At 68.6% G+C, this 41578-nt stretch carries 38 protein-coding genes, 1 tRNA gene and 2 pseudogenes; 32 read left to right on the forward strand and 9 right to left on the reverse strand.

Going from position 1 to position 41578, the window contains the following annotated elements; all coding sequences use genetic code 11:
* The first annotated feature begins 130 nt into the window (after positions 1-130).
* The 15 genes from ACEXHE_RS12965 (at position 131) to ACEXHE_RS13035 (ending at position 14140) form a co-directional block, all read left to right on the forward strand.
* On the forward strand, positions 131-1300 hold the full coding sequence (locus ACEXHE_RS12965; protein ID WP_374786110.1) for a hypothetical protein: 1170 nt from the start codon (positions 131-133) through the stop codon (positions 1298-1300).
* Between the two features lie 3 nt (positions 1301-1303).
* Positions 1304-2107, forward strand: coding sequence for an HAD-IIA family hydrolase (locus ACEXHE_RS12970; protein WP_374786111.1), 804 nt, complete (start codon positions 1304-1306; stop codon positions 2105-2107).
* Positions 2104-2343: a hypothetical protein gene (locus ACEXHE_RS12975; RefSeq protein ID WP_374786112.1), complete on the forward strand. Its 240-nt coding sequence runs from the start codon at positions 2104-2106 to the stop codon at positions 2341-2343. Before ACEXHE_RS12970 ends, ACEXHE_RS12975 begins: the two co-directional genes overlap by 4 nt.
* Complete coding sequence (locus tag ACEXHE_RS12980) at positions 2340-3146, forward strand: TlyA family RNA methyltransferase (RefSeq protein WP_374786113.1); 807 nt, start codon at positions 2340-2342, stop codon at positions 3144-3146. The genes ACEXHE_RS12975 and ACEXHE_RS12980 overlap by 4 nt, the downstream gene beginning before the upstream one ends.
* 32 nt (positions 3147-3178) lie before the next feature.
* Entirely contained in the window at positions 3179-4354 is a 1176-nt protein-coding gene (locus ACEXHE_RS12985) for an NAD kinase (protein ID WP_374786114.1), read from the forward strand.
* Positions 4351-6099 (forward strand): DNA repair protein RecN, encoded by a 1749-nt coding sequence (gene recN / locus ACEXHE_RS12990; RefSeq protein ID WP_285179629.1) that lies wholly within the window; start codon positions 4351-4353, stop codon positions 6097-6099. The genes ACEXHE_RS12985 and recN overlap by 4 nt, the downstream gene beginning before the upstream one ends.
* A 24-nt stretch (positions 6100-6123) precedes the next feature.
* Entirely contained in the window at positions 6124-7803 is a 1680-nt protein-coding gene (locus tag ACEXHE_RS12995; RefSeq protein ID WP_374786115.1) for a CTP synthase, read from the forward strand.
* Positions 7804-7814: 11 nt separating this feature from the next.
* Entirely contained in the window at positions 7815-8474 is a 660-nt protein-coding gene (locus ACEXHE_RS13000; protein ID WP_374786116.1) for an NUDIX domain-containing protein, read from the forward strand.
* The gene (xerD, locus tag ACEXHE_RS13005; RefSeq protein ID WP_091696626.1) at positions 8437-9444 is read left to right on the forward strand and encodes a site-specific tyrosine recombinase XerD; all 1008 of its coding nucleotides are present in this window, start codon (positions 8437-8439) and stop codon (positions 9442-9444) included. The genes ACEXHE_RS13000 and xerD overlap by 38 nt, the downstream gene beginning before the upstream one ends.
* Before the next feature lie 492 nt (positions 9445-9936).
* A complete protein-coding gene (locus ACEXHE_RS13010) occupies positions 9937-10503 on the forward strand; it encodes a hypothetical protein (protein WP_374786117.1) in 567 nt (188 codons plus the stop codon).
* A gap of 257 nt (positions 10504-10760) precedes the next feature.
* On the forward strand, positions 10761-11084 hold the full coding sequence (locus ACEXHE_RS13015) for a hypothetical protein (protein ID WP_143109442.1): 324 nt from the start codon (positions 10761-10763) through the stop codon (positions 11082-11084).
* Complete coding sequence (locus ACEXHE_RS13020; protein WP_091696622.1) at positions 11081-12391, forward strand: WXG100 family type VII secretion target; 1311 nt, start codon at positions 11081-11083, stop codon at positions 12389-12391. The genes ACEXHE_RS13015 and ACEXHE_RS13020 overlap by 4 nt, the downstream gene beginning before the upstream one ends.
* Positions 12392-12444: 53 nt before the next feature.
* Positions 12445-12813 carry a hypothetical protein gene (locus tag ACEXHE_RS13025; protein ID WP_374786118.1) on the forward strand — a complete coding sequence of 123 codons (369 nt, stop codon included), beginning with the start codon at positions 12445-12447 and terminating at the stop codon, positions 12811-12813.
* Positions 12810-13310 (forward strand): hypothetical protein, encoded by a 501-nt coding sequence (locus tag ACEXHE_RS13030; protein WP_374786119.1) that lies wholly within the window; start codon positions 12810-12812, stop codon positions 13308-13310. Before ACEXHE_RS13025 ends, ACEXHE_RS13030 begins: the two co-directional genes overlap by 4 nt.
* Positions 13307-14140: a hypothetical protein gene (locus ACEXHE_RS13035; RefSeq protein WP_374786120.1), complete on the forward strand. Its 834-nt coding sequence runs from the start codon at positions 13307-13309 to the stop codon at positions 14138-14140. Before ACEXHE_RS13030 ends, ACEXHE_RS13035 begins: the two co-directional genes overlap by 4 nt.
* A gap of 103 nt (positions 14141-14243) precedes the next feature.
* Here the strand turns inward: ACEXHE_RS13035 and ACEXHE_RS13040 are convergent, their stop codons facing one another.
* Genes ACEXHE_RS13040 through ACEXHE_RS13055 form a run of 4 tightly spaced genes read right to left on the reverse strand, consistent with a single transcriptional unit; the run spans position 14244 to position 18557 of the window.
* Positions 14244-15398, reverse strand: coding sequence for a bifunctional 2-methylcitrate synthase/citrate synthase (locus ACEXHE_RS13040; protein WP_374786121.1), 1155 nt, complete (start codon positions 15396-15398; stop codon positions 14244-14246).
* A gap of 11 nt (positions 15399-15409) precedes the next feature.
* Positions 15410-16348, reverse strand: coding sequence for a methylisocitrate lyase (gene prpB / locus ACEXHE_RS13045; protein WP_374786122.1), 939 nt, complete (start codon positions 16346-16348; stop codon positions 15410-15412).
* Positions 16348-17865, reverse strand: a complete 1518-nt coding sequence (locus ACEXHE_RS13050; RefSeq protein ID WP_374786123.1) for an MmgE/PrpD family protein — start codon at positions 17863-17865, stop codon at positions 16348-16350. Before ACEXHE_RS13050 ends, prpB begins: the two co-directional genes overlap by 1 nt.
* On the reverse strand, positions 17862-18557 hold the full coding sequence (locus tag ACEXHE_RS13055) for a GntR family transcriptional regulator (protein ID WP_091696604.1): 696 nt from the start codon (positions 18555-18557) through the stop codon (positions 17862-17864). The genes ACEXHE_RS13050 and ACEXHE_RS13055 overlap by 4 nt, the downstream gene beginning before the upstream one ends.
* Before the next feature lie 215 nt (positions 18558-18772).
* Between ACEXHE_RS13055 and ACEXHE_RS13060 the strand changes: the two genes are divergently transcribed.
* On the forward strand, positions 18773-20725 hold the full coding sequence (locus ACEXHE_RS13060; protein WP_374786124.1) for an acetate--CoA ligase: 1953 nt from the start codon (positions 18773-18775) through the stop codon (positions 20723-20725).
* A 40-nt stretch (positions 20726-20765) separates the two neighbouring features.
* Positions 20766-21476, forward strand: coding sequence for an alpha/beta fold hydrolase (locus tag ACEXHE_RS13065; protein WP_374786125.1), 711 nt, complete (start codon positions 20766-20768; stop codon positions 21474-21476).
* On the opposite strand, the gene ACEXHE_RS13070 is transcribed toward ACEXHE_RS13065, so the two are convergent.
* Both ACEXHE_RS13070 and ACEXHE_RS13075 read right to left on the reverse strand, forming a co-directional pair.
* The gene (locus tag ACEXHE_RS13070) at positions 21477-22187 is read right to left on the reverse strand and encodes a response regulator (RefSeq protein ID WP_091696596.1); all 711 of its coding nucleotides are present in this window, start codon (positions 22185-22187) and stop codon (positions 21477-21479) included. It lies immediately after the preceding gene.
* A complete protein-coding gene (locus ACEXHE_RS13075; RefSeq protein ID WP_374786126.1) occupies positions 22180-23955 on the reverse strand; it encodes an ATP-binding protein in 1776 nt (591 codons plus the stop codon). Before ACEXHE_RS13075 ends, ACEXHE_RS13070 begins: the two co-directional genes overlap by 8 nt.
* A gap of 135 nt (positions 23956-24090) precedes the next feature.
* On the opposite strand from ACEXHE_RS13075, the gene ACEXHE_RS13080 reads away from it, so the two are divergent.
* From ACEXHE_RS13080 to scpB, 4 genes are all read left to right on the forward strand, one after another.
* Positions 24091-25539 carry a cation:dicarboxylate symporter family transporter gene (locus ACEXHE_RS13080; protein ID WP_374786127.1) on the forward strand — a complete coding sequence of 483 codons (1449 nt, stop codon included), beginning with the start codon at positions 24091-24093 and terminating at the stop codon, positions 25537-25539.
* Between the two features lie 484 nt (positions 25540-26023).
* The gene (locus ACEXHE_RS13085; protein WP_091696734.1) at positions 26024-26881 is read left to right on the forward strand and encodes a ParA family protein; all 858 of its coding nucleotides are present in this window, start codon (positions 26024-26026) and stop codon (positions 26879-26881) included.
* Positions 26878-27879: a segregation and condensation protein A gene (locus ACEXHE_RS13090; protein ID WP_374786128.1), complete on the forward strand. Its 1002-nt coding sequence runs from the start codon at positions 26878-26880 to the stop codon at positions 27877-27879. Before ACEXHE_RS13085 ends, ACEXHE_RS13090 begins: the two co-directional genes overlap by 4 nt.
* On the forward strand, positions 27876-28469 hold the full coding sequence (gene scpB / locus ACEXHE_RS13095; protein ID WP_374786129.1) for an SMC-Scp complex subunit ScpB: 594 nt from the start codon (positions 27876-27878) through the stop codon (positions 28467-28469). Before ACEXHE_RS13090 ends, scpB begins: the two co-directional genes overlap by 4 nt.
* A gap of 72 nt (positions 28470-28541) precedes the next feature.
* On the opposite strand, the gene ACEXHE_RS13100 is transcribed toward scpB, so the two are convergent.
* Positions 28542-29378, reverse strand: coding sequence for an NAD-dependent epimerase/dehydratase family protein (locus ACEXHE_RS13100; RefSeq protein WP_374786130.1), 837 nt, complete (start codon positions 29376-29378; stop codon positions 28542-28544).
* A gap of 124 nt (positions 29379-29502) precedes the next feature.
* Here ACEXHE_RS13100 and ACEXHE_RS13105 point away from each other — a divergent pair, with 124 nt between their 5' ends.
* From ACEXHE_RS13105 to ACEXHE_RS13115, 3 genes are all read left to right on the forward strand, one after another.
* Positions 29503-29982: a DUF2975 domain-containing protein gene (locus tag ACEXHE_RS13105; RefSeq protein WP_374786131.1), complete on the forward strand. Its 480-nt coding sequence runs from the start codon at positions 29503-29505 to the stop codon at positions 29980-29982.
* Entirely contained in the window at positions 29982-30200 is a 219-nt protein-coding gene (locus tag ACEXHE_RS13110) for a helix-turn-helix transcriptional regulator (RefSeq protein WP_260062487.1), read from the forward strand. The genes ACEXHE_RS13105 and ACEXHE_RS13110 overlap by 1 nt, the downstream gene beginning before the upstream one ends.
* Positions 30201-30277: 77 nt before the next feature.
* On the forward strand, positions 30278-31597 hold the full coding sequence (locus tag ACEXHE_RS13115) for an APC family permease (RefSeq protein ID WP_260062488.1): 1320 nt from the start codon (positions 30278-30280) through the stop codon (positions 31595-31597).
* Here ACEXHE_RS13115 and ACEXHE_RS13120 read toward each other — a convergent pair.
* A pseudogene (locus ACEXHE_RS13120) lies at positions 31598-33307 on the reverse strand (cbb3-type cytochrome c oxidase subunit I). It lies immediately after the preceding gene.
* 304 nt (positions 33308-33611) lie between these two features.
* Between ACEXHE_RS13120 and ACEXHE_RS13125 the strand changes: the two are divergent.
* From ACEXHE_RS13125 to ACEXHE_RS13145, 5 genes are all read left to right on the forward strand, one after another.
* The gene (locus ACEXHE_RS13125) at positions 33612-34655 is read left to right on the forward strand and encodes a pseudouridine synthase (protein ID WP_356969854.1); all 1044 of its coding nucleotides are present in this window, start codon (positions 33612-33614) and stop codon (positions 34653-34655) included.
* Positions 34652-35779, forward strand: a complete 1128-nt coding sequence (locus ACEXHE_RS13130; RefSeq protein WP_374786132.1) for a prephenate dehydrogenase — start codon at positions 34652-34654, stop codon at positions 35777-35779. The genes ACEXHE_RS13125 and ACEXHE_RS13130 overlap by 4 nt, the downstream gene beginning before the upstream one ends.
* Positions 35780-36547: a (d)CMP kinase gene (cmk, locus tag ACEXHE_RS13135; RefSeq protein WP_374786133.1), complete on the forward strand. Its 768-nt coding sequence runs from the start codon at positions 35780-35782 to the stop codon at positions 36545-36547.
* Positions 36544-38106 carry a ribosome biogenesis GTPase Der gene (der, locus tag ACEXHE_RS13140; protein WP_374786134.1) on the forward strand — a complete coding sequence of 521 codons (1563 nt, stop codon included), beginning with the start codon at positions 36544-36546 and terminating at the stop codon, positions 38104-38106. Before cmk ends, der begins: the two co-directional genes overlap by 4 nt.
* A 124-nt stretch (positions 38107-38230) precedes the next feature.
* A complete protein-coding gene (locus tag ACEXHE_RS13145) occupies positions 38231-38707 on the forward strand; it encodes a DUF4825 domain-containing protein (RefSeq protein WP_374786135.1) in 477 nt (158 codons plus the stop codon).
* A gap of 27 nt (positions 38708-38734) precedes the next feature.
* On the opposite strand, the gene ACEXHE_RS13150 is transcribed toward ACEXHE_RS13145, so the two are convergent.
* Positions 38735-39613: a transporter substrate-binding domain-containing protein gene (locus ACEXHE_RS13150; protein ID WP_374786136.1), complete on the reverse strand. Its 879-nt coding sequence runs from the start codon at positions 39611-39613 to the stop codon at positions 38735-38737.
* Between the two features lie 247 nt (positions 39614-39860).
* Between ACEXHE_RS13150 and ACEXHE_RS13155 the strand changes: the two genes are divergently transcribed.
* The 3 genes and pseudogenes from ACEXHE_RS13155 to ACEXHE_RS13165 form a co-directional block, all read left to right on the forward strand.
* Positions 39861-39934 (forward strand) — tRNA-Pro (locus ACEXHE_RS13155).
* A 224-nt stretch (positions 39935-40158) separates the two neighbouring features.
* Positions 40159-40545, forward strand: a complete 387-nt coding sequence (locus ACEXHE_RS13160) for a helix-turn-helix domain-containing protein (protein ID WP_374786137.1) — start codon at positions 40159-40161, stop codon at positions 40543-40545.
* 65 nt (positions 40546-40610) lie between these two features.
* A pseudogene (locus tag ACEXHE_RS13165) lies at positions 40611-41578 on the forward strand (IS3 family transposase); the annotation flags it as partial.

Genomic DNA, 41578 nt, shown 5'->3' on the forward strand with positions numbered 1-41578 from the left:
CCACGTACACCCGGATCAGCCCGGAGGACTGTCCGCGGGCCGGTCCGGTAGTCTTGGGACGCTCTGTGGCGCACCGGACACCCCGGGGCAGCAGCACAGACGACGCCCAGCGACAGAGGAACAGAGTGCCATGACTGATCGATTCGATCGCTCCGCTTCCAGCCAGGATCGCCCCGCGCGACGCAGCGGGCAGCACCGAGGTCGAGATTCCCAGGGAGGCGCGTCGGGTTCAGCGAAGGGGCGCCGGCAGGGAGCCCCGGCACGGGGGACCGACGGCGGACGAGGCGACCGGGAGTGGACGCGAGGCGAGGGCCGCTCTGCTGGGCGCAGCGGTGCGGGGGAGCGCACTGGCAGGAGCGCAGGTCGCAACGAGGGCCGTGGTCAGCGCGGGTCCCGTGGTTCGTTCGGTGAGCGTCCCCGTGGCGGCGACGGGGAAGAGCGTGCGCCGCGTGAGCGCACGCACAACCCCAGTGATCTTCGCAGCGCCAATCGCCCAGACCGGGCCAAGTCCCCGGAGATCCATGAGGATGTCACCGGCAAGGAGCTGCACCGGGGGACCACGCGAGAGCTGGAGTCACTGGATGAGCGCAATCGCCCTTGGGTCGCTCGTCACCTGGTGATGGCGGGGCGGCTGTTGGACATCGACCCTGAGCTGGCGTTCGAGCACGCCCTGGCCGCGAGCCGCCGTGGCGGCCGGCTGGGGTGTGTGCGCGAAGCCGTGGGGATCACCGCCTACGCCGCCGGGGAATATGCCGAGGCGCTGCGAGAGTTCCGCACCTATCGTCGGATCACCGGGGACAACACCCATCTGCCGCTCATGGTGGACAGTGAGCGTGCCCTCGGCCGCCATCAGAAGGCCTTGGAGCTGGCCGCCGAGGTGGACCCCAGCTCGCTGGAGAAGCCGATTCGGGTGGAGTTGGCCATGGTGATCTCCGGCATTCACCAGGACCTGGGGCATCCGGAGAAGGCAGTAGCGGCTCTGGAGATCCCGGAGTTGAATCCCCGCCGCGGATTCTCGTACAGCCCGCGGCTCTTCCACGCCTATGCCGATGCGCTGGAGGCTGCCGGGCGAGACGATGAGGCGAAGCTGTGGAACCGGAGGGCCGCGGTGGCCGAGGAGGCCCTGGGAGTCGGCGCATTCGAAGAGCCCGAGATCATCGACTTCGGCCTGGACGATGAGGCAGAGACCCGCCGGCCTCGTGCCAAGGATGTGGTGCCCCCAGGTCGGGGCGCTCGAGATCACGGCAGGGGTGCAGACCGGGACCGCCGTCCGGAGAGCCGCCGGACCACGAGGGACTGAGCAGTGGAGGCGAGCTTCTTCTCCGGTCACGATGCTCTCCTGTGCGATCTGGACGGCGTCGTCTATGCCGGTGCCGGTGCGATCACCGGCGCGGTCGAGACACTCCATGAGCTGACGGAACGCGGTGTGCCGGTGGCCTTCGTGACGAACAATGCGTCACGGTCCCCGCAGAGCGTCGCCGAGCATCTGGCCGACCTGGGCATCACGGCCACAGCCGAGCAGATCTTCGGTGCTGCGGCAGCTGGTGTTCGCCTGCTGCAGGGCATGGAGCTCCCACCGGGCAGCGCTGTCCTGGTGATCGGTTCGGACTACCTGCGGGGTCTGGTCAGCGAAGCCGGGTTCCGGGTGGTCAGCAGGGCCGACGAGCAGCCTGCAGCGGTCATCCAGGGGTTCGATCCGTCCGTGGGCTGGGCCGATCTGGCTCAGGCTGCCTACGCGATCCAGGCAGGTGCAGTCTGGGTGGCGACGAACACCGACCTGACCATTCCTCGCGCCGAGGGGATAGCGCCCGGCAACGGCTCCCTGGTCCAGGCCGTCTCGCAGGCCACCGGCGTGATTCCCCCCGCCGCAGGAAAGCCGCAGCCCCTGCTGTTCCAGTGGGCTGCCGAACAGCTCGGGGCACAGCGGCCCCTGGTGGTGGGAGACCGGTTGGACACGGACATCCTGGGCGGGAACAGGGCTGGATTCACCACTGCCCTGGTGCTGACCGGCGTCGACTCCAGAGAGAGCGCTGCAGCGGCACCTCAGGACCAGCGCCCCCAGGTGATCGTGCAGTCGCTGGATGAGCTGCTCGGGGAACGGTCATGAGCGACCACCCTCGTCACCCCGGTGCGTCTGATGAGACCGAGAGACTGGATCTGGGGCACGAGGATCCACAGCTGCCGCCCTTGGACACCGGCGACCCCGATGCCGACGCGGTGCTGCACCGGCTCTGGTCCCAGGATCGATCCGCACCCGAGGACGAGCTCAGTGCATTCCGCGACGCCCTGGACGAGCTGACCGGCTTGACCAGAGACCAGCCGCGTCTGCCAGGACAGCCGTGACAGCGTCTGGTTCCCGATTGGACGTCGAGCTGACACGCCGAGGGCTGGCTCGCTCCCGGACGGATGCCGCCACCCTGATCGCCGGAGGATCGGTGCTGGTCAACGGACGAACCGCTCAGAAGGCGGCGCAGAAGGTCCTCGGATCCGACCGTCTGGAGCTGGCTGAGACCGGCCCTCGTTATGCGTCCCGCGCCGGACACAAGCTGGCCGGTGCGCTGGAGGTCTTCTCCGTCGTCGGGACGGAGGGGAAGAGATGCCTGGACGCAGGGGCCTCCACCGGAGGCTTCACCGATGTGCTGCTGCGCTCCGGTGCTGCGTCCGTGGTGGCGGTGGACGTGGGGCACGACCAGCTGGTGCCGCGGCTGCGAGACGACCCTCGTGTGCAGGTCCATGAGGGACTGAACATCCGCGACATCACCCCTGACCTGGTGGGCGGACCGGTGGATGTGGTGGTCTCGGACCTGTCCTTCATCTCTCTGCGACTGGTCATGGAGCCGTTGGCGGGCATGTGCCGGCCCGGTGCCGACCTGGTGCTGATGGTCAAACCGCAGTTCGAGGTCGGCCGGACCGCCCTGCCCAAGGGCGGCGTGGTGCGCGAGGCCGCACAGCGTCGCACCGCGGTGGTCGGCGTGGTGGACTCCGCGGTGCAGGCCGGTCTGGAACCGCATGGCCTGGCCCGGTCCCCGCTGCCCGGACAGGACGGCAACGTGGAGTTCTTCCTGTGGCTGCGCAGTCCGATGCGGCCGACCCCCGCCGCAGATGCGGAGGACTGGGTGGACAGACAGACTGTGGACTGGGCCTGAGCGTGTCCGTGGCCGTGGCTATCCTGGACAGGATGACTTCCCCCAACGGACGGACCACCGCCACCATGCCACGTCGGATCCTTGTGCTCGCCCACACCGGCCGGGCCGACGCCATTCGGGCAGCGCTCACCACGAGCGTGATGCTGCAGCAGGCAGGGCTGACCCCGGTCATGCTGGCCAGTGATGTCGAGTCCCTCGAGGCTGTGGTGGCCGCCGGTGATGTGGCCCATGAGGGGATGATCGCCCAGACACTGGGGACCGACTGCGAGCTCGAGGACGTCGACCTGGGCGTGGTGCTGGGCGGAGACGGCTCGGTGCTGCGGGCGGCCGAACTGGTCCGGGAGACCACCGTCCCGCTGCTGGCTGTGAACCTGGGCCACGTCGGTTTCCTGGCCGAGTCCGAACGCACGGACCTGCACCGCACCGTGCAGGCGATCGCCGATCAGGACTACTCCGTGGAAGAGCGCCTGGCGATCGACGTCAAGGTCTTCGCCGAGGATGCCCTGGTGGCCCAGACCTGGGCGCTGAACGAGGCCTCGGTGGAGAAATCCAACCGGGAGCGCATGCTGGAGGTCGTCACCTCGGTGGACGGTCGACCGATCTCCTCCTTCGGCTGTGACGGCGTGGTCATGGCCACGCCCACCGGCTCCACCGCCTACGCGTTCTCTGCCGGCGGCCCCGTGGTTTGGCCGGACGTGCAGGCCCTGCTCATGGTCCCCATCAGTGCGCACGCCCTGTTCTCCCGACCGCTGGTGGTGTCCCCGCGCAGCGTGCTCTCGGTGGAGGTGCTACCGCGCACCAACGAGCCCGGCGTGCTCTGGTGTGACGGCCGACGCACCGTGGACCTCCCGCCAGGGGCCCGGGTGCAGGTGACGCAGTCGCCCACGCCCGTCCGGCTGGCCCGGCTCTCCCTGACCCCGTTCACCGAGCGGCTGGTGCGCAAGTTCGACCTGCCCACCGAGGGCTGGCGTGGACCGGTCTCGGCCACGGACCGTGCCGAAGCCGACGCCCGGGAAGCCGCCCGGCAGCAGGCCCGTCTGCAGGAGGCCCTCCAGGCCCAGGAGGCCGGGGCATCCGCCGGTGTGGCCGTCGTCGAACCTCACCATCTGGCCCCGCGCCCTGGCGTGGTGCCGCCGGCCACCCGTGCACTGCCCGTCGTCACCCGGGAGGACACCGGGTCCGCCGGAACCAGGCAGGACCGGTCATGATCGAGTACCTCTCCATCACCGGGCTCGGGGTGATCGCCGAGGCGTCCGTGGACCTGGACCCCGGCTTCACGGTGGTCACCGGTGAGACCGGAGCGGGCAAGACCATGGTGGTCACGGCCATGAACCTGCTGTTGGGCGCCCGTGCCGACGCCGGGGCCGTGCGGCACGGAGACCCGCATGCCGTGGTGGAGGCCGGCTTTGCCGTGTCCCCGGACAACGGTGCAATTCCCCTGGCCGAGGACGCCGGCGCCGTCCTGGACACCGAGCCCGACGACGGCCCCGCCACCGACGAGCAGAAGGTCGCCTTGGTGGTCTCACGCACGGTGGGTGCGGCAGGCTCGTCCTCGCGCTCACGTGCTTCGGCTGGTGGGCGCGGGGTTCCCGTGGCGCTGCTGTCCGATCTGGGCGAGCACCTGGTGGCCGTGCACGGGCAGACCGACCAGCTGCGCCTGAAGTCGCCCGCAGCCCAGCGGCATGCGGTGGACGCCTTCGCCGGGGCGCCGCTGGCCGCCGTGATGGACCGGTACCGGCAGGACTTCCAGTCATGGCAGGACGCGAGGTCGGAGCTGGAGGAGATCACGGCCCACGAGCAGGACCGAGCCCGGGAGGCCGAGAACCTGCAGCGGGCGCTCGAGGAGATCGACGTCGCTGAGGTCCAGGCTGGGGAGGACGAGCAGGTGCGCGCTCTGATCCAGCGCCTGGAGAACGTGGAGGAGCTGCGTGCGGCCAGCGGCGGCGCCCATGCACACCTCTCCGGAGCTGATGCGGCAGACACCTTCGACACCCCGGCCGCAGAGGTCCTGGTGGAGCAGGCCCGTCAGCTGCTGCTGCAGGCTCCCGGGGACGATCCCGAGCTGATGGCCCTGGCCGGGCGGCTGGCCGAGGCCGGGATCATCCTGGCCGACATCTCCGCCGAACTCGCCGGGTTCGCCGCGCGTCTGGACGATGACGCCGCGTCTGCCCTGGACACCGCACAGTCTCGCCTGGCGGAGCTGAACCGGCTCATGCGCCTGTACGGCCCGGAGTTGCAGGACGTGTTGGACTGGGCGGAGCAGCACCGTCCGCGCCTGGAGGAGCTGCAGGGGGACACCAGCCGGATCGAAGAGTTGACCGTGGAGGTCGAACGGCTCCAGGAACAGGTCCGGGCCGGTGCCGACGAACTCTCGGCCCTGCGTGCCGCCGCGGCTGAACGGCTCTCCGGCGCCGTCACCGAGGAGCTGCACGCCCTCTCCATGCCGGACGCCACCTTCCACGCCCGTGTCCAGCCGGTTTCCGAGTGCGGACCGCACGGTGCCGATGAGATCGCCCTGCTGCTGCAGCCTCACGCCGGATCGGATCCGCGCCCGTTGGGCAAGGGGGCCTCTGGCGGTGAGCTCTCCCGAGTGATGCTGGCCCTGGAGGTCGTATTGGCTGAGACCGACCCCGTTCCCACCTTCGTGTTCGACGAGGTGGATGCCGGCGTCGGCGGTGAGGCCGCCGTGCAGATCGGACGACGCCTGGCTCGGCTGGCCCAGCATGTGCAGGTGATCGTGGTGACTCACCTGCCCCAGGTCGCCGCGTTCGCAGATCGGCACCTGCGGGTCACCAAGGCCTCGGACGCGGACGCCGGGGTGACCACCTCCGGGGTGCTGCACCTGACCGGCGAGGACCGGGTGGAGGAGCTGGCCCGGATGCTGGCCGGACACGCCGGGTCGGAGACGGCCCGCGACCACGCCCGGGAGCTGCTGGAGCACAGTGTGGTCTGATCCACGGTGATATGATCGAATTCCGTGGTGCAACCTACATCGAGATTCCAGAAGACCCCCCACGCGACCCGGCACATCTTCGTGACCGGCGGCGTCGCCTCCTCTCTCGGCAAGGGGCTCACGGCCTCCTCGCTGGGACATCTGCTGAGGGCCAGAGGTCTCTCTGTCACCATGCAGAAGCTCGATCCCTACCTGAACGTGGATCCGGGCACCATGAACCCCTTCCAGCACGGCGAGGTGTTCGTGACCGAGGACGGTGCCGAGACGGACCTGGACATTGGGCACTACGAGCGCTTCCTGGACGAGGACCTGGATGGGATGAACAACGTCACCACCGGACAGGTGTACTCCTCCGTGATCGAACGGGAGCGTCGCGGCGACTACCTGGGGGACACCGTCCAGGTCATCCCGCACATCACCGATGAGATCAAGCGGCGGATGCGCCTGCCAGCCGGTGCCGAGCAGGCCCCTGACGTGATCATCACCGAGATCGGCGGAACCGTCGGCGACATCGAGTCCCAGCCCTTCCTGGAGGCCGCCCGCCAGGTCCGGCAGGACATCGGACGGGACAACGTGTTCTTCCTGCACGTCTCCCTGGTCCCCTACATCGGGCCCTCCCACGAGCTCAAGACCAAGCCGACCCAGCACTCGGTGGCCATGCTGCGCTCGATCGGCATCCAGCCCGATGCGATCGTGATCCGGTCGGACCGTCAGGTCCCGCAGGACGTGCGGGACAAGATCGCCCGGATGTGCGATGTGGACACGGACGCGGTCATCAACTGTGCTGACGCCCCGTCCATCTACGACATCCCCCAGACCATCCACGCCCAGGGACTGGACGCCTACGTGGTGCAGTCCCTGGACCTGAAGTTCAAGGACGTGGACTGGAGTGTGTGGGAGGGACTGCTGGAGGCCGTCCACCAGCCCGAACACCAGCTGGAGATCGCCCTGGTGGGCAAGTACATCGACCTTCCGGACGCCTACCTCTCCGTCACGGAGGCCCTGCGCGCCGGCGGGTTCGCCCACCGCGCCCGCGTGGTCATCCGTTGGGTCCCCTCCGATGACTGTTCCACCCCGGAGGGCGCCGCTCAGGCCCTGACCGGTGTGGATGCGATCTGCGTGCCCGGCGGGTTCGGCGTGCGCGGGCTGGAGGGCAAGCTCGGGGCCCTGCGCCATGCCCGTGAGAACGGCATCCCCACCCTGGGCCTGTGCCTGGGACTGCAGTGCATGGTGATGGAGTACGCCCGCAACGTGGCCGGGCTGGCCGAGGCCGGCTCCACCGAGTTCGACCCGGACACCGCCCACCCGGTGATCGCCACGATGGCCGAGCAGAAGGAGATCGTGGCCGGCGCCGGCGATCTGGGCGGCACCATGCGCCTGGGCTCGTACCCTGCGGCGCTGACCGCCGGAAGCGTCGTGGCCGAGGCCTATGGGAGCACCGAGGTCACCGAGCGGCACCGGCACCGCTACGAGGTCAACAACCAGTACCGCCCCCAGCTGGAGGCGGCCGGACTGGTCTTCTCCGGCACCTCACCGGACGGGACCCTGGTGGAGTTCGTCGAACTGCCGCGGGAGCAGCACCCGTACTACGTCTCCACGCAGGCCCACCCGGAGTTCAAGTCCCGACCCACGCGCCCCCATCCGCTGTTCGCCGGCCTGGTGGCCGCCGGGCTGGAGCATCAGCGCACGCGGGTCTCCGGCTGAGCGGCAGCATCATGACCAGCTACCAGGTTCACGACGACGGACCCCTGGCCGATGTGCCCACCTCACGGGAGGTGGAGGGGCGCGAGACCGTCTTCGACGGCATGGTCTGGGACGTCACCCGGGATGCGTTTCGGATGGCCCCGGACACCCCGGTGCTGCGGCGGGAGTACATCCGCCACCCTGGAGCGGTGGCCGTGGTGGCCCTGGATCAGGCCCAACGGGTCTGCGTGATTCGGCAGTACCGTCACCCCGTGGGGCAGGAGCTGTGGGAGATCCCAGCCGGGTTGCTGGACGTGGACGGTGAGCCGATGCTGGAGGCCGCGCAGCGCGAGCTCGCAGAGGAGGCGGACCTGGTCGCGGCGCAGTGGGAGGTCCTGGTGGACTTCTTCACCACGCCGGGCTCCTCCTCAGAGGGCATTCGGATCTACCTGGCCCGGGACCTGACCCCGGTGCCGGAGCAGGAACGTCACGCACGTGAGGGCGAAGAGGCCGGGATGCCCCTGGCCTGGGTCCCGCTGGATGAGGTGGTCAGCGCCGTGCTGGAGGGGCGTGTCCACAACCCCTCCATCTGCATGGGCGTGCTGGCCGCGCAGGTCCAGGCCGCCACCGGCTTCAGCTCCCTGCGGCCGGCCGATGCGCCGTGGACGGATCACCCGCGTGAGCGAGCCTGATCCGCAGCTGACGCGCCGCGCCACGGCGTACCTGGACCATCTGGCCGTGGAACGGGGCATGTCCGCCAACACGCTGTCGGCCTACCGCAGGGACATCAGCCGCTACCTGGGCTGGCTGGCCCAGCAGGGAGTCCAGGCGCCGGACCAGGCGACTCGGCAGCATGTCACGGGTTTCCTGCAGGCGCTGGGCACCGGGGAGGACGGAGGGCATCCGCTGGCCCCGCGCTCCGCGGCCAGGGTGCTGGCGGCCGTGCGCGGCATGCACCGGTTCTGGGCATTGGAAGGGCTCACCGAGGCCGACCCGGCACAGGACGTCACCCCACCTCGCACCGCAACACGGCTGCCCAAGGCACTGCCGGTGGGACAGATCACCGCTCTGCTGGAGTCCGTTCCCACCGACACGCCTGCGGGTCTTCGTGACCGGGCGCTGCTGGAGTTCCTCTATGCCACCGGTGCACGCATCTCCGAGGCGGTGGGACTGGACGTGGACGACGTCCTGGGTGCGGTGCGCACCGGCGAGGCCGAGCAGGAGGCGACGGTGACGGGGGAGGAGGGGCCCGCCGTCGTGCGTCTGTTCGGCAAGGGATCCAAGGAGCGGATGGTGCCGTTGGGCTCCTACGGGGCCGCCGCGGTGGAGGCCTGGCTGGTGCGCGGCAGGCCCGCTCTGGCCGGGCAGGGGACGGGTTCGCCGGCCCTGTTCCTGAACCAGCGTGGGGGCCGACTCTCCCGACAGTCGGCGTGGACGATTCTGAAGAAGGCCGCCGAACGGGCGGGGATCCAGGCCGATGTCTCTCCGCACACCCTGCGCCACTCCTTCGCCACCCACCTGCTGGAGGGCGGAGCAGACGTGCGCGTGGTGCAGGAGCTGCTGGGGCACGCCTCCGTCACCACCACCCAGGTGTACACCCTGGTCACCGCAGACACCCTCCGAGAGGTCTACGCCGCGGCCCATCCGCGGGCGCTGAGCTGAAACTGTAGTGTTCACGTAACGTCTCAGGTCACGGGATCGTTAGATTGTGAAACCTTTTCAGGGGTGGACGGCCGTGGTGGGATCGCCCCCATGGATACCTCAACATCAGCAACTCCCACCGCCCGCGTCCGCCCCACGGCCCCGGGGAGTCGACGAGCCATCCGGGCACGTCAGACGGTGCTGGGCCTCAGCGCCGCAGCCGTTCTGGTGCTGACTGCATGTAACGGCGGCGGTGATCCTGACCCTAGTGACACTCCGACGGCGAGTGTGAGTTCCAGCGCCAGTGAGAGTGCCAGCCCGACGCCGTCGGTCAGTGAGACCGCATCGGCATCGGCGACGCCGAGCGCGAGCGAGAGTCCCAGTGAGAGTGTCGAACCGAGCCAGAGCACTGAGCCGAGCGAGTCTGCCACGGCTGAGCCGTCGGAGTCCGCCAGTGAACCCGGTGCCGGGGGAGAGACCTACGTCTCCGAGGGCGGGGTCTTCTCTTGGACGTTGCCGACTGGGTGGTCGGCGGTCTCCTCGGACTACTCCGAAGAGAGCATGGACTACGCCGGGTACCCCTACGAGACCCTGAAGTTCTCCTCCGAGACCAACCCGATCGAGGCCGGCGCCACCCTCGGCGTGGGACCGACCGACGGGGATGGGCCCAAGCCGGGTATCGTCGAGCTGGTGGACTCCGAGGAACTGCCCGAGCTCCACCGCGGAATGAACACCGATTCGGTCTGGTACCGGGCCTACATGGTGGAGCCTAGCTCGGACATGCCGGGACTGACCCCGGATGATGAGATCGCGATCATGATCCAGCTGGTGAGCGTCCCGGAGGGGGTGGACCCGTTGGCCGAGGATGAGGACGTCTGGTCGGCATGGAACTACTCGGTGCAGGACCCCGAGATGGAAGGCGTTGTGGCGGCCAACTTCATCAGTTCCAGCGTGTCCCTGTCTCAGGCCGAGGAGCTGACCGGGCAGAGTAGGGAAGCCGCACTGCGGGCGATGATCGAGACTGATGAGTACCAGCAGGTGCGTGATCTGCTGAACTCCATGGAGGTCGACCGAGACTGAGCACCACGGGAAGACTGATCGCGCATACTGAGTGCCCCGGCGCTCTGTGCGTAGCGGCTCGGTAGAGATCTGCGAATCTCTGCGGTGCCGAATTTTCGAGCGTGTCTGTCCCGTCAAGGTCCGGCCATGGGGAGAACTATCCATCCATGAATTCGCCTTGCGATTGTTCAGGTCCTTAGGGTGGTAGAGGCGAAAAACGCCCGTTATTGATGCTGTGAGATCCACAGACACTGTTTTCGACACCATTCAGGGGAGATATGGGGTACGAGTTAGACCTGGACTCAGCCAACTCAACGGTTGAATCGGCCTCGGGTGTAACCGACGATCTGCGCTCGGCATTTCAAGGGGGCCACGAGGCCGCCGTCGACATCGATGCTGTGCTCTCGCATAGCGACGCGGTGTCTGGCGCACTACTGTCGCTACGCGGTGAAGTGCTCTACCGATTCGACGAGGTGGTGAGCTCCACGACAGGACACAACATCTCCGCAACCGGTGAAGCACTGACCGTCTATCGCGACGGAGATGAAGAGATGCTCTCCCGTGCCGAACGTGAAGATCCCCGGACCCAGGAGGGGCTGTGAGCGATCCCCGATTCACTGTCGTCGACCTCGACGATCCAGAGAGCATCCGCACCGCGGCAACGACCATGGCGACGAAGTACTCAGCCGTGGAGACGACCATGGAGACCATGTCCAACACATGGTCAAATCTGCAGACCAGCTATCACGGAGCCGATGAGCAGACTGTGCATCAGGCGATGCAGTCTCCTCAGGAGCTGGCCGCAGACCTCGTCACCGCAGCCGACGCGGCGAAGAAGGCACTCACCAGCTATGCCGATGATCTGGAAACTCTTGCCTCGACCCGATCGACGCTGGTCTCAGACATTGACACCTTTCTGAGCACTGCGGAAACCACGTATGCGGATGACCCCAGCGGCAAAGAAGAGGCCATCAGCGAACTTCAGTCTCGCTGCCGGGCGCTGGCCGAAGCCAAGGACACTGCGCAGAACACCTGCACCGCGTCGCTCGGTGCTATCTCAGCCCCGGACGATCCAGTCCGTGGACTGACGTACCCACTGCACCTGAATGGTGCCCGCGAGGTACGTGAGGTCGCCGGATGGAGTTCAACGCCGGCAACATTCCTCGATGCATTCGGTGTGACACCTTCCGACGATGTGCATCCGGCCTTGGCCTGGAGCCTATGGGGCGTGAACCATGCAGTGACCGGAGTATCGACCTATGCCACCATCGCCCAGCACCGGGCCGGTCGCTTCGCCCCGCGCCAGAATTGGATGCCCCGTATGGGACAGTGGTCGAGCAAGACAGGGCCGGGAGCCGGCATCGTCAAACGGGTGTTCGGTTGGGACGCACGAGCGGTGACCCATGGCGGACGGTATGTGAAGGCCTCACTGCCCGGATCGACCGTCCTGGGACGCATGGCGGCACGGTCGCACCCGGGCAACTACCAAGCGAAGCCTCACCAGGCAGGGCGGTATGCCCGCTGGGGGCGTGTTGGCCGTGTGGCTGGCCCGGTGGGCGCGATCATTTCCGGAATCGGATCTGGTGCCGATCAGTGGAGCCAGGACCAGCAGAACCATCCCGAGATGCGTACCGCAGAACGTGTGGGCCGTACCGGTGCCGTGGGTGTTACGGTCGGTGGCGGCGCCTTGGCTGGCGCAGCGCTCGGTGCGTCCATTGGCTCGGTGGTGCCCGGCGTAGGAACCGTCATCGGCGGAATCGCCGGCGGCATCATCGGAGGTGTCGCCGGATCCGAGGCCGGAAAGTGGCTGGGTGACAAGATCAAGGAACCGATCGGCAAAGCCACCCAGGCGGTGACCGATGCCGTCGCCGACGGCGGCAAGAAGGTCTGGAAAAAGCTCTTCGGATAGGGTCGTGCGAGGACCGTGCCACGGATGAACACTACGGAAGGAGAGCACCACACATGGGTGCAGTTCCCGGCTTGCTGATTGCTATCGCGGCCATCGGTGCACTCTGGTGGTGCTGGTTCTATCAGGCCCGCATTGTGGGTCCCTCCTGGTACGGGAGCTTCGGATCCCGCATCTTCCTGTATCTCATCCCGTCCTTCTCGCTCCTGCTGCTGTGGGTGGGCATCAGCGAGGCAGCCACGGGATTCAAAGCCCCGCTGCCAGGAGCTCTCTTCGACACCGTCACGGTGGGGCTGTTCGTCCTACTCCTGTTGGGCATCGTCGGCACCCTTGGAGTACCTCTACCCGCCCCCTGGGCGCCTCGGTGGATGCGTGAACATCGACAGAAGAACCGCCAAAAACGACGGGAGGGCAAGACCTCATGAACGAGCTACATGCGGACGTTGGCACCGTGACGGTGCCCTCGTGGGGGCTGAACTTCTCGGTCCCCGCTGGATGGAACGTCGACGATTCTGGTATTGACGCTGGGGTACTGATTGTCAGCACCCCAGACCCGTGGACCGCTGGATTCCAACCGAACCTGGTCCTGACCATGGCTGCCATCACCGCAGACCAGGACGCAGCCGACACAGTCCTCAGGGAACAGCAGTCTCTCGATACCGTCCTGGACGAATCCCTCGCGGATTACCGACTCGTCCACTTGGGGCCGGAACCATGGGGAACACCAGAACGTGACGGTGTCCACCGGATGGCGGTCTACACCGGCGAGAACGGCCTGCCCGTGATGATGTCCCAGTGGGTCGCCCGCGGTGACAACCGAGAAATCAGCATGACCTTCACCTATCCGGTTGCCGACTTCTCCTGGGGGATCGACGGCGGTCGCGCCATGGCTGAATCCTTCGTCTGGTCGGAGGCAGAATGACCACCTCACAGCAGCACACCCTGGAACTCAGCGCCGAAGCATTTGAGATGCTCGGCGCGTCCCTGGGCCCACTCGACGGCGACCCTTCGCAACCCGTCAGGGACATCATTGCGTTAGACGGCCGCACTGTCATCGACCAGGGGCGCCCCCGCGCAGGCTACGAGGACCTGTGCAACAGCCTGGTGGACGCGCAGGGGATGGCGGTCATCACTCTCTCCGAGGTGGCCGACAGTCCTCGCTCCGGCAAGCTCTTGGACGGACCGGGCCCCGACCCGGTACGTGCCAGCTTTGTGTGGTGGAGCCACTACGGCATGACGACGGCAGAGCCGATTCCTCAGGGCTATCGCCTGCACTTAGAAGGGGCCGGCGGCCTGTATCGCTTCCTGCTCGACGCCACCGGTCTTGGGCCGCGGCCTGAACCGAGTGCGCCCGTCCGGCTCAAGCCATCTCGAGAGGTCATGCAGGGGTTTGCCCTGGAGGACTCACAGGCACCTGACGGGGAGGCGGCTCGTCGCGCTCTCGCGCACGACCTGGAAGTGTCCTGGCCGGAGCTGGCTGATGACATTCGCACGGGCACCTATCGGCAAGTGACGGTGGCCGCCCAATTCAGTGGGGTCGACGGTCTGAAGGAGACGGGCACCTGGTATCTGGACTCGCCACAGGGCCTGCTGGTTCATGTGGAAGAGCCTCGGTCCTTTCGTGCGAACCGGCACACCCTGGTGTCCAGCCCGTCGTGGCAGCTGTGGGCTGAGCTTCTCGAGACCCTTCCCACGCCGCAGGACGTCGAGGTTTGGCTTGAGGAAGCTTCCACCACCCACCTCACGTCGTAACCTCACATCACGTCGGCCCCGTCACCTTGTGTGCAGACGGTGACGGGGCCGACGTCGGGAATGTGGTGGTGGTGCCGGGGGACCCGGTACCACGGGGGAACGGTCAGGCGTCGGGGACGTGGCGCTCGTCAGGGCCGTTGTACTCCGAGAGCGGGCGGATCAAGGAGTTGGCGGCGCGCTGCTCCATGACGTGGGCGGTCCAGCCGGTCACGCGTGCGGCGATGAACAGCGGGGTGAACAGCTCGGTGTCGAAGCCCATGAGGTGGTAGGTCGGGCCGGCCGGGTAGTCCAGGTTCGGCTTGATCTGCTTGGCCTCGTCCATGGCCTGCTCCAGGCCGTTGTAGAGACCCAGGATCTCGTGGCGGCCGAAGTGCTCGATCATCGCGTCGAGCGCCTTCTTCATGGTCGGCACCCGGGAGTCGCCGTGCTTGTAGACGCGGTGGCCGAAGCCCATGACCTTCTTCTTCTGGGCCAGGGCGTCCTCCATCCAGGCCTGGGCCCGGTCCTTGGCGTCCTGCTCCGACTCGTCCGGGCGGATGCCGATCTCGTCGAAGGTGTGCATCACCGCTTCGTTCGCACCACCGTGCAGCGGCCCCTTCAGGGCGCCGATCGCACCGGTGACCGCCGAGTGCAGATCCGAGAGGGTGGAGGTGATCACGCGGGCGGTGAAGGTGGAGGCGTTGAAGGAGTGCTCGGCGTAGAGCACCATCGAGACGCGGAAGGCGTCCACGACCTCCGGAGCGGCCTCCTCGCCGAAGGTCATCCACAGGAAGTTCTGGGAGTAGTCCAGGTCCTCGCGCGGCTCGATCGGCTCGGTGGGGCCGCCAGCGGTGCGGCGGCGCTGCTCGTAGGCCACCACGGCCGGCAGCTGGGCGAACAGGGTGCGGGCCTTCTCCAGCTCGGCCTCCGGTGAGGAGTCCTCAGCCTGCGGGTGGGATGCGCCCAGGATGGACACCGCCGTGCGTACCGAGTCCATGGGATGGCAGTCCACGGGCAGCGCGTCCAGCGTGTCCTTCACCTTCGGATCCAGGGCGCGGTGGGAGCGTTCGTGGGCGGTGTACTCGGCCAGCTGTCCCTGGGTGGGCAGCTCCCCGTTCCAGAGCAGGTAGGCCACGGCCTCGAACGGCTGGGTGGCCGCCAGCTCCTGCACCGGGTAGCCGCGGTAGAGCAGGGAGTTGGTCTCCGGGTTGACCTTGGAGACGGCGGTGTTGTCGACGACGACCCCGGCCAGTCCCTTCTTGATCTCAGTCTCAGTCACTGGGTCCTCCTTCAGAGGTTCGCGCGGTTGGAGTCGATGTCCAGGGTGGGGACCTGGAAGTTGAAGATGCCGGTGTCGAAGCGGTTGTAGGCCTCATAGTCCACCAGTTCGTACAGCCGAGCGCGAGTCTGCATGTGCTCCACCTGGGACTGCTGGGTCCCCTCGGCCTGGATGGTGTCCAGCGCCCGCTCAGCAGCGCCCATGGCCGCGCGCAGCAGGGTGACCGGGTAGATCACCATGGCCACGCCCGCCTCGGCCAGCTGCTCGCGGGTGAACAGCTCGGACTTGCCGAACTCAGTCATGTTCGCCAGCACCGGTACGCCCAGCGGCTCCATGGCCTGGCACACGGCCTCGAACTCGGAAAGGTCCTTCAGCGCCTCCGGGAACACAGCGTCCGCACCTGCCTCCACCAGGGTCCGCATCCGCTCGATCGCCGCATCCAGCCCCTCCACGGCCCGCAGGTCCGTGCGGGCCATGATCAGGAAGTTCGGGTCCCGGCGACCGTCCACCGCGGCGCGGATGCGCTTGACCGCGGTGTCGATGTCCACCATGTTCTTCCCGTCCAGGTGTCCGCACCGCTTGGGGTTGAACTGGTCCTCGATGTGGCAGCCGGCCAGGCCGGCGTCCTCGAGCTCCTGGATGGTGCGGGCCACGTTCATCGGCTCGCCGAAGCCGGTGTCGGCATCGATCAGGCAGGGCAGGTCCGTCATGCGCACGATCTGACCGCCGCGGGCGGCGACCTCACTCAGGGAGGTCAGGCCGACGTCGGGAAGGCCCAGCTCATTGGCCAGCACGGCACCAGAGATGTACACCCCCGGGAAGCCCTTGTCCTGGATCAGCTTGGCCGTCAGCGGGGTGAACGCCCCGGGGAAGGGCTGGGCCGCCCCCGGGGTGAGCAGCTCGCGCAGGCGCACGCGTTTCTGCGCGGCGGTCTGGGTGGCGTACAGCATCAGAACAGTCCCTCCGGAGCAGCGCTCAGATCGATCACGCCGTCGGCTGCGGCGATGTTCAGCTGGTCCAGCTCACCGGCGCCCAGGGTGGAGGTGCGCTGGGCGGCGTCCAGGAACCGCTCGATCTCCTGCTCGGCGACCAGGCCCTCGGCCAGGGTGCGGAACTTGTGGATGTACTGCTCCCGAGCGAAGGGGCGGGCGCCCAGCGGGTGGGCGTCGGCCACAGCGATCTCATCGGTGACGGTGGTCCCGTCCTCCAGGGTGATGACCACGCGTCCGCCGAACGCCTTCTCCGAGATGTCCAGGGAGTGGTAGCGGCGGGTCCACTCGGCATCCTCCTCGGTGGTCACCTTGTGCCACAGCTCCACCGTGTCCGGGCGGGCGGCCCGCTCCGGCGCGTAGGAGTCCACGTGGTGCCAGGAGCCGTCCTGCAGGGCCACCGTGAAGATGTAGGGGATCGAGTGGTCCAGGGTCTCGCGGGAGGCCTGCGGATCGTACTTCTGCGGGTCGTTGGCCCCGGAGCCGATCACGTAGTGCGTGTGGTGCGAGGTGTGGATGACGATCGAGCGCACGTTCTTCGGATCGGTGACCTCCGGGCGCTCGCGGTTCAGCTTGCGGGCCAGGTCGATCCAGGCCTGGGCCTGGTACTCGGCGGAGTGCTCCTTGGTGTAGGTGTCCAGGATGGCCAGCTTCTGCTCGCCGGCCTCCGGCAGAGGCACCACGTAGTGGGCGTCCGGTCCGTCCAGCAGCCAGGCGATGAACCCGTCCTCGCCCTCATAGATCGGCACCGGGGAGGTCTGGCCGCGCATGGCTCGGTCGGCGGCCTCCACGGCCATCTTCCCAGCGAAGGCCGGGGCATGGGCCTTCCAGGTGGAGATCTCGCCCTTGCGGGACTGACGGGTGGCGGTGGTGGTGTGCAGGGCCTGGCCGATGGCCTGGAACACGGTCTCGGTGTCCAGCCCCAGCAGGGTGCCGATGCCGGCGGCGGCCGAGGGGCCCAAATGCGCCACATGGTCGATCTTGTGCGCGTGCAGGCAGATGCCCTTCACCAGGTCCACCTGCAGTTCGTAACCGGTGGCGATGCCGCGCACCAGGTCCCGACCGGTGGAGCCGCGGTGCTGGGCGACGGCCAGGATCGGCGGGATGTTGTCTCCGGGGTGGGAGTAGTCCGCGGCCAGGAAGGTGTCGTGGTAGTCCAGCTCGCGCACGGCCACCCCGTTGGCCCACGCGGCCCACTCGGGGGAGACGCGCTCGCCGATGCCGAACACGGTGCCCCCGGTCCCACCGGTGGACGGGGCATGGGTCAGGGCCTGAGCGCGAGCGGAGACGATCGGGGCGCGGTTCAGGGAGGCCACGGCCACGGAAGCGTTGTCGATGATGCGGTTGATCACCATCTCCTCGACCTCGGCGCTCACCTCCACGGGGTCGGTGGCCACCTCGGCCATCTTCCAGGCCAGCTGGTCCGGGCGCTGCAGGTTCTCCTCGGAGCGGTAGACGCGGACGTCGTGGTTGATCATGAGACTCTCTCCTGTGGTGTGTCGGTGAGGCTGGCGGTCGGGGGACTGTCCTGGCCGGGTCCGCGGTGGCGTCCGGTCAGATGGTCATGGGCATGGTGCAGGTGCAGCGTGGTGGCCGCGGCGGCGACCTCCGGATTGCCGGAGGCCAGAGCCCGGGCGATCCCGGCGTGCTCCTGGGCCGAGGCGGCCAGCCGCGCCGGGTCGTTCTGGGAGAGCCGGCGCAGGCGGGCCAGGTGGACGCGCAGTCCCCGCAGTGCCTGGGTCAGGTACGCGTTGGAGCAGGCCGCATCCACGGCATCGTCCAGCTCGGCGGTCAGGCGGTAGTAGGAGTCAGGGTCTGCTCCGGCGGCGAGCTGCTGGTGCGCGCCCTCGAACCGGTCGGCCAGCCGCCGGAAGGTCGCCGGGTCGGCGTTCTCCGCCGCACGCCGGGCCGCCAGTCCCTCCAGGACGGTGCGCAGGTCGAACAGCTGGTCCGCCTCGGCCAAGGAGACCTCGGTGACCACCATCCCGCGGCCGCCGGCAGGCTCGGCCAGGCCGTCGGACACCAGACGGCTCAGGGCCTCCCGCAGCGGCGTGCGGGAGATGCCGAGCCTCTCCGCCTGCTCGACCTCACCCAGGACGGTGCCCGGAGACAGGCGTCCTTCGATGATGTCCTGACGCAGGGCCCGGTAGGCACGATCACTGGCACGCACTCCTTCAGTGTATACACAGAGGGGTCGATGTCGAGACCTGAGTCACGGCTGGTCGAGATCGGCGACTCCGTGTCATTCACCCTGAATCGAGCGGTGAGCCGCCCCCTGCGCGGTCGCTGGTGGCAGCAGACTCGAGGGCACGTTGCGCGGGGCCGGGGATGAGAATGTATACACAGACCCTTGTCCGGCGCTCTCCGCGGTCCTAGGATCAGCGCATGGCCTCTCCCCGTGATGCAGCTCACAGCGACCCGTCCGCCTACCGTTCGGCGTACGACCGGGCCGAGCAGGACCCCGAGGGGTTCTGGCTCGAGGCCGCCGAGGCGCTGGAGTGGACCCGGCCGCCCACCCGTGCGGTGGACGACTCCCGGGCCCCGCTCCACCGCTGGTTCCCGGACGGCCGGATCAACACCTCCGTGAACTGCCTGGACCGGCACGTGGCGGCCGGACGGGGGGACCAGGACGCCCTGATCCATGACTCGGCCATGACCGGGACGGTCACCCGCTACACCTACGCGGAGCTACTGGCCGAGGTGGCCCGGTTCGCCGGAGTCCTGCGAGGCCAGGGCGTGGAGCGCGGCCACCGGGTGATCATCTACCTGCCGATGATCCCCGCCGCCCCGATCGCCATGCTGGCCTGCGCCCGGATCGGTGCCGTGCACTCCGTGGTCTTCGGCGGTTTCGCCCCGAACGAGCTGGCCACGCGGATCGACCACGCCCAGCCCACGGTGATCGTCACCGCCACCGGCGGCATCGAGCCCAAGCGACGGCTGGAGTACCTGCCCGCCGTGGCCGAGGCCCTGGAGGCCGCCTCGCATCAGGTGAGCGCTGTCGTCGTGAAGCACCGCGACGGGTTCGAGACGGCGCTGGCGGACGTGGAGGGCCGGGGCGGAGCCCGCTGGGCCGACTGGGACGAGCTGGCCGAGCAGGCCCAGGACGCGGACCCGGTCCCGGTGGCGGCCACGGACCCGCTGTACATCCTCTACACCTCCGGCACCACCGGTGCCCCCAAGGGGGTGGTCCGGGACCACGGCGGGCATGCGGTGGCGCTGCGGTGGACCATGGAGAACATCTACGACGTCGGCCCCGGCGAGGTCATGTTCACGGCCTCGGACGTGGGCTGGGTGGTGGGCCACTCGTACATCGTCTACGGGCCGCTGCTGGCCGGGGCCACGAGCGTGCTGTACGAGGGCAAGCCGGTGGGGACGCCGGACGCCGGCGCCTTCTGGCGGGTGATCGCCGAGCACCGGGCCACCGCGCTGTTCACCGCCCCCACGGCGCTGCGGGCGATCCGCAGGGCCGATCCGGAGGGCGAGCTGGTGCAGGAGCACGACATCTCCTCCCTGCGGGTGCTCTTTGCCGCCGGTGAGCGGCTGGACCCGGAGACCCAGGCCTGGGCGGGACGGACGGTGGGTGCGCCCGTGGTGGACAACTGGTGGCAGACCGAGACCGGCTGGCCGATCGGGGCGAACCCGGTGGGGCTGGAGGTGCTCCCGGTCAAGGTGGGCTCCTGCACGGTGCCCTCACCCGGCTTCCACGTGGCGGTGCTGGACGGGCTGGGCGAACCGGTCCCGGCCGGCACCGAGGGCAACATCTGCCTGCGCCTGCCGCTGCCGCCGGGCACCCTCACCACCCTGTGGGGCGATGACCAGCGCTACATCGACTCCTACCTCTCCGCGTTCCCGGGGCACTACGCCACGGGCGACTCCGGTCTGGTGGACGAGGACGGCTACCTGTTCGTAATGGGCCGCACGGACGACGTCATCAACGTCTCAGGGCACCGGCTCTCCACCGGGGCGCTGGAGCAGGCCCTGGCCACCCATCCTGCCGTGGCCGAGTGCGCGGTGATCGGCTTGGCCGACCCGCTCAAGGGCCAGCGTCCCTCCGGGTACGTGGTGCTCAAGTCCGGAGTGGACACCCCGGACCCGGGCAGTCCGGACGAGCAGGACCTGCTGGAGGAGCTGCGCCAGACCGTGCGGCGGCAGATCGGCGCTGTGGCCGACTTCCGGGACGTGGCGGTGGTGGAGGCGCTGCCCAAGACACGGTCCGGCAAGATCCTGCGCAAGACCATGCGCCAGATCGCCGACGGGGAGGACTACACGGTCCCGTCCACGATCGAGGACCGCTCCGTCCTGGACGAGCTCCAGACGGTGCTGCGTCCCCGGCGCTGACCCCTCGACGCGACGGCACCCAAGGGTCCACCATGTCTCCATGAGCACGCAGATCCTCCTGGTCCCCGGCTTCTGGCTCGGCTCGGGCGCGTGGGACCAGGTGGCCCCCGCTCTGCAGCACCGCGGCTACGAGGTCTCCGCCCTCACCCTGCCCGGCCGGCACCCCGGGGATGCGGACACGGACCGAGCCGCCCGCACCGCACCGCAGGACCAGGCCGAGGCGATCCTCACGGCCCTGGACCGGGACGCGGAGCGCCGCGTGCTGGTGGTGCACAGCGGCGCCGCGATCCCCGGAACCCTGGTGATCGACCAGCACCCCGAGCTGGTGGACCATGTGGTCTGGGTGGACACGGCACCGTGCTCCAACGGGGCCGCCATGGACGCGGACTTCGGCGGCGACTGGCTCACCCTGGAGTCGGCGTGGGAGCAGGAGCAGGAGCAGGGGTCGTTCCGCAACCTGACCGTGGAGCAGCTGGCCGCGTTCCGCGCGCAGGCCGTGCCCGAGCCCGGCGCCGTGGTCCGCACCCCGGTCCGCCTGGGCGACGAACGGCGCCTGCAGGTCCCCGGGACCGTGGTGTGCACCTCCTTCACCGCCGAGCAGTACCGCGAATACGCGCAGCAGGGAGTGCCGTTCCTGGCCGCCCTCACCGACCACCGGGGTCTGCGGTTCGTGGATCTGCCCACCGGCCACTGGCCCATGTGGTCCCGTCCGGACGAGCTGGCGCAGGTCATCGCGGACGCGGCCGGCTGATCAGTCCGCGGCCCCGGCCCAGCGGTACTCGTTCTCCGGCCGTCCCGGGGTGCCGTACCGGGGCTGACGCTCCACCACGCCCTGCTGGGACAGGTGCTCCAGGTACCGCCGGGCGGTGACGCGGGAGGTCCCGACGGCGGCCCCCACCTCCCCGGCGCTGAGGCCGGCTGAGGCGGTGCGCAGCAGATCGACCACCGCACTCAGGGTGCCCTCCGTCAGCCCCTTGGGCAGCTCCGGCGGGCTCACCGGCCGGTGCCGGCGGAACGCCCGATCCACGGCGTCCTGGTCCGCCGCGCTGCCGGTGCCGGCGAACTCGGCGGAGACCTCGCGGAAGGCACGCAGCCGCTCGGCGAACTGCTGGTAGCCGAACGGCTTCACCAGGTACTGCACCACGCCCAGGGCGATCGCCTGGCGGATGGTCTTGAGCTCGGTGGCCCCGGTCAGGGCGAGCACACCGCCGGTGAACCCCGCCGCGCGCATCTGCCGCAGCACCTCCAGCCCGTGGCCGTCCGGCAGGTTCATGTCCAGCAGGACCACGTCCACCCCGAACGACTGGCGGGCGGACCAGCGGGACTTCAGGAACCGCAGGGCGTCGGCCATGGTGGGGGAGCGGTGCACCACCTCGTAGCCTCCGGCCCGCGCCAGGTACTCCGCGTAGGTGTCCGCGGTCAGCTGCTCGTCCTCGATGATCAGGACGCGGTAGTCACGCATGGCCGTCCCCTCTGGTCTCTCCCGCCTCGTCCGCTGCGGACCTCCCCAGCAGGGCTCCGTGCCGCACGGGGATCTCCACGGTGAACACGGTCCCGGAGTCCACCGCCAGCTCCACGTGACCGCCCAGCCGGTGCGCCGTCTGGCGGACTAGGGCCAGGCCCACACCCCGGCCGTCCGGGCCGGCGGGCTTGGTGGACCAGCCCAGTTCGAACACCCGGTCCCGATCCTCCGGGGAGGGGCCGGGTCCGCCGTCGGCCACCTCCAGCACCAGCCAGCCCTCCTCCAGTCGCGTCTCGACCTCCACCCACCGGTCCCCCGGGTCCACGCCCGGCTCGGAGACGGCGTCCAGGGCGTTGTCGACCAGGTTGCCCAGCACCGTGACCAGGTCTGCTGCCGGGATCCCCGTGGGTACGTCCACCGTCATCCGGTGGTCCAGGGACACCCCGCGCTCGCGGGCCTGGGCGGACTTGGCCATCAGCAGGGCCACCAGGGCCGGCTCCGCACCGGACTCCAGCGCCCGGTCATCGGCGTGACCGCCCTGTCCGACGCTCTCCATCAGCAGGCGCTGGGCCTCCTCCACCCGGCCCAGCTCGAGCATGGACAGGACCGTGTGCAGCCGGTTGGCGTGCTCATGGGTCTGGGAGCGCAGGGCGTCGGTGAGCGATCGGGTGCTGGCCAGCTCCCGGTTCATCTCCTGCACGTCCGTGTGGTCGTAGAGGGTGACCACGGTGCCCTGGTCGGGCCCGGCCTGGCCGCTGCGCAGCCACTGCAGGGGACTGCGGGAGCGGTCCACGCGCGTGGGGTGCTGGTTGACCACCAGGATCCGATCGCCGGCGGTGAACAGCTCGTCCTGGGCCGCCCGGCCGGACTGCAGCAGGGTCCCCAGCGGCGTGGGCAGGGACAGGTTCCGCAGGTGGAGGGTCCCCGGTTCACCGTCCGCTCCGGTCCCGAACGGCGGCAGGCCCAGCAGCTCGGCGGCGCGGTCGTTGTAGAGCCGCAGGTGCCCCCGGAGTGAGATGAGCAGCATGCCTTCGGCCACATTGTGCAGGGCGGTGTCCAGGAAGGTGAAGCGCTCGGCCATCTGCTCCGGGCCCAGGCCCAGGGTGGTGCGGGTCAGATAGCGGTGGAGCAGCCAGTTGAACAGCAGCCCCGCGGCCGCGACCACCCCGGCCACGGCCAGCAGCGCCGGGATGTGGGACCGCGCCAGGATGTCCAGCTGCGTGACCCGCTGGCCCACGGCCACCACGCCCACGATCGGGCCGTCGTCCAGGTCCTGGAGCCGATGCGCCGGGAACTCGGCCCCGGGCTGGGAGCCGGCGGGGCCGTCGTCGGGAAGGGCCCTGACCGGGACCAGCGCCCGGACGGAGGGGCCGGCCTCTCCCGTGGTGGAGGTCTCGGCGAAGGCGGTCCCCTCCGTGGCGGGGGAGAGGGTGCCGGTGTAGCGGGTGCCGACCCAGTCGGGCATCCAGTGGGACAGTCGCGTGCCGTCCGGCGTGAGGAAGGTGACCCAGGAGACCTCGGCGCGTTCGGCGGCGTCCAGTGCGAGCGGCTGCAGCTCCGCGGAGGGGTCCTCATGGCCGTACGCGACCACCACCTCGTACTCCTGGGCGAGCAGCTGCGCCGCGGACATCACCCGTTCCCCCTCCAGCCGGTGCACGGTGTCCCGGGTCTGCACGAAGCTGGCCCACCCGGCGAAGACCGTGAGCACCAGCAGGCCCAGCAGCTGCGCGGCTGCCAGGCGGCGGGCGATGCTCCAGGGGTGCTGCACGGGTCTCCTCTGCCGGTGATGGTCCTGCCATGAACTTTATGACCGCAACGGTGACCAGCGGCACAGCCGGACGTGATGATCGTCTCAGCAATCCTGACACCACCGGCGTCCGCGCCCCCACTGAAGAAGGTCACCATGGCTGAACAGCTCAGCTCGCAGCAGGCGACGGAGGCATCCGTCCAGAAGAAGACGAAGGACCGGACCCACTGGCTCTACATCTCCGTGATCGCCTCGGTGATCCTGGGTGCCGCCGTGGGCCTGATGTTCCCCGAGTTCGGCAAGTCCCTCAAGCCGCTGGGCGACGGCTTCGTCTCCCTGATCAAGATGATGATCGGCCCGGTCATCTTCTGCACGATCGTGCTGGGCATCGGCTCGATCGCCAAGGCCGCCACCGTCGGCAAGGTCGGCGGCATGGCCCTGGGCTACTTCATGATCATGTCCACCTTCGCACTGGGCATCGGCCTGGTGGTGGGCAACCTGGTCCACCCGGGCGAGGGCCTGAAGCTGGTCCCCTACGACCCGGCCAAGAAGGCCGAGCTGGACCCGACCGTCCAGTTCCTGCTGGACATCATCCCGGACTCGGTCCCGGTGCTGCCGGTGCTGTTCGTGGCCCTGCTGGTCGGCTTCGCGCTGCAGCAGATGGGTGAGTCCGGCAAGCCGCTGCTCAAGGGTCTGACCCTGGTCCAGGGCGTGGTCTTCCGCATCCTGATGATGATCATGTGGGTGGCCCCGATCGGCGCCTTCGGTGCCATCGCCGCCGTGGTCGGCTCCACCGGCTGGTCCGCCATCGGCGCCATGGCCCTGCTGATGGGCGCGTTCTACGCCACCTGCATCGTGTTCATCGTGGTCATCCTCGGCGGACTGCTCAAGATCGTCACCGGCCTGAGCATCTTCAAGCTGATGAAGTACCTGGGCCGGGAGTACCTGCTGATCTTCGCCACCTCGTCCTCCGAGTCCGCGCTGCCCCGCCTGATCGCCAAGCTGGAGCACGCCGGCGTCTCCAAGCCCGTGGTCGGCGTGACCGTGCCCACCGGCTACTCCTTCAACCTGGACGGCACCGCCATCTACCTGACCATGGCCGCGCTGTTCGTCTCCAACGCCATGGGCCTGGAGATGTCCCTGGGCGAGCAGATCGGTCTGCTGGTCTTCATGATCGTGGCCTCCAAGGGCGCGGCCGGTGTTACCGGTGCCGGTCTGGCCACCCTGGCCGCCGGCCTGCAGGCCCACAGCCCCGCACTGCTGGGCGGCATGGGCGTGATCGTGGGCATCGACAAGTTCATGTCCGAGGCCCGCGCCCTGACCAACTTCACCGGCAACGCCGTGGCCACCATGCTGATCGGCAAGTGGGTCGGCGAGTTCGACGGTGCCCAGGCCCGCGACGTGCTGGAGGGCCGCATCAAGTTCGACGAGGCCATGGTCACCGGTGGCCACGGACTCTCCTTCGGTGAGAAGTCCGAGGGGGAGCTGGAGGCCCGGCAGGGTGAGGTCTTCGATCCCTACGCCTCGCCCACCGCTGCCGAGCAGGCCTTCGAGGGGCACCCCGAGTCGAGCCTGAACGTCACCGGGCGCTCTGAGCGCCGCTGACCTGCTCACCGGCTCAGCTGAGCACGGCAGGGGGGTGTCCCTGCCGACAGCGCCCCGCATCGTCTCCGGACGGTGCGGGGCGCTCTGCTGTGTGCTGGGATCAGCCGCAGTGTTTGCCGCACCGTTCGTGTGACAGCGTCCCCTGTCCGTCACCGCTGGTGTGACCGCACCACGCGTGCTGAGCGGCGTTCCGGTCACACGAACGGTGACGGTGTGGCCCACCGGGGAATCATGCCCGGGAACCGCCGCCGGGGCACCCGTGGTGAGGGGCCGTCGTCGGGACGCTGGACGTATACACTCTCAACCTGCACTTGAAGGTGAGGGCTCGCCGGTGGGGCTCCGGAAAGTTTCTCCGCATGCGGCCTGGCGCATTAGTGTTGCCTCTGTGCCGCGGACCCTGTCCGGCGCGCACTGTCCCGTCCGTCCCCGATCACCCGCAGGAGCAGGCCCCATCGTGAACAGCCAGCAGCCCACCCCCGTCCTGATGATCTCAGGGGAGCCGGTGATCGGACCCACGGGGCGGCCGAAGCACGATTTCCCGGAGCCGCCGCCGCTGGAGTCGCACGGCCCGGCGCGGATCATCTCGATGGTGAACCAGAAGGGCGGGGTCGGCAAGACCACCTCGACCATCAACCTGGGTGCTGCCCTGGCCGAGTACGGGCGCAAGGTGCTCATGGTGGACTTCGACCCGCAGGGCGCCCTCTCCGCCGGTCTGGGCACCAGCCCGCACGAGCTGGACACCACCGTCTACAACGTGATGATGGAGCGCTCGGTGACCGCCCGGGACGCGATCGTGGAGACGGACTTCGAGAACATCGACCTGCTGCCGGCCAACATCGACCTCTCCGCCGCCGAGGTGCAGCTGGTCAACGAGGTGGCCCGTGAGCAGGTGCTCGAGCGCGCACTGCGCCAGGTGCGGGACGACTATGACGTCATCCTGATCGACTGCCAGCCCTCGCTCGGACTGCTCACCGTCAACGCCCTGACCGCCTCGCACGGGGTGATCATCCCGCTGACCGCCGAGTTCTTCGCCCTGCGTGCGGTGGCCCTGCTGGTGGAGACCATCGAGAAGGTCCAGGACCGGCTGAACCCGGACCTGGAGATCGACGGCGTGCTGGCCACCATGTTCGACCAGCGCACCCTGCACTCCAAGGAGGTCGTGGGACGACTGGTGGAGGCGTTCGGGGACAAGGTGTTCGAGACCGTCATCAAGCGCACCATCAAGTTCGCCGACGCCACCGTGGCCGCCGAGCCGATCACCGCCTTCGCCCAGAACCACCCCGGCTCCAAGGCCTACCGCCAGCTGGCCCGCGAGCTGATCTGCAGGGGCGGAGCGCCGTGACCCCCCGGGCCGGCACCGCGCCGGCCCTGCCAGACCCTGCGGAGCTGCTCAGCGCTGACGCGCTGGGAGATCCCGACGACGGCCCCTCCGGCTTCTCCGTCAGCCTCACCAACTTCGCCGGTCCCTTCGATGTCCTGCTCTCGCTGATCGCACGGCGCCAGATGGACATCACCGAGGTGTCCCTGGCGGCGGTGACTGATGAGTTCATCGCCTACATCGCCCAGCTGCGCGAGACCGCCCGGGCCGCGGTGGCAGAGGGGACGGACGCCGGGGATGATGCCCCCGCGGCAGCCACAGCCCGAAGGGTGGCCGACGCCGCGCTGGACGAGTCCAGCCAGTTCCTGGTGGTGGCCTCCACCCTGTTGGACCTCAAGGCCGCCCGGCTGCTGCCAGCCGGCACCACGGACACGGAGGCGGACGAGGCTCTCCTGGAGGCCCGGGACCTGCTGTTCGCCCGGCTGCTGCAGTACAAGGCGTTCAAGGACGTCTCCGCCATGATGTCCACACGCATGGCCGAGGAGGCCCGGCGCTTCCCCCGGCAGACCTCCCTGGACCCGCGCTTCGCTGCCGTGCTGCCCGAACTGGTGTGGACCCTGAGCCCGGAGCAGTTCGCCGCCCTGGCCCAGGACGTGCTCACCCGCACCCCGGAGGAGAAGCCCGACGGCGTGGGGTTGGGACATCTGCACGCCCCAGCGGTCTCCGTGCGGGAGCAGGCCGGGCTGATCGCGGCACGGTTGCAGGCGGCCGGACGGCTCAGCTTCGCCGAGCTGGTCGCCGACGCCGACTCCACCCTGGTGGTGGTGGCACGGTTCCTGGCGCTGCTGGAGATGTACCGGGACCGAGCCGTCACCTTCGAACAGGACACTCCGCTGGGAGACCTGCAGGTGCAGTGGGACCCGACCGCAGCCGACGAGCTGCCGGTGTTGAGTGGAGAGAGCGACTTCGACCACGAGCCCGGTGAACCGGGGGAGTCCGAACCTGTGGAGGAGGAGTCATGAGCGATCAGGAGATCCCGGCCACCCCGCTGCGGGAGCTGGTGGAGGCCGTGCTGATGGTCGTGGATGAGCCCGTCACCGACGAGCAGCTCGCCGAGGCCACGGGAGCCGACGGCGCCGAGGTGCACCAGGTGCTGACCTCCTTGGTGGGCGACTACAACGGTGAGAACGGCTCGGCCCGCCGAGGCTTCGAGTTGCGCGAGGTGGCCGGCGGCTGGCGGATCTACTCGCGTCCGGCCCACGCCGAGGTGGTGGAGCGGTTCATCGTGGAGGGGCAGACCGCACGGCTGACCCAGGCCGCCCTGGAGACCCTGGCGGTGGTGGCCTACCTGCAGCCTGTCACTCGCTCGCGGGTGGCGGCCATCCGCGGGGTCAACACGGACACCGTCATGCGCACCCTGGTCAGCCGCGGCCTGGTCTCCGAGACCGGATCCGACCCGCTCACCGGCGCGGTCCTCTACGGCATCACGGGGACATTCCTGGAGACCTTGGGCGTGGACTCCCTGGAGAAGCTTCCCAGGCTCTCCGCCCATCTGCCGGGAGTCGGCGATCTTCCTGCCTTGGCTGAGGCGGACGAGGGGTTCCGGGGCTGACCCACGCTGGAATGATCCCCGGCTAGGGGCTGGGCTGACAGGACTGACGGACTCGATGCTCGGTCTCCTCGCTCAGTCCTGCGCCCACAGGTCCGCCGCGTGACTCCTCGAACGCCAGCGCGTCGGCCAGGGTGTCCTCCAGTGGCCTGAACGTGAGTCCGGCAGTGCTGGCACCACCGCCGCGCCACCAGGACCGGAGCCACGACCCGTCGCCCGGCCGGCCACTCGCCGAGCCGCGCCGATCGCGTCGGTGAGCGACGTCGTCGGGCCGGTGGCATGGAAGGTCCCGGTGAGGCGTTGCTCCAGGCACCGCACCAGCCAGGCGGCGAGGTCCTTCACATCGATCATGGCGACGACGGCGCCCGCGGCATCTGGCACCACCACGCTCGGTCCTGTGAGGTGGGCGAAGCGCCAGGGGTAGTAGCCAGTGCGGCCGGTGTCATCCCCAGCACCGCCGATCAGCCCGGGGCGCACCACCGTCCAGGCGTTCGCGGACTGCTGGACGATCTGTTCGCAGGCCACCTTGGCCGGGCCGTAGTCCTGCGGGCCGGACAGGCGGTCAGCGTTGAGTGGAGGCACCAGTTCGGCGTCCTCGGTGCGGCAGGGCTGGTCATGGAGCGCGTAGACGCTGATCGAGGAGACGTAGAGCCAGTGGTCGGCGGTGATGGAGGAGGTCGCCTCGCGGACGCGGCCAGGGGCGGAGGCCAGTTCGACGACGGCGTCCCACCGGGTGCCCTCCACCTCACGGTAGGGGTGAGGCAGGTCGCGATCTGCTCGGACCAGCTGGGCGCCGCCCGGAGCCGGGTTCGTGCCCCGGGCCAGGCAGGTGACGCTGTGCCGCGAGTCAAGGGCGGCCGCAACGATGTGGCGGCCGAGCCGGCCGGTGCCGCCGAGGATGAGCTGGTCCATGGACACAGCCTGCGCCATCGGCCCGGGGCGGGGCAGGGCTTCGGCGGTGGGCGTAGGCGCCACCGTGGTGATCGGCTCACAGGAACTATCGACTTTCGATAGAAATCTGTCTAGTGTCGGTGGCATGAGCAATCGCATCGTCGTCGACACCCTTCGAGTCATGCTGGTGGTGGCCCTCGTGGCCATCACCGCCCTCCAGGTCATCGGACTGCCGTGGCTGTCCGGCGTGATGGCTGAGGGCCTCCCAGGAGAGGCGCATATGCGCTGGCCGATCCTGATCCTGTCCATCCTGGGGCTGGCCTGTGTGCAGGTCGGCATCGTGTGCACCCTTCGGCTGCTGGGGTTCACGCGCAACGATGAGGTGTTCTCCCCGCGTGCCTTCCGCTGGGTCAACGGCATCATCGGTGCGTTCCTGGGATGCAGCCTGGTCTGTGCGGCGACCATCGTGTACCAGTCGGCCACGGTGGCCGGACCTCCCCTGCGGATGATGGCTCTGCTGGGTGGAGTCTTCGCCGGGTTGGGCCTGACGCTGCTGATGACGGTCATGCGCACCCTATTGGTCCGTGCCACCACGCTGCAGAGCGAGATGGATGTGGTGATCTGATGGCGATCATCGTCCGCATTGATGTCCAGCTGGCCCGGCGGAAGATGTCCGTAGGGGAGTTCGCCGAGCGAGTGGGGATCACTCCGGCGAACGTCGCCGTGCTCAAGAACGGCCGGGCCAAGGCCATCCGGTTCAGCACCCTGGAGTCGATCTGCGAAGTGTTGGAGTGCCAGCCCGGTGACCTCCTGGAGTGGGAGCCGGACGACGTGGAGGCATGACCGTCAGTTCTCTCTGGACGGGCAGACCTGTCCCTCCCGGTACCGCCCCAGGCGGCGTCAGAGCGTAGATTGGGTGCATGTCTCACACCCCCACAGACGGCACTGCTCCGTCACTGCGCCGGGCAGTCACCACCACCGGACTGTTCCTCTTCATCCTCGGTGATGTCCTGGGGGCGGGGGTCTACGTTCTGGCGGGGACGATTGCCGGCATCTCCGGCGGAGCCGTCTGGGTTCCCCTCGTGACCGCTCTCGTGCTGGCACTGCTCACCGCCGGCTCCTATGCGGAGCTGGCCACCAAATACCCGCGAGCCGGCGGATCCGCGCACTACACCACGCGAGCCTTCGGACCGTTCATCGGGTTCCTCGTGGGGTTCTGCATGCTGGCAGCTGGCATCGTCTCCGTGGGCGCCCTGGCCCTCGGGTTCGCCGGGGACTACCTGACGGAATTCGTCTCACTCCCCGTCGCGGCCGTCGTCGTGGTCTTCCTGGGACTGCTGGCCGCACTCAACGCCCGCGGGATCTCTGAATCCATGGGGGCCAACCGGGTGGCCACCATCATCGAGGTGGCCGGTCTGGTGGTGATCATCGTGCTCGGGATCATCGTGGTCTCACGTGGAGAGGGCGACCTCGGGCGTCTGACTCAGCTCGGCACGCCGGAGAACGGACCGCTGGCGGCTGTCCTGGCCGGCACCGTGCTGGCGTTCTACTCCTACGTGGGGTTCGAGACCAGTGTGAACATCGCCGAGGAGACCAAGGACCCGGCACGGTCCTACCCCCGGGCCCTGTTCGGAGCGCTGATCGTGGCCGGACTGGTCTACGCGCTGGTGGGAGCGGCTGCGTCCGTGGTGGTGCCCACAGCCGCTCTGGCCGAGTCCACCGCACCGCTGCTGCAGGTGGTGCAGGCCGCGGGGATCATCCCGCCCGTGGTCTTCAGCGCGGTCGCTCTGGTGGCGGTTGCCAACGGTGCGCTGCTGACCGGGATCATGTCTTCGCGCCTGGCCTACGGCATGGCCCGGGACGGGCTGCTGCCCGGGTTCCTCACCAAGGTCCTTCCCGAGCGCCGCACCCCGTGGGTGGCCATCCTGGTCACCACGGCCATCTCGGTGTTGCTGGCCTTGACCGGAACGCTCGAGGTGCTGGCCAGCACCATGGTGCTGCTGCTGCTCGTCGTGTTCACCGCCGTCAACGCCGCAGTCCTGGTGCTGCGCCGGGACACGGTGGAAGGCCGCCACTTCCGCGTACCGATCGCTCTGCCGATCGCGGGGATCGTGGCCTGCTTGGGGCTGGCCACCCAGGTCGAGGCAGAGGTATGGGCCGTAGGCCTGCCGTTCCTGGGTGTAGCCGCTGTGCTGGCCGGCATCGCCGCCTGGCGCCGAAGGGCCGCTCGCTCCACCTGATCAGACGGATGCCCGCTCACCGAACAGCTCGGGTTCGTGCTGGGGTGAGGAGGGACTGAGCTCGGGGTGGTGCAGGTCCAGGGCAGGACGTCCGGAGCGGATGCGGGGCAAGGAGTGGCAGTTGTGCCGCGGCGGCGGGCAGGAGGTCGCCCACTCCAGGGAGCCGCCGAAGCCCCAGGGGTCGTCCACCGTGACCTTCTTGCCGTAGCGGGCGGTATGGACGAGATTCAGGAAGAACGGGATCATCGAGGCCCCCAACAGCAGCGAGAACACCGTGGAGAACTGGTTCATCGCCGTGAATCCGTCCTCCACCAGATAGTCGGCGTAGCGACGGGGCATGCCGATCACACCCAGCCAGTGCTGGATCAGGAACGTGCCGTGGAAGCCGGCGAACAGCATCCAGAACTGGATCTTGCCCAGACGCTCATTGAGCATCCGCCCGGTGAACTGGGGCCACCAGAAGAAGAACCCGGCGAACATGGCGAACACCACCGTCCCGAAGACCACGTAGTGGAAGTGAGCCACTACGAAGTACGTGTCGGTGACGTGGAAGTCGAGCTTGGGCGCCGCCAGGATCACGCCGGTCAACCCTCCGACGAGGAAGGTCACCAGGAACCCCAAGGACCAGAGCATGGGCGTCTCGAAGGTGATGGATCCGCGCCACATGGTGCCGATCCAGTTCAGGAACTTCACCCCGGTGGGCACGGCGATCAGCATGGTCATCAGCGAGAAGAAGGGGAGCAGCACGGAGCCGGTGGCGTACATGTGGTGCGCCCAGACCGTGACAGAGAGCGCGGCGATGGCGGTGGTGGCGAACACCAGGGACTTGTAGCCGAAGATCGGCTTGCGGCTGAAGACCGGGATGATCTCAGAGACGATGCCGAAGAACGGCAGCGCGATGATGTACACCTCGGGGTGGCCGAAGAACCAGAACAGGTGCTGCCACAGGATGGCACCGCCGTTCTCCGGATCGAACACCCGCCCGCCGAACCGGCGGTCGATCCCCAAGGCGAACAGAGCGGCGGCCAACGGCGGGAACGCCATGATCACCAGGATGGCCGTCAACAGGGTGTTCCACGTGAAGATCGGCACCCGCCACATGGTCATGCCGGGAGCACGCATGGTGATGATCGTGGTGATGAAGTTGACCGCGCCCAGGATGGTGCCGAACCCCTGCAGGGCCAGCCCGAACACCCACAGAGCCCCACCCACTCCGGGCGAGAATGTGGTGTTGGACAGCGGAGCGTAGGCGAATCAGCCGAACGAAGCCGCACCATGCGGCGTCAGGAAGCCGGCCACCACAACGGTGGAGCCGAACAGGAAGAACCAGAAGGCCAGGGCATTCAACCTCGGGAAGGACACATCCGGGGCACCGATCTGCAGGGGCATGATCACATTGGCGAACCCCACGAACAGCGGGGTCGCGAACATCAGCAGCATCAACGTGCCGTGCATGGTGAACAGCTGGTTGTACTGTCCCTTGGTCTGCAGCAGCTGCATGCCGGGCTCGAACAGCTCGGCCCGGATCAGCAGAGCCATCACCCCGGCCAGGCAGAAGAAGGCAAACGAGGTGATCAGGTACATGTACCCGATCGTCTTGTGATCGGTGGTGGTCAGCCAGCGGGCGATGATCCGGCCCTTGGAGACCGGGACCACGCGAGGCTGGACTGCGGACCGCCATTCCTCGCCAGCGTACTCATAGGTGGCCATCGGGAGACTCCCTGTGGTGCGTCCCGCACGAAGAGGGGAGATCCTTGAGCGCCATTCGCCGGACAGATCGGTGCTCAACCCTGGGATGAAGATCGACGACGGGGAGGACGCTCTCGAGGGCGTCGACCTAGCGCAACACCTCCAGGGTGCGCTCCAGGCCAGAGTCGGTCAACAGTCGGTCGTCGGCTGACACCAGAGCGTGGACTATGATGGAGTGTTCGGTGTGGCGCACTCCTGCGCCCCGATCCGGCCGTCACTGGCCACCTCGACCCCTGCACATGCCGTGAGGCACTGAAAGGACCCCATGACTCCGCGTACCCCAGGCAACCGCTCCGGCGGATCCCAGAACTCCGGCGGCGCTCGCCGCGGCCAGGGCGGATCCCGTCCCGGCTCGAACAAGGGCTTCGGCAAGTCCGGCGCCGGCAAGTCCACGTCTCCACGCTCCGGCGGACCGACCTCCGGCCGCGGCCGCACCCCGCAGCCCGGTCAGAAGGGTGGTCCGTTCCAGCGGGACAACTATGACCGCAACCTCGGCGCAGCTCCCCGCGCGGCTGGCCAGTTCGCCAAGGAGGCCGGCCGTCCCTCAGGCAAGATCGATCCGGCCGTCAAGCGCATCCATGACCAGGACGGTGAGCGTCTGCAGAAGGTCATGGCCCAGGCCGGAGTGGCCTCCCGCCGCGTCTGCGAGGACCTGATCGCCGAGGGCCGCGTGGAGGTGGACGGCGTGGTCGTCACTGAGCCGGGCATCCGTGTGGACCCAGAGCGTGCCGTCATCCATGTGGACGGCATCCGTCTGCAGCTGGACACCCGTCTGCAGTACTTCGTCTTCAACAAGCCCCGCGGCGTGATCTCCACCATGGTGGACCCCGAGGGACGGCCCAGCATCTCCAACTACCTCAAGGCCGGCCAGGAGCGACTGTTCCATGTGGGCCGCCTGGACAACGAGACTGAGGGGCTGCTGCTGCTGACCAATGACGGCGAGCTCTCCAACCGGCTGACCCACCCACGCTACGAGATCCCCAAGACCTACCTGGTCCAGGTGCCCGGTCCCATGGCCAAGGGCGTGGGCACCCAGCTCAAGGAGGGCATCGAGCTGGAGGACGGGATCGCCAAGGTCGACTCCTTCAAGCTGATCGACTCCACCCCGGGCCACGTGCTGGTGGAGGTCGTGCTGCACTCGGGCAAGAACCGGATCGTGCGCCGCATGTTCAAGGAGGTCGGCTACCCGGTCGAGCGTCTGGTGCGCGTGCAGATGGGCCCCATCCACCTGGGCGACCAGCGCCAGGGCACCGTGCGCCCGCTGAACTCCCAGGAGGTCGGGCACCTCATGGCGGCGGTGGGACTGTGACCGCACCGGTCTCCACGGTGCTGATCCGCGGGACCGGCCTGCTGGGCACGTCGATCGGTCTGGGCCTGCGCGCCCGCGGCACCACGGTGCTGCTGCATGACCCCTCGCCGTCCGCGCAGGCGGTGGCCCAGGACATCGGTGCCGGGCGGGCCTACCCGGTGGACGCCGCAGGCGTCCTGATTTCCGACGACGGCCCCTCACCTGAGGTGGTCATCGTCGCCGCGCCGCCGGACGTCACCGGGCAGGTCGTGGTGGACTCCCTCCGAAGGTTCCCGGCCGCCGTCGTGATGGACATCGCCTCGGTGAAGGTGCAGATCGCCGCTGACGTGGCAGAGGCCGTGTCTGAAGGGACCATCACCGCGCAGGACGCCGCCCGCTATGTGGGCACCCACCCCATGGCCGGGCGGGAGCGCTCCGGGCCGGTGGCCGCACGGGGTGCGCTGTTCACCGCAGCACCGTGGGTGGTCTGCCCCAACGAGCACACCGCCCCGGAGGCCGTGGAGTCCGCCGAGCAGCTGGCCCGGGCCCTGGGCGCCACCGTCTACCGGATGGGCGCTGAGGAGCATGACGCCTCGGTGGCCCTCATCTCGCACCTGCCGCAGATCGCCGCCTCGCTGGTGGCCTCTCGGCTGCAGGAGACACCGGCCGGATCCCTGGCGTTGGCCGGCAACGGGCTGCGGGACACCACGCGGATCGCCGCCTCAGACCCGCAGCTGTGGGTGCAGATCCTCTCGGCCAACGCCCCGCAGATCGTGGAGATCCTCTACGGAGTGCGGGAGGATCTGAACCGGCTGATCGGGACCATGGAGCAGCCCACTGCGCCGGGCTCGCGCCTGGACATCGCCCAGCTGATCGCCGAGGGCAACGCCGGACAGGCCCGCATCCCCGGCAAGCACGGCGCACCGCCGCAGGCGTTCGCCGTGGTCACCGTGCTGGTGGACGACACTCCGGGCCAGATCGCCGCCGTGCTGGCGGACGTGGGTGAGGCTGGAGTGAACGTGGAGGATCTGCGCATGGACCACTCCGCTGGGTACGAGGTGGGCATGCTGGAGATCTCCGTGGTGCCCGGCCACAAGCAGGAACTGACGGACGCGCTGACCGCGCGGGGATGGAAGGTGGTCTGAATGCCCGAGGTGAACGCACAGGAGACCCCCCGCCTGGTGGTGGCCGTGGACGGCCCCTCCGGCTCCGGCAAGTCCTCGGTCTCCAAGGAGGTCGCCCGCCGGCTCGGAGCCGCCTACCTGGACACCGGTGCCATGTACCGGGCCGTGGCCTGGCACTGCGCGAACTCCCAGGTGGACCTGACCGACCCGGAAGCTGTGCTGGCCGCCGCCCAGGGGATCGAGCTGGTGATCTCGGTGGATCCGGACGCGGAGCGCGTGGTGGTGGGCACCGAGGACATCACCCAGGCCATCCGTGAGCCCGAGGTCACCGCCGTGGTCTCCACCGTGGCCACCAACATGCCCGTGCGCCAGGTGTTGGTGGAGCGCCAGCGCCAGATGATGGACACCCACCGGCGGATCGTGGCCGAGGGCCGGGACATCACCACCGTGGTGGCCCCGGACGCCGACGCCCGCGTGCTGCTGACAGCCTCCGCCGAGGCCCGGATGGCCCGCCGCGGGATCCAGCTGGGCGGCACCGTGGGTGAGAAGGACCTGAAGGAGCAGATCTCCGGCCGAGACGCCAAGGACTCCACCGTGGTGGACTTCATGACCCCCGCGGACGGGGTCGGCCTGGTGGACTCCACCGAACTGGACCTGGAACAGACCGTGACCGCGATGCTCGGTGAGATCGAGCGTCAGGCCGGGGCCGCCGTCGGGAATCCCCAGGAGGGGAATGCCGCGGCGACCGGCCAGAATGACCTGACTGACAGCGAAGGACGTGCCGAATGAGCACCGAGAACACCAACGCCCCTCTGGGCGGATCCGACGGCTCCGAGGACGAGTACGTCCCCACTCATGAGGACCAGATCGCCCAGCGCCTGGCCGAGCTCTCCGAGGAGGACGCCCGCCAGCGCGCGGAGGCCCTGCGCGCCGGGCTGCTCGACTATGACCTGGACGAAGAGGACGCCGCGCTCCTGGACCTGTGGGAGGAGGGCGAGCCTGAGCCTGAGGACGAGCCGATCCCGCCGGTCCTGGCGATCGTCGGACGTCCGAACGTGGGCAAGTCCACCCTGGTCAACCGCATCATCGGCCGGCGTGAGGCCGTGGTGGAGGACGTGCCGGGTGTGACCCGTGACCGCGTCAGCTATGAGGCTGAATGGAACGGCAGGGTCTTCACCGTGGTGGACACCGGCGGTTGGGAGCACGATGCCAAGGGCATCCACCAGCGCGTGGCCGAGCAGGCCGAGCTGGCCGTGGACGTGGCCGACGCCGTGGTGTTCGTGGTGGACTCCACCGTGGGCCCCACCTCCACGGACGAGGCCGTGGTGAAGATGCTGCGCCGCAAGGGCAAGCCGGTCATCCTGGCCGCGAACAAGGTGGACGACGCCTCCCAGGAGGCCGACGCCGCCTCGCTGTGGGGCCTGGGCTTCGGCTACCCGTACCCGGTCTCGGCCATCCACGGCCGCGGCACCGGCGACCTGCTGGACGCCGCCCTGGCCGAGCTGCCGGAGGAGTCGGCCTACGGCGGACTGATCCCGCGCGGCGGCCCCCGGCGGGTGGCGCTGCTGGGGCGTCCGAACGTGGGCAAGTCCTCGCTGCTGAACAAGCTGGCCGGATCCGACCGTGTGGTGGTGGACGATCTCGCCGGCACCACCCGTGACCCCGTGGACGAGCTGGTGGAACTGGGCGGACGGCTGTGGCGGTTCGTGGACACCGCGGGCATCCGCCGGCGTCAGCACATGGCCCACGGCGCGGACTACTACGCCTCGCTGCGCACCCAGTCCGCGCTGGACAAGGCCGAGGTGGCGGTGGTGCTGCTGGAGGCCTCCGAGGTGCTCTCCGAGCAGGACGTGCGCATCCTGCAGCTGGTCCTGGAGTCCGGCCGTGCGCTGGTGCTGGCGTTCAACAAGTGGGACCTGCTGGCCCAGGACGAGGATCGCCGCTGGTACCTGGAGCGGGAGATCGAGAAGGACCTGGCCCACGTGGCCTGGGCCCCGCGGGTGAACCTCTCGGCCAAGACCGGCTGGCACAAGGACAAGCTGGTCCCCGCCCTGGACACCGCACTGGAGTCCTGGGACAAGCGCATCCCCACCGGCAAGCTCAACGCCTTCCTGGGCGAGCTGGTGGCCGAGCACCCGCACCCGGTCCGCGGTGGCAAGCAGCCGCGCATCCTCTTCGCCACGCAGCCCAGCTCGCGTCCGCCCAAGTTCATCCTGTTCACCACCGGGTTCCTGGACCCGGGGTACCGCCGGTTCATCATCCGGCGCCTGCGGGAGACCTTCGGCTTCGAGGGCACGCCGATCGAGGTCGGCATGCGCGTGCGGGAGAAGCGCGGCCGTCGCCGCTGAGCCGTCCCGACGACGTCACTCGGCCCCCGCTTCCACCTCCCGGTGGGCGGGGGCCGAGTCATGTACGGCGGGGCGCCGTGCGGCCTCCAGCAACGGTCCAGCCGGAGGGTGTAGAAATGCACCCATGAAGATCACCATGAGGGCCGCCGGGGCGGCTCTGGCACTGGCCGTGGGACTGACCGGATGCTCGGCGCTGAATGAGGCGCAGAGCACCGTGGACCAGGCGCAGCAGAAGGTGGACGACGCGCAGGGATACCTGGAGAGGATGCAGCAGGACGTGGGCCACCTGACCGAGTTTTCGGTGCAGGACCTGCAGGACTTCGACTTCGGCCGGCTCGTGGAGTACGCCGGGACCTACCTGGGGGACAACTCCACGGTCACGGAGTTCATGCGATCCATGCCATCCGGGCAGGACATGGAGTCGTTCCAGATCCAGGGCGACCAGGGCAAGCTCACGGTGAACTACGGGGACCAGGCACTGGAGGCTGACCCGGCGGTGCTGCAGCAGACCATGGAGGAGGTGGCCGCGCAGGCCAAGGCGCACGTGCAGAACCTGAAGACCGTGGAGTTCCGCGTGGGGGAGAAGACCTACACGTTCTGACCTGCGGCACTGGGCGGTTCAGCTCATTCAGTTCTCCAGGCTGAGCTCCACGTCGCCGACCCACTCCTCAGAGATCTGATCGTAGGTGCCGTCGTTCAGGGCGATGTCCAGCCACTGGTCGACGTAGTGCTTGAAGACCACGTCGCCCTGGGGAAGCATGAAGCCCTTCTGGAAGTAGTCGAACGGCTCGTCTGAATTGGTCGGGCAGAGCTCGCCCTCGTACTCGTGGGCGATGTACAGCACCTCTGAGCGGTCGGTGGTCATCACGTCCGCGTTGCCGGCGACGATCTCATCGAAGATGGTGAGATTGTCGTGCGTCTTCAGCTCCCCCTCCGGGTAGTGCTCGCGGGCGAACTTCTCGTTGGTCCCGCCCTCTGGGAAGATCGAAGTCACCCCCGGCTGGTTAATGTCCTCGATGGTCCGGTACTGGTCCACCTCATCGCACCGGGCGATGGGGGTTTTTCCGTCCTGCTGGGTGGGCGCCGAGAAGAACACCTGCTCCGCCCGCTCCGGGTTCATGGAGATGCCACCTACAGCGATGTCGCAGTTCGCCAGGTAGTCGTCCATCAGGTTCGTCCAACTGGTCTGCACCCACTCGACCTCCACGCCCAGGTTCTCGGCGAGGTCGCGGGCCAGATCCACGTCGATCCCGGTGAAGTCCTCTGCGCCCTCCTCCTTCTCGGTGAATGGGGGATAGTCGCCGGTGGTGCAGACCTTCAGGGCGCCAGCCGCCTGGATGTCGTCCAGGCGCGTGCCGTCGTCGTGGTTCTCGCGCTCCGTGCCTGCCGGAGCGGAGCCCTCCGCTCCATCCCCGCGGAACTGATCTGCGCAGCCGGTCAGCAGCGCCAGGGCTGACACCGCTCCCACAGCGGTGATCGAACGGGTGTGTCGTGCAGTGGTGCGCATAGGTTTCTCCTGCCCCTCGGAGTCGATTGTGGTGGTGCACGTCACCCTACCGAGGTCTGGGCGCGCGGGACATGGGCGGGCACCTAGACCGGTGCGCCGGTCTGGTCTCAGTGGGGGCGCGGATGCTGTACAGTTGTCTGGTGGCCGAGCCGGTACGGGCGGCCAGCGGGCTGTGGCGCAGCTTGGTAGCGCACCTGACTGGGGGTCAGGTGAGTTGAAGCGGCAAGATGGCTCGAAAACTAAACAACGGGATGTGGCGCAGCTTGGTAGCGCACTTGACTGGGGGTCAAGGGGTCGCAGGTTCAAATCCTGTCATCCCGACAAAAAGCCCTGGTGAGAGGCAACTTTCACCAGGGCTTCGTCGTTTCTGGATGTGGTCACTGGCTGGTCCATTTGCTCGATCTGCTCGAGCCTTCTGCTGGCTAAGTGTTGTGGGTCATGAGGTTCTCGGAGGGGGCGGGTCGGTGAGATAGCGAACGGGCTCCTGGTCGCAGGATGGGAATTGCGAAACCACCAATCTGTGAACCTGAAGAAGGAGCCCGTTCATGGCCCAGGCTACCGCTGTGCACCCCAACTCTGCGCTGACCCCGACTGGGCGTGCTCAGATGGTGGATCGTCATCTGATCGACGGGGCCCCGATCGCCCACGTGGCCCGTGAGTTCCGCGTCAGTTGGGACACGGTGAAGAAATGGGTGACCCGCTTCCTGGACCAAGGAGAGCCCGGGCTGGCCGATCGGCCCAGTACCCCCTGGGAATCTCCCACCACCACTGAGGCGTGCGTGGTGGCCAGGATCGAAGCACTGCGCCGGGAGTTGAAGGGGTCAGCGACCCGGATCCATCACCACCTGGCCGCCGGCGGTGTAGACCCCCTGCCCGAGCAGCACGAACTGGCTACCGGGCAAGTCCACGACCCGGTGGCCATCAGTGCCTGACCTGACCTACGGATCGGTTTCCAGTTGACGTCGCTAGCCGATGGTCTTCATGGAAGGCTCATCGCATGCCCCGCCCGTACCCTCCAGAGTTCCGTGCCCGGGCCATCGCTCTGGTCCGCGAAGGCCGCCAGGTCAAGCAGACCGCGCAGGCCCTGGGTATCCACGAGGTCACCCTCCACAGCTGGCTCCGACAGGACGACATCGACCACGGCCGCCGGCCGGGACGAAGCAGTCGCGAGTCTGCCGAACTCCGCGCGGCGCGCGGCCGTGTCCGGCAGCTCGAGCAGGAGATCGCGATCCTCCGGCGGGCCGCGACGTGGCTCGACGAGGAGGGAGGAATCGCCCCAAAAGGGCGCACCCGGTGATCGACCGACTCGTCGACGCCGGGGCACCCACAAGCACCTGCTGCCGCCTACTGGGCGTCTCTCGCCAGGGCTACTACCGCTACCGGAAGCGTCCCACCAGCGCCACTGAGCTGCGCCGCCGCTGGCTGACTGGACTGATCCGCGAGATCCACATCGCCTCTCGTGGCACCTACGGCTACCGCCGGATCCACGCAGAGCTCACCATGGGCATGAACATTCCCTGCTCCAGCCGGCTCATCTCCGTCCTCATGACTCGCGCCGGAATCGGTGGCCTTCCAGGCCCAGCCAGAATCAAGCGACTCAAGGGGGTCGCCACAGCGGACGACCTGGTCAACCGGAAATTCCATCGCCTCGAACTCAACGAACTGTGGGTCACCGACATCACTGAGCATCCCACCCGCGAAGGCAAGGTCTACTGCGCCGCGGTCTTGGACGCTTGCAGCCGCAAAATCATTGGCTGGGCCATCGACTCCAAACAGGACTCCACCCTGGTCGTGAACGCTCTGGACATGGCAATCCGTGCACGCCAGGCAGGGCCCGGAGGGATCGTGCACGCAGACCACGGAGTCCAGTTCACCTCCTGGGTCTTCACGCAGAAGATCCGCTCCGCGGGCCTGCTGCCCTCGTTCGGGACCGTGGGAGATGGCCTGGACAATGCGATGATGGAA

It is taken from the genome of Micrococcus sp. IITD107, assembly GCF_041927415.1.
In the GTDB taxonomy this organism is placed as follows: Bacteria; Actinomycetota; Actinomycetes; order Actinomycetales; family Micrococcaceae; genus Citricoccus; species Citricoccus terreus.

What these genes read in the sequence shown, in the direction of transcription:
- ACEXHE_RS12965 (WP_374786110.1), top strand. Translation starts at nt 131, where the DNA reads ATGACTGATCGATTCGATCGCTCCGCTTCCAGCCAGGATCGCCCCGCG.
- ACEXHE_RS12975 (WP_374786112.1), top strand. Translation starts at nt 2,104, where the DNA reads ATGAGCGACCACCCTCGTCACCCCGGTGCGTCTGATGAGACCGAGAGA.
- ACEXHE_RS12985 (WP_374786114.1), top strand. Translation starts at nt 3,179, where the DNA reads ATGACTTCCCCCAACGGACGGACCACCGCCACCATGCCACGTCGGATC.
- recN (WP_285179629.1), top strand. Translation starts at nt 4,351, where the DNA reads ATGATCGAGTACCTCTCCATCACCGGGCTCGGGGTGATCGCCGAGGCG.
- ACEXHE_RS13000 (WP_374786116.1), top strand. Translation starts at nt 7,815, where the DNA reads ATGACCAGCTACCAGGTTCACGACGACGGACCCCTGGCCGATGTGCCC.
- xerD (WP_091696626.1), top strand. Translation starts at nt 8,437, where the DNA reads ATGCGCCGTGGACGGATCACCCGCGTGAGCGAGCCTGATCCGCAGCTG.
- ACEXHE_RS13015 (WP_143109442.1), top strand. Translation starts at nt 10,761, where the DNA reads ATGGGGTACGAGTTAGACCTGGACTCAGCCAACTCAACGGTTGAATCG.
- ACEXHE_RS13025 (WP_374786118.1), top strand. Translation starts at nt 12,445, where the DNA reads ATGGGTGCAGTTCCCGGCTTGCTGATTGCTATCGCGGCCATCGGTGCA.
- ACEXHE_RS13030 (WP_374786119.1), top strand. Translation starts at nt 12,810, where the DNA reads ATGAACGAGCTACATGCGGACGTTGGCACCGTGACGGTGCCCTCGTGG.
- ACEXHE_RS13035 (WP_374786120.1), top strand. Translation starts at nt 13,307, where the DNA reads ATGACCACCTCACAGCAGCACACCCTGGAACTCAGCGCCGAAGCATTT.
- prpB (WP_374786122.1), bottom strand. Translation starts at nt 16,348, where the DNA reads ATGCTGTACGCCACCCAGACCGCCGCGCAGAAACGCGTGCGCCTGCGC.
- ACEXHE_RS13050 (WP_374786123.1), bottom strand. Translation starts at nt 17,865, where the DNA reads ATGATCAACCACGACGTCCGCGTCTACCGCTCCGAGGAGAACCTGCAG.
- ACEXHE_RS13060 (WP_374786124.1), top strand. Translation starts at nt 18,773, where the DNA reads ATGGCCTCTCCCCGTGATGCAGCTCACAGCGACCCGTCCGCCTACCGT.
- ACEXHE_RS13065 (WP_374786125.1), top strand. Translation starts at nt 20,766, where the DNA reads ATGAGCACGCAGATCCTCCTGGTCCCCGGCTTCTGGCTCGGCTCGGGC.
- ACEXHE_RS13070 (WP_091696596.1), bottom strand. Translation starts at nt 22,187, where the DNA reads ATGCGTGACTACCGCGTCCTGATCATCGAGGACGAGCAGCTGACCGCG.
- ACEXHE_RS13080 (WP_374786127.1), top strand. Translation starts at nt 24,091, where the DNA reads ATGGCTGAACAGCTCAGCTCGCAGCAGGCGACGGAGGCATCCGTCCAG.
- ACEXHE_RS13085 (WP_091696734.1), top strand. Translation starts at nt 26,024, where the DNA reads ATGATCTCAGGGGAGCCGGTGATCGGACCCACGGGGCGGCCGAAGCAC.
- scpB (WP_374786129.1), top strand. Translation starts at nt 27,876, where the DNA reads ATGAGCGATCAGGAGATCCCGGCCACCCCGCTGCGGGAGCTGGTGGAG.
- ACEXHE_RS13100 (WP_374786130.1), bottom strand. Translation starts at nt 29,378, where the DNA reads ATGGACCAGCTCATCCTCGGCGGCACCGGCCGGCTCGGCCGCCACATC.
- ACEXHE_RS13105 (WP_374786131.1), top strand. Translation starts at nt 29,503, where the DNA reads ATGAGCAATCGCATCGTCGTCGACACCCTTCGAGTCATGCTGGTGGTG.
- ACEXHE_RS13110 (WP_260062487.1), top strand. Translation starts at nt 29,982, where the DNA reads ATGGCGATCATCGTCCGCATTGATGTCCAGCTGGCCCGGCGGAAGATG.
- ACEXHE_RS13115 (WP_260062488.1), top strand. Translation starts at nt 30,278, where the DNA reads ATGTCTCACACCCCCACAGACGGCACTGCTCCGTCACTGCGCCGGGCA.
- ACEXHE_RS13125 (WP_356969854.1), top strand. Translation starts at nt 33,612, where the DNA reads ATGACTCCGCGTACCCCAGGCAACCGCTCCGGCGGATCCCAGAACTCC.
- cmk (WP_374786133.1), top strand. Translation starts at nt 35,780, where the DNA reads ATGCCCGAGGTGAACGCACAGGAGACCCCCCGCCTGGTGGTGGCCGTG.
- der (WP_374786134.1), top strand. Translation starts at nt 36,544, where the DNA reads ATGAGCACCGAGAACACCAACGCCCCTCTGGGCGGATCCGACGGCTCC.
- ACEXHE_RS13145 (WP_374786135.1), top strand. Translation starts at nt 38,231, where the DNA reads ATGAAGATCACCATGAGGGCCGCCGGGGCGGCTCTGGCACTGGCCGTG.
- ACEXHE_RS13150 (WP_374786136.1), bottom strand. Translation starts at nt 39,613, where the DNA reads ATGCGCACCACTGCACGACACACCCGTTCGATCACCGCTGTGGGAGCG.
- ACEXHE_RS13160 (WP_374786137.1), top strand. Translation starts at nt 40,159, where the DNA reads ATGGCCCAGGCTACCGCTGTGCACCCCAACTCTGCGCTGACCCCGACT.